Source organism: Corallococcus terminator, assembly GCF_049194865.1.
GTDB classification, from domain to species: domain Bacteria; phylum Myxococcota; class Myxococcia; order Myxococcales; family Myxococcaceae; genus Myxococcus; species Myxococcus terminator_A.
The window spans coordinates 1-56,273 of the sequence record NZ_JBLZWL010000043.1 but is presented as its reverse complement, the minus strand read 5'-3'; the positions used below and the strand labels follow the sequence as shown (position 1 = coordinate 56,273).

The following is a 56,273-nucleotide window of genomic DNA, read 5'->3' as shown; positions in this document are numbered from 1 at the left end:
GGATGCTGGCGCGCTCGCGGCTGGCGTTGCTGGCGCCGGAGCGGCTGACGCGCCTGACGCCGCCTCCCGGGGCGGGTGACGACGCGCCGCCGCCGGACGAGGTGTGGCCGCTGCCGCCCGGGCCGCTGCGCCATGACGCGCGCTTCGCGGCGGGCGTGGAGCTGATTCGACTGGGGCAGCCGGGAGCGGCGGAGGAGCTGCTCGCGGTGAACTCGCGCGGGTTGGCGGAGGCGCCGGCGCGCCTGCTCTACCAGACGGTGCTGCGCACGGGCCGCCAGCGGGCCGCGCGGCAGGTGGCGCGCGAGTCACTGCGCCAGGAGGTGCAGGGTCCCCTGAGCGCGGCGTCGCGTCCCGTGTGGGAGGCCACCTGGCCGCTGGCGTTCCGGAGCGTCATCCAGCGCTATGCACGCGCATCGAAGGTGGACCCGGACCTGATGCAGGGCCTCATCCGCGAGGAGAGCCGCTTCCGTCCGCAGGCGCGCTCGGCCACGGGGGCGCTGGGGCTCGCGCAGCTCATGCCCGCGACGGCGCGGCAGGTGGCCACCTCGTTGAAGTTGGGGGAGGTGGGTGAGGCCGCGCTGCTCCAGCCCGCGCAGAACGTCCGATTGGGCTCGGCCTACCTGGGACAGCTGCTCAACCGCTTCGGCGGCAACATGGCGTACGCGGTGGCCGCCTACAACGCGGGGCCTGGAGCGGTGGACCGCTGGCGTCACGCGCTGCCGCAGGCGGAGCTGGACGAGTGGGTGGAGCACATCGCCTTCGACGAGACGCGCGAGTACGTGAAGCACGTGCTCGGCAGCTACGGCGCCTACAAGCTGCTCTACAAGGGCGAGCCCGTGCTGCTGCACCAGCTGCGCGTGGGCGACGTCAGCCGAAGGTAGAGGTCGAGGGACTGGCGCGTCCGCCTATCGCGGGCGCCGACAGGCCCCAGGCGCCTGTCTGGGCGAGCCCGGTGAAGGTGCCGCGACGTTGCGAGGCGCCTGCCCCGAGCGCGCCGTGCCCGCTCGACGCAGGAGCACGACGCATGCGAGCCGCGTCCCCACGCTCGGTGGGGACACGGCCCGGCGCGGCCTAGAAGTTGAGGCCGCCGTCCACGTCGATGGTGCGGCCGTTGAAGTAGTCGCACTCGAGGATGAACTTCACGGCCAGCCAGATGTCCTCGGGCAGGCCGATGCGGCCCACGGGAATCGAGGCCACCAGCGCGTCGCGGGCCTTCTGGTTCATTCCCTGCGTCATCGGCGTCTCAATCATGCCCGGGGCCACCGCGCCCACGCGGATGCCGAAGGGGCCGAACTCGCGCGACCACGTCACGGTGTTCGCCGCGAGCGCCGCCTTGGCGGACACGTAGTTGGACTGACCGCGGTTGCCGTGCCGGGCGATGGACGACATGTTCACGACGACGCCGTTGCCCTGGTCCGTCTCCACCATCTTCGCCACCACCTCGCGCACCATCAGCGTGGCGCCCGTGAGGTTGACGCCAATGACGGCGTTCCAGTCGGCGGTGGACAGCTTCTTCACCTGGCCCGTGGTCCGGTCCTTCTTCACCAGCAGCGCGTCGCGGAGGATGCCCGCGTTGTTGATGAGGCCGTTGAGCCCGCCCATGGCCCCGTGCGCCCAGCTCACGAAGGACGTGATGTCCTCCTCGGACGACACATCCAGCTTGCGGCGGTGGATGCTCGCGGGCAGCGCCGCCAGCTTCTCCTCGTTGACGTCGCCCACGGCCACCTGCGCGCCCGCCTCCACCAGCCGCTGCGCGAAGTGCGCGCCCATGCCCTGGGCACCACCCGTCACCACCACCTTCAGGTCCTTGAGCTGCATGTGTCTGTCTCTCCGGTGTGTTGGGAGCGGCAGGGGAACCCTGGGGGGCCGTGCCGCCGTTGAAACCCGCCGCGCAGGCTACGCAACACCGCGCCCCCTGGCCAGCGCCGAAGAAGTTGAAACCTGAATCGGCATTCAACTCTGATGGAAATGAAAACGCCGCGTCGGGGAGTCCGACGCGGCGCGGCACGGCCTTGAAGTGTCAGCGCTGGGCTACAGGGCGCCGGAGATGACGGCGCCCAGCCGGCGCATGCCCTCGACAATCAGGTCGGGCGGCCGGTTGGAGTAGTTGAGGCGGATGAACTCCGAGCGCGGGTTCATGGCGAAGAAGGGGCTGCCCGGCACGAAGGCGACCTTCTGCTCGACGGCCCGGGGCAGCAGGGTGTCGCCGCTGATGCCGGGGGGCAGCTTTGCCCACAGGAACATGCCGCCGTCCGGGTGCGTCCAGCTCATGCCCTCGGGCATGTGGGCCTTGAGCGCGTCCAGCATGGCGTTGGCGCGCTCGCCGTAGACGGGGCGCAGCGCGTCCAGGTGCTTGTAGTAGTCGAAGTTCCGCAGCAGCTTCTCCACCGCGCGCTGGGCGAGGGTGGCGGTGTGCAGGTCCGTGGACTGCTTGGCGATGGTGAGGCTGCGCACGAAGTCGCGCGGGCCTGCCACCCAGCCGATGCGCAGGCCCGGGGCCAGCGTCTTGGAGAAGGTGCCCAGCGACACGACGACGCCCTGGTCGTCGAAGGAGGCCAGCGACGGCAGGTGCTCGCCCCGGAAGCGCAGCTCGCCGTACGGGTCGTCTTCGAGGATGAGGAAGCGGTGCTGCTGCGCCAGCCGCACCAGGGCCTTGCGGCGCTCCAGCGACAGGGTGGTGCCCTTGGGGTTCTGGAAGTTGGCGACGACGTAGAGCAGCTTGGGCTTGTGCGTCGCGAGCACGCGCTCCAGGTCGTCGATGCGCATGCCCTCGTCGTCGCTCTCCACGGTGGCGAACTTCGCCTCGTAGCCGCCGAACGTCTGGAGCGCGGCCAGGTAGCTGGGGTTCTCCACGATGACCAGGTCACCGGGGTCCAGCAGCACCTTGGCCACCAGGTCGATGCCCTGCTGCGAGCCGTTGGTGATGAGAATCTGGTCCGCGTCGCACACGCGGCCGGCGCGGGCCAGGTGCGTGCAGATCCACTCGCGCAGGGGGGCGTAGCCCTCGGTGGTGCTGTACTGGAGCGCGGCGCGGCCTTCCTGGGCCAGGACCTGGGCGTGCGCCTGGGCGATGGCCTCCAGGGGGAAGAGCTCGGGCGCGGGCAGGCCGCCGGCGAAGGAGAGGATGTCCGGGCGCTCGGCCACCTTGAGGATTTCGCGCACCGCGGACGTCTTGATGCGCGACATGCGTTGCGCGAGTCGCCAGACCGGTGGCGGGGGAAGGGGTGCGCTCATGGCGTCGGCGCTCATCTTTCACTCTCCTTGGCGAGCTCGGGAGGCACGCGGACATGCGTGTCCTCCTTGATGGAAGACAGGACGATGGTTGTTTGGGTGCGGGTGACGCCCGCGATGGTGCGCAGCGTCTCCACGAGGAGCGAGTCGAGCGTCCGCGTGTTCGCCGTCTTGACCTTCACGAGGTACGAGTCCTGCCCGGCGACGCGGTGGCACTCCAGCACGTCCGGCAGAGCGAGGACCTTCTTGGCGAAGCCCTCGAAGTACTTCGGATGCTCGATGCTCACCCCGATGAAGGCGGTGATGTCCTTGCCCAGCTTCGTCGCGTCGACGCGCGCCGCGTAGCCGGTGATGATGCCCCGCTCCTCCAGCTTGCGGATGCGCTCGGCCACCGCCGGCTGGGACAGCCCCACCGCGCGGGAGAGCTCCAGCTGCGTCGCGCGGCCATCGCGCTGCAGCAGGTCCACCAGGCGAATGTCGAGCTCATCCATGGGCATGGGCGGGATGGACCTTATTTTTATAAGTCCCGGAAGGTTTCGACAGCTAAATTAAATTTGGCGCCCAAAATAAGCAAGTGGGTGGAAATCGCAAGTCCGAACGACGTGGGAGGTCGCTCGGTGGGCGATTCGCCTGCGGAAGCGAGGGCCTTGGGGGAGCGGGCGTGGGCCTCGCGGGTACGGCGGTGAGTCGTGGCCTCGACGGGGAGTGGACCCGGAGGCGGGCGTCAGGTGCGGCGGGGCTCCATCCGGAGGCGGAGCCCCTGGACCGCGTCAGATGGGGGACCACCGCACGCCGTCAGACTGATGGCCAGGGCCACCCTCCAGCTTGCTCGCATGACCACCTCCGTGGCTTCGCGCGAAACGCGGACGTTCTCCAGGAGTTGCTTGGAGTTGTTCCAGGTGCGGGAAAACGTCACCAGAAAGGCATTGGAGGCGCGGCCTCGTGCGGTAGTGCTGTTCTCCTTTGTTCAGAACGGAGAACCCCTCGTCCGCACCTCGAGTGTGTTGGTGTTGAGCGTGACGACGAGCCGCCGGATGACTTCGTCTCGCTGCGCGGGCGTCATGGCGCCGAGCGCCCCGCGCAGCGCGGTGGCGTCCTCTTCCGTCCAGCGCCGTGCCGCGATGGCGTTGTCGATGACCTGGGTGCCCTCCTGGAACGCCGCCAGGTTCTGGGGCGTGGCCTCCGCGACAGGCGGCTGCTTCTGAGCATCCTCGGGCCCGGACGGAGCCCTGTTGCCCAGCTCCTCGCGCAGTATCTGGGCCAGCTCCGCGCGCAGCCAGACCGCGTCCACGGTGCTGCCCGTGGGAGGCGCGCTGGCCTGGCGCATCTGGAAGGGCGGGGCGCGTGCCGCTTCAAGGACGGACTCGAGCAGCGCGCGCTGGCGGGCAAGCTCCTCCAGCACGGGGCTCGTATCGGCCGAGCTCGGAGCGGTCACCCGTCCCGCGACGAAGCCCACGAGGGGGCCCAGGCAGAGCGAGGCGGTCAGCAGCAGCTTCATTCGCGAGGACATGCGCTCGGACTCCATGGGAGGGGCGGGCACAGCGAGCGTGCCCTCCCTGGTGCGGAACTCAGGGCGCCTTCGGCGCGTACTGCGACGCATTGGCGACGGAGATGTTCGTGCAGGTGCCGATGGTGTCCCAGGCGAAGTACAGGTACGAGTCGCCGTGGATGTCGCGCGCGGCTTCGACGAGCGCCGCGTTCGTCGAGTAGCAGGTCACCATGGGGCTGGTGGGGCCCTGCGCGAAGCACAGGACGCTCGGTGGGCCCGATGCGGGGGTGTTCACCTGACAGCCAATGTTCTGAATATTGTCCGCCGTGTCGCGCGCCGAGGCCAGCGAGCCCCACGCCTTGCGCGAGGTCGAGTTGACCACGACGGGGGACGCGGTCTTCTGCCCTGCCCAGGCCGCGGTGCCGACGAGCGCGGTGGCGAGGATGCCCGCGACCCGTTGATGATTCTTCTTCATGTGCTCACTCCTGATGGGTGACGAAGGTGTCTCCCCAGGAGTGAGGATGGTTCACACTCCGTGATGAAGGCCAGGACTTGATGCGAAGCCCGGATGGTGAGCCTTTGTCTACTCAATGGGGGTGTCACGCGGGAGCTGGCGCACGGTGTGGCCCTTCTTCTGGAGGAGGGCGACGATGCCCTCGGGGCCGACGACGTGGCCCGCGCCGACCACCATCAAGTGCACGCGGGGTTCGGTGAGCAGGGCTTCCAGGCGGGTGGCCATCTGGGTGTTGCGCTCGAAGAAGATGCGCTCGTAGACGGGGCGGTAGGTGGCGTCCTTGGCGCCTTCGAGGAGGAGGGTGGCCATGCCGTCCGCGTCGCCGGCCTTCCATGCGGAGGTGAGGGCCTCGACGATTTCGCCGGGGCCCTGCTCGCGGCGGAGCTGGTCTCGGAGCATGAGGTCCTGCAGGTTGTCGGGGGTGCCGGAGAGCATGCGGAACTGACTCTCGGCGGACTCCAGCTCCAGCACTTGCATCTTGGCGGCGTGGGCGCGGTCGAGGAAGGCGCGGTCCACGCCGTGGCCCTGTTCGTAGCCGGCGGCCTGGAACTCCAGGTTGTTGAGGACGACGCCGGCGAGCCAGGGGCGCAGGCGCTCGAGGCCCTGGACTTGTACGCCCAGGCGCGTGGCGGCGCGGCTCAGGAGGTCGCGGGTGCTGGGGTCCAGGCGTTGGGAGAGGCTCTGGTCTTCGGGGAGGGTGCCCAGCTCGCGCACGAGCTTCTGCATCGCGGTGGCGTCAGTGCGGGTGGTGTCGACCTCGACGGCGAGGACCTGGGCCTTGGAGAAGGCGGACTCCATGGAGGAGGGGAGGGTGAGGGCGCCGGCCTTGCCCATGTGGATGGAGCCGACGAGGTAGGCGGTGCCTCCGCGCGGGTCCTTCACTTCCCACAGGAAGGCGTTGCCGGAGTCGACGGGGACGTACTTCCGCGCGGCGGGCGTGGAGGCACAGCCGGCGCCGAGCAGCGCGACGAGGAGCAGGGACAGCGGCAGGGACGACGGGCGCTTCATGGAGTGGGCTTCCCCCTGAGTGTCCACGCATCGAACCACCCGGGCGCCTGTCGCGTCGAGGTGTGAGCGCGGGTCAGTCCCGCTTCAAGATGACGCCGTCGTCACTGATGGCGTAGCTCGCGCCGGGGTCCATGACCTCGGGTTTGAGGCCGCAGCGCTCTGCTTCGTTGGGCGTGAAGTGGACGAAGGTCATCCGCTCTCCGCGCACCAGCCAGGCGTCATAGGTGTCGGGGGCGAGCAGACACCGGGTCATGGCATCGGCGTCCTTGGGCGGGGGCGTTCCCGGATGCAGGTAGTCCTCCAGGGCGATGTGGAGCGCCTTGAGCTGGTGGCCCTCCACGATGATGGAGGCGTCCTTTGTCCAGGAGGGGAACTGGATGCTGTCCGCGACCTCGGGGGGCGCGAGTGGTGCTTGAGGGCGTGCGCGAGAGAGCTGGCAGCCCCCCATCGTGAGCGCGAGCACGCAGAGGGTGAGCCGCTTCATCCGGAGGAGCCTCGAACGGGTAGGAGTGGGTTCCGCCGACATGGGCCTCGCGGATGGAGTTGAGTGTATCCACGGGGTCCTTGTTCGTCAGAACCTCACGCCATCGAGTGTTTGCAGGACGGCGAGGAGCGCCTCCTCCGTGGTTCCGAAGAGCTTGGCGATAACGGGTGCCGAATTGGTCGCTGCCACGGTTTCTGGAGGTGACTTCAGCATGGCCTCCACGTTGATGCGGCTGGTGCCGGGCCAGGGCGCGGCGAGCAGTTCTTGTCGTCTGCGAGTGGGGTCGAGGAAGGTGAAGCAGGGCCAGGACGGGAGCTTCAGCGTGTCGACGTCACAATCGACGAAGCGGCAGGCGTCGAGCCGTGCTCCGGAGAAGTCGCAGTCCTCGATGCCGCCCATCGCCCTTTCCGCCTCCTCTTCGAAGGGCCAGCGGCCGAAGTCGTTTCCGCTCATCGTGCCGGTGAAGCGGCAGCCCTTGAGGAACGCCCTGTACCAGCGGAGGTTCTTGAGCTCCTGTTTGACCTCGATGACACAGTCGATGAGCCGTGGCCGGATGAGAATCAGGTTTCGGGCCGTGACTCTAATCGTCACGGTGCAGCCGCGAAGGGTCAGGTTCGGGCCGAGGAAGGCGATGTCCTCACGACCGAGGACAAGCCGCTCGTTCTCTATCACCCTGTTCTCGATGTTGAGCTGAGCCATCCGTACTCTCTTGGGTTAAAAGTCAATCATCCGGAAGAAGAAGCCCGCCATGCGCTGCCCGTGGAGCGCGAGGTTGGAATCCGTTCCCGAGAGAATCTCGTACCTGTAGCCCGTGGTGGGATCAATCGCGTCGACGCCTCGGTTGCTCCAGCGTAACTGTTGGAATTGGGCTTTCAACTGGTCCTCCACGTACCTCCCTCGGGCCTGCCGCTCAAGGAGGCGTGCCAGCCAGTGCGCTCCCTTCGCGATGGCGGCTTCAATGGCGCGTGCTTCTTGGAAGCTCAGGTTGGTGGGCCCCCACTGCTCCGCGAGGCGCAGTGCGGCGGCCTGAAGCTGGTCGCCGACAGGGTCGCTCTTGGGAATGGCGCTGGTGGGATTGCTGGCGGGCACATGCCAGCGCTGGCCGTTGATGACCACCTGCTGATTGCCTCCCTGGTGTTGGACGAGGACGCGCACCGGTGAGCCCGTCGTCGCGGGAGGAGTCGAGGCTTGCGCGCCGTGCCTTCGCGCCAGGATGGAGAAGGTGCCCTCGGAGGTCGCCGCCACCGACTCCACTTCGGCCAGCGTCGCGAGCCTCGCGCCTCCCTGGGCCTCTGTCTGTGCGGCGGCCTGGGCGTAGCCCGGCAGCGCGGGCATCTTCTTGGAGAGCTTCCCCGCGCCAACGCCCACGGCCGCCGTGACGAGCATCACCAGCACCCGCGCGGTGTTCTCGCCCATCACCTTGCCGTAGGTCTCCCCGGCGTCCTCCAGTTCCCCGAAGGTGGTGGCCCGGCCCGCGTCCTCCATCAGCCGAGTCCAGCCCTGCATCAACCCCCAGACGGTGTCGACGCCCAGCCACGCCAGCATGCTCACCGTCAGCACCGCCGCCACGCCCTTGGAAATCGGCTCAGGGAGTGCCCAGAGGACGAAGTAGAGCGTGGCGGACCACACCACGAGGGCCAGCACCGCGGCGGGGTCCGCCATGTCCCGGAGAGAGTGACGCGTCTCCTCCAGCACCGAGCCCATCGCGAGCGCGAGCGCCACCGCGTACCGGTCCTCGCTGCCCAGCACGGGGCTATCCACCAGCAAGCGCAGGCAGTCCCCGCCACCCTGCGTGCGCTGACACCAACGGAGGTACTCCCGCTTCAGCTCCGCCTCCGCCGCCGTCTCCGGGCGCACCTCCAGGGAAGCCAGCCGGTAGACGCGTCCGCCCCTCTCGAGGCTCGCGGGCTCGGAGTCCGGTGCGTGTGCGAGGAGCTGTCGGACAGCCTCGGGCGAAACCCGTCCGGGGCGCACTTCACGGGCCAGCCGCGAGACGGCCCGGGTGAAGTCGTCCTTGTCCAGCTCCACGGGCTCGGCGTCAGAGCCTCGGAGCGGGATGACTCGCTGCGAGTACCAGGCTTCCTGCGCCCCCTCGCTGGAGGCCGTGCTTGGGAGACGCGCCGCACCCCCACAGGCGGTCAGCAATGCGAGCAGGAAGGCACCACCCCGACGGAGCACCATGAGTCTCCCTTCAGCGGCGAGGACCTCCGACGCTACGAGGAACCCATTTCCACCACGAGGACGTCGCGCGTAGCGCTACCTCGAAAGGGGTGCCCGTCAGAACCTCACGCCATCGAGTGTTCGCAGAACGGCGAGGAGTTCCTCCTCGGTGGTGCCGAAGCGCTTGGCGACAGTGGGTGCGGAATCGGTCGCGGCCACGGTCTCCGGAGGTGAATCCACAAGGACTTCCGCGACGATGCGGCTCGTGCCGGGCCAGGGCGCGGCGAGCAACTCCTGCCGCCTGCGAGTGGGGTCCAGGAAGGTGAAGCAGGGCCAGGACGGGAGCTTCAATGTGTCGACGTCGCAGTTGAGGAATCGGCAGGCGTTGAGCCGCGCTCCGGAGAAGTCGCAGTCCTCGATGCCGCCCAGTGCCTGCACCGCCTCCTCGTCGAAGGGCCAGCGACCGAAATCGTTTCCGGTCATCTTGCCGGTGAAGCGGCAGCCCTTCAGGAAAGCTCGATTCCATCGAAAGTTCTTGAGCTCCTGCTTGACCTCGATGACGCAGTCAATGAATCGCACCTTGCTGATGACGAGGCCACGAGCAGGCACGCGAATGATGACCGTGCAGTTCCTCAGGGTCAGGTCATGTCCCAGGTAATAGAGTTCCGTCTTGCTGTTCAGTACCAGCCGCTCGCCTTGGATTTCTCGGTTCTGGAACTGAATCATGAGGGGCCTTGGGAGGGCTTCTTCAGAAGGTGACCATCCGGAACATCAGGTCCGCGAGTCGCCGACCATGCAGCGCGAGGTTGGATTCCGTCCCGGAGAGCACCTCGTAGCGGTAGCCGGTGGAGGGATCAACCGCGTCCACCCCCTTTTTGCTCCATTTCAGCAGAGGGAACTCGTCGCGGAGTTGTCGCTCCACGCTTCGTCCTCGTGCCTCTCGTTCGAGCAGCCGTGCCAGCCAGTGCGCTCCCTTCGCGAGAGCGGCACGAATGGCGACTGTTTCCTCTCGTGAGAGTTGATGGGGCCCCCAGCGTTGGGCGAGGCGCAGTGCGGCGGCCTGAAGCTGGTCGCCGACAGGGTCGCTCTTGGGAATGGCGCTGGTGGGATTGCTGGCGGGCACATGCCAGCGCTGGCCGTTGATGACCACCTGCTGATTGCCTCCCTGGTGTTGGACGAGGACTCGCACTGGTGAGCCCGTCGTCGCGGGAGGCACCGAGGCTTGAGCGCCGGGTTTGCGCGCCAGGATGGAGAAGGTACCCTCCGAAGTCGCGGCCACCGACTCCACTTCGGCCAGCGTCGCGAGCCTCGCGCCTCCCTGCGCCTCTGCCTGCGCGTAGCCCGGCAGCGCGGGCATCTTCTTGGAGAGCTTCCCCGCGCCAACACCCACGGCCGCCGTGACGAGCATCACCAGCACCCGCGCGGTGTTTTCGCCCATCACCTTGCCGTAGGTCTCCCCGGCGTCCTCCAGTTCCCCGAAGGTGGTGGCCCGGCCCGCGTCCTCCATCAGCCGAGTCCAGCCCTGCATCAACCCCCAGACGGTGTCGACGCCCAGCCACGCCAGCATGCTCACCGTCAGCACCGCCGCCACGCCCTTGGAAATCGGCTCAGGGAGTGCCCAGAGGACGAAGTAGAGCGTGGCGGACCACACCACGAGGGCCAGCACCGCGGCGGGGTCCGCCATGTCCCGGAGAGAGTGACGCGTCTCCTCCAGCACCGAGCCCATCGCGAGCGCGAGCGCCACCGCGTACCGGTCCTCGCTGCCCAGCACGGGGCCGTCCACCAGCAAGCGCAGGCAGTCCCCGCCACCCTGCGTGCGCTGACACCAACGGAGGTACTCCCGCTTCAGCTCCGCCTCCGCCGCCGTCTCCGGGCGCACGTCCACGGGAGTCATCCGGTAGACGCGTCCGGGGCTCGCGGGCTCGGAGTCCGGTACACGCTCGAGGAGCTGTCGGACAACCTCGGGCGAAACCCGTCCGGGACGGACCTCTCTGGCCAGCCGCGTGACGGTCCGGGTGAACTCCTCCTTGTCCAACTCCACCGGCTCCGCGTCCGAGCCCCGGAGCGGGACGACCCGCTGCGAGTACCAGGCCTCCTGCGCTCCCTCGCTGGAGGCCGTGCGCGGGACACGCGCCGCACCCCCACAGGCCGTCAGCAATGCGAGCAGGAAGGCACCACCCCGACGGAGCACCATGAGTCTCCCTTCAGCGGCGAGGACCTCCGACGCTACGAAGAACCCATTTCCACCACGAGGACGTTGCGCGTCGCGCTACCTCGCCAGAACGGATGTTCTTTCCAGGGTAATCACCACTCCGCTGACCCCCATGCCATTCGGGGTACGCTCCTCCGAGCGGAGACATGAGGTCTCCAGGTGACGCCCTGCGTCGCCCACAGTCCATGACGCGCGGAGCCATGCTCCGCGCTTTGACAACCCCGTCGAGCGGGTGCTACCGCTAGGTGAAACATGAATCGGCCTTCAACTTCTCCAGACCGCTCCGGACCCGTCACGCCGCGAGGACAGCGGACGCGTGCGAAGCTGCTGAAGGCCGCCGAGTCGGTCTTCGGAGAGAAGGGCTATGAGCGCGCGTCCATCGCGGACATCACCCGCAAGGGCGGCGTGGCGCTCGGCACGTTCTACGTCTACTTCCCGGACAAGCAGTCCATCTTCGTCGAAGTCGTCGACGACCTGGGCACCCGCCTGCGCCGCCTCATCGGTGACTCCACCGCCGCGTGCGACAGCCGCATGGACGTGGAGCGCGAGGGCCTGCGCACCTTCTTCCAGTTCGTCCGCCAGCACCCCAACCTCTACCGCGTCGTGCGCCAGGCCGAGTTCGTCGACACCGACTGCTACCGCCGCTACTACGACCGCTTCGCCAAGGGTTACGTCAACGGCCTGTCCGTCGCCATGGACGCGGGCGAAGTCCGCAGCATGGACCCGGAGGCGCTCGCCTACTGCCTGATGGGCATCGCCGACTTCCTCGGCATGCGCTGGGTGCTCTGGGAAGAGGACCCGGGCCTGGAGCGCGTGCTCGACACCGCCATGGGCCTCATCCGCCACGGCATGGACGCCCGCTCGGCCGCTCCCGCGCGCAACAGCGTCAAGTCCACTGCTTCCAAGGCGAGCCCCGCGAAGGCCGCCCCCGCCAAGAAGAAGAACACCCTGCGTCCCGCGCGCCGCCCGGCGCGGAGCGCCCGGAGCTGAGAAGACCGCACATGCGATACGCGCAGATCCTCGCCACTGGTCGTTACGTCCCCGAGAAGGTCCTCACCAACGCGGACGTCGAGAAGATTCTCGGTGAGCCCGTGGACGAGTGGCTCCAGCAGAACGTGGGCATCAAGGAACGCCACGTCATGGCCGACACGGAGGCCACCAGCGACCTCTGCGTCGCCGCCGCCCGCCAGGCCCTGGAGCGCTCCGGGACGAAGCCCGAGGAGCTGGACCTCATCATCGTCGCCACCGACACGCCCGACTACCTGAGCCCCGCCACCTCCTCCGTGGTGCAGGCCAAGCTGGGCGCCACCAACGCCGGCACCTACGACCTCAACTGCGCGTGCGCGGGTTGGGTGACGGCGCTGGACGTGGGCTCGAAGACCATCGCCGCGGATGACGCCTACCACCGCATCCTCGTGGTCGGCGCGTACGGCATGACGCGCTACGTGAACTGGAAGGACAAGAAGACCTGCACCCTGTTCGCGGACGGCGCGGGCGCAGTGGTGCTCGGCGCGGGCGACAAGCCCGGCTTCATGGGCGCACGCCTGCTCGCCAATGGCGAGTACCACGACGCGCTCGGCATCTACACCGGCGGCACCCACCGTCCCGCCACCGCGGAGACGCTGCCCCTCACCGGTGGCAAGCCCGCTGTCCAGTTCGTTCGCAAGTTCCCCGCCACGTTCAACACCGAGCGCTGGCCCATGCTGTTGGACCAGCTCCTCAAGAAGCAGTCGCAGACGCTGGACGACGTGAAGCTCTTCGTCTTCACCCAGCTCAACCTGCGCACCATCGAAGCCACCATGAAGGTGCTCGGCCAGCCGATGGCCAAGGCGCACTACACCATGGACAAGTGGGGCTACACCGGCTCGGCCTGCATCCCGATGACGCTCGATGACGCCGTCGTCCAGGGCAAGGTGCGCCGGGGCGACCTCGTGGCCTTCTGTGCCAGCGGCGGCGGTCTCGCCATGGCCTCCGCCCTCTACCGCTGGACGGCCTGAGACGTGGAGGCGCGCATGTTCATCGGCGACTGGATGGGGCGGGGCGCCCTGTACTGGCCCGAGCACGTCGCGGTGGTGGACACGGCCAAGGGTGACGCCGGCCGCTTCACCTACCGTGCCCTGAACACGCGCGCCGAGGCGCTCGGAGGCTGGCTGCGTGACGTGGCCGGCGTGAAGCGCGGCGACCGCGTGGGCCTCGTCGCCCACAACGGCGTCGAGTACCTGGATGCGCTCTACGCCTGCGGCAAGCTGGGCGCCATCTTCGTCCCCTACAACTGGCGCCTGCACGCCTCCGAGCTCACGGACCTGGTCCGCGCCATCCGCCCGCGCGTGCTCCTCTTCGGCGACGACTTCCGCGACGCCGTGGCCCAGGTGCGCGAGAGCATCGGTGACTCGCTCGGCCTCGTGTCCCTGGAGTCACAAGGGTTGCCCGGCGCCGCCACGTACACGGAGGTCCTCGCGCACCGCTCCGCCGAGCCTGTGAAGAACGACGCGGTGTCCGAGGAGGACACGCTGTGCCTGCTCTTCACCGGCGGGACGACGGGCCGCTCGAAGGGCGCGTGCATCAGCTACCGCATGGTGGCGTGGAACACGCTCAACACGCTGGTGCACGAGCTGCGCCCCGGCGACGTCACGGTGACGCACACGCCCATGTTCCACACGGGCGGGCTGCTCGTGTACTCGGTGCCGCTGCTCACCGCGGGCGGCACCATCGTCATCATGCGACGGTGGGACCCGGAGGAGCTGCTCGCGCTCATCCCTCGCGAGAAGGTGTCGCTCTTCTTCGCGGTGCCCACGCAGTACCAGCAACTGCTCGACTCGCCGCGCTTCGCCACGACGGACTTCTCCACCGTGCGCTTCATGACCAGCGGTGGCGCGGCGCTGCCGGTGCCGCTGATTCAAGCGTGGCAGGCCGTGCACGCGGTGCCCTTCAAGCAGGGCTTCGGCATGACGGAGTTCGGCCCGGGAATCTTCAGCATGGGGCCCGAGTTCGCGGTGTCGAAGGCGGGCTCCATCGGCCGCCCCAACTACTTCATCGCCGCGAAGCTGGTGGACGACGACGGCCGCGAGGTGCCGACGGGCGACGTGGGTGAGCTGCTCCTCAAGGGGCCCTCCATGTGCTCGGGCTACTTCGAGGACGAGGCCGCCACGCGCGAGGCCATCGACCCGGAGGGCTGGTTCCACACCGGCGACCTGGCGCGCAAGGACGTTGACGGCTTCTTCACCATCTCCGGCCGCAAGAAGGACATGTTCATCTCCGGCGGAGAGAACGTGTACCCGCTGGAGCTGGAGTCGGTCCTCTACGAGCACGCGGCCGTGCAGCAGTGCTCGGTCATCGGCGTGCCGGACGCGAAGTGGGGCGAGGTCGGCCGGGCCTTCGTGGTGCTCAAGCCCGGGGAGGCGTGCTCCTCGGAGGCGCTGCTGGAGCACCTGCGCGGGAGGCTGGCGCGCTTCAAGGTGCCCAAGCGGGTGGAGTTGGTGGAGCGCCTGCCCATCTCTGCGGCGGGAAAGATTCTCAAGCGCGAGCTGCGCGAGGCGGCCATCGCCGCCGATGCGGAGGGCCGATGACACCCTCCGTGTTCGACGCGCCGCGCTGATTCATTTTATCGGCTGTCGTCACATCCCGGCGGTGACGCCGGAGAGAAGAGGAGCACTCACATGAAGAAGAAGCTGCTGTCCGCGGTCATGGTTTGCGCGCTGGGCCTCGTAGGCTGCGGAGATGATGACGACAAGGCCCCGCCCATCGAGGCGCCCAAGCTGAACAGCTCCGCCAACATCCTCGCGTTCCTCGAGGGCAAGACGCTGCTGATGTCGGGGGACAACATCCCCAGCCACCCCAACGGCCTCAACGAAGATGTCGACTATGGCGCGGCGTCCCAGTGTTACCAGAGCGTCACCATGTCGGTGGCGGGTGGCAACTTCAAGGTCGACAGCATCCCGGGCACCATCGCCGACGGCGCCTGCAACCACAACGCGCCGAAGAACCCGCTCTCCTTCACCTCCACCACCGTCCTCATCGAGAACGTGGCGTCCGACGGAAGCTGCTTCGACGTGACGTTCACCTTCCCGGGCGGTCTGGTGCAGGAAGGCCGCGGCGGCTTCACCACGGACCAGAAGACGCTCAAGCTGGAGCTCTTCTTCAAGAACCAGTCGACGGGCAGCCGCTGCGCCAACGGCGCGGTGGGCACGGCCAGCACCGTGACGCTCAACGGCCAGCCCTTCGCGGGCAACGCCGTGCAGACGTACGCCGTCCGCTAGGCCGCGTCACCTCGTGCCGGAGGGAGGGCGCGCTCCCGCCCTCTCTTCCGGACGACGGACTGGACGCGGGCGCTCGCCGCCCCGTCCCTGGAGCACGGCCGTACCGCAGCCAGCGACAGTGGTGACATCCGAGCCCGGTGCACCGGGAGTGCCCCGTGCGCGGGGCCGAGGTGGATATGACGGGAAGTGGGTTTGAAGCACGCGAGACGCTGCGGCGAGGCGCGAGGATGCTCGCGGCGCTGGGGCTCGTGGGACTGGCGACGCCGGCCGCCGCGCAGAGCACCCCGGTGCCAGGGCTGTACGCCGAGTGGCTGGAGGCGAAGGACCGCGAGGAGGACGCCGAGCCTCGTGAGCTCACGCTCATCAACTACTTCTTCACCCGCGTCTCCATGACGAACCAGGTCGGTGACCCGGCGGGCCTGCGCGGTGTGTCGCTGGGCCCCATCGGCTCGCCGGTGGGCAGCGCGGTGAGCACGGAGTCGGGCCGCTCGGCGTACTTCATCGAGCAGCGCTGGATTCCCGTCATCGAGTACAGCCCCTTCTTCGTCGACGGGCTGGCGTCCTTCCGCGCGCAGTTCGAGGTGGACTTCCTCTGGGGTCGCTCGGCCAACACCATTGGTCAGAACGAGGGCGGCGGCTTCAACGCCGACCAGGTGAACATCCAGACGAAGAACGTCAACGTCGCCATCTACCCGACGCGCAATCCCAGCCAGCTCACGCTGCTCGTCGGCACGCAGCCCGTCTACGACAACGCCCATGACCCGACGCGCACGCCGCTGTCGGACCTCACGCGCACGGGCTACAAGCTGGCCTTCCTCGGCAGCGACGCCACGGGCCTCTCCATCTTCAGCAGCTACAAGGGCACCGCGCGCCTCAGCCTGATGCCGCTGGGCAGCGCGCAGGCGGACCGTGCCACGAAGAACGACCCGCGCCTGAAGTACATCTGGCTGGCGATGGCGGACTACGTCTACCCGGTGCGCCCCAACACCAACGTGGGCGCGTCGTTCTGGGTCCTGAACGACGACACCAAGGGTGACGCGTACGCCTTCGAGGGCCTGGTGAAGAGCGGCCCGTCGTCCTCGGGTCTCCCCGGCTTCACCGGCACGGCGCGCTTCAACATCAACCGCCCCACCGGCAACGTGTTCTGGGCGGGTGCGCACTTCAATCACAACATCGACTTCCGCAACGGGCGGCTCGGGGCCTCCGGCTTCGTCATGTACAACGGCGGCAAGTACGAGAGCGACGACCCGGAGAACTCGGTGCTCGACGAGCTGAACATCTCCGGCGTGTCCGCCAACCTGGAGGTCCTGTATCAGTGGGGTCGAGGCCCCGGCGACGTCATCACCGTGGAGGGCATGTTCTCCTCCGGTGACTCGAACCTGGAAGACGACAAGTACACGGGCGCCTTCACGCTGAACCAGTACGGCCTGCCGGGCGCGGTGTGGTTCAACCACAAGATGCTCATCCTGTTCCCGTTCACCAGCACGGTGAACAACTACACGGGCGCGGTGACGGACATCTCCAACCAGGGCTACGGCCTGCGCGCGGGCATCGCCTCGGCGGCGTGGGACATCATCCCCAACAAGCTCAACCTCAAGGTGGCCACGGGCCTGGCCAACGCGGGGGCGGACCCGACGCGCTGGGTGTCCGACGTGCGGCGCGGCCGGTTCATCGGCGCCGAGGTCAACGCGGAGCTGCGCTACCACCTCCGCTACCTGATGACCGTGGGTCTCCACGGCGGCTACCTCTTCCGCGGCAGCTTCTACGACGGCGCGACCACCGTGCGGAGCGACCCGTGGGCGGCCTTCACCACCTTCACCTGGTACGCGTTCTGACCATGAGCTCCTCCCGCGCTTTCACCGCGTTGCTCCTCGCGGCGGGGCTGTCCTCCGCCGGTTGCGTGCGCTCGTATGCTGGCGAGTCCGCGCTGTCCTTCCAGGACCTCGACTACTCCACGGAGGGCACCAAACAGGCCTGGCCCGTGCACCGCGCTGGTCTGCCGGACGTCACCGCCCGCTACAAGCTGGCCACCGAGCTGAACGTCGCCTACGTGGACCTGCCCGCCTCGTCGCCGGACGCGCGGACGGTGGTCTTCGTGCATGGGCTCGGCTCGTATCTGAAGTTCTGGCGGGCCCAACTGGATGTGTTCCACGCGCAGGGCTACCGCGTCATCGCGGTGGACCTGCCGGGCTTCGGCAAGTCCGACAAGCCGGCGACCTTCCCGTACACCATGGAGGCGATGGCCGACGTGGTGCACGAGCTGACGCGGGTGCTGGGCGTGGACAAGCCCATCCTCGCGGGACACTCGATGGGCGGGCAGACGTCGCTGTCGTACGCCATCCGTTATCCGGAGGCGCTCAGCGCGCTGGTGCTGGTGTCTCCGGCCGGGTTCGAGAAGTTCACCTGGAAGGAGAAGGCGTGGTTCGCGCGGGTGATGAGCTCGGAGTTCATCAAGTACGCGCCGGAGGCGAACATCTGGGGCAGCGTGCGCCAGGGCAACTTCATGCACTGGGGGCCGCAGCACGACTGGTTGATTGAGGAGCGCGTGCGGCTGGCGAAGTCGCCGGAGTTCGATTCGTACGCCTACGCCAACGTCCGCACGGTGCGGGGACTGGCGCACAACGACTTCGTGCGCGAGAGCCTCCAGCACGTCACGGTGCCCACGCTCATCGTCTACGGCACGGATGACCGGCTGATTCCCAACCCGTTCCTCCACGGCGGCGAGGCGCGCGACATCATGGAGTACGGCGCGTCCCGCATCCCCGGCGCCGCGCTGGCGCCGCTGGAGGGCTGTGGCCACACGGTGCAGCTCGACTGCCCCGCGCCGTTCAACGAGACGGTGCTCGCGTTCCTGAAGGACCCGGCTGCGGCGAAGCCCTTCGTCGCGAAGGAGGCGCCGAAGGACAAGGCGCCCAAGCCGGGTGAGCCCGCGCCGGTGCCGGGTGCGCCGGGCACGCAGCCGTCTCCGACGCCCGCGCAGAACGACGCGCCGGCTCCCTCGGATGGCCCGAGGCCGTGAGCGTCGTTGCCGCCGCATCCCGGCGGGGTGTGGCGGCACCGGCGCGTCCAGCCCGTGACGCGAGGACGGCCGCATCCACTCCCCCACGGCGTGGATGGGCCGTCGTCCGGTGCCTTCCGTGAAGGAGGCGCCGAAGCTCGCTGTCACGGTGCTGTGGAAGGACGAGGTGCTCTCGCCCTTCGTGAGTCGAACCGGCCCGTGACTCCCGGCGGCGCCTGGACTTCGGCGTGCCGGGAGCCCGTGGCGCGTGGCTTACGGAATGGTGTGGTTGCGCACCATGCTGTACTGCACCGCCGCCGTCAGGTCCTTCGAGTTGTAGTGCCCATAGGGATAGGCCGAGTAGACCTTCTCCCCCGTCTGCCCGGGGATGCGGGAGGTGTACTCGCCGTAGACGACGCCGCCGTAGCCGATGATTTCATCGGCCGTGGAGTAGATGCTGTAGCGGTAGGCGCCCTCGTAGCCGCTCGTGGAGCGGAGGTTGTCCAGGAACGAGGAGCGCCCCATCACCACGCCGAAGTAGAGGTAGCCCGGATACAGGCCGTTGGTGGAGCCGCACGTCGGAGTCGACGGGCCCGTCTGGTAGCAGGACGTGAGGCCCAGGTTCGCGCCGGCGATGCCGACGAAGGTGTCCACCGAGCTGGTGAGCGCCGCGCCGACGTTGTACGCGCCGCCGTTGGCCGAGTCATTCGCCGCGCCGCCGAGGATGGCCTTGCGCGCGAGCGTCACGCCCATTGAATGGGTGATGATGTCCACCTTCGACGCGCCGGTGTACGCCTTCACCGCCTCGATGAACTTGCGCACCTTCATGATGTTCGGCTTCGAGTGGTACTGCACCGCGGTCTGCATGATGTCCGCGGGGCCCCACGTCGTCGCGTACAGCTCGCTCGGCTTGTAGCCGTTGGCGAGGAAGTACTCGAGGGACGCATTCCATCCCGACTGGCCGGCGGTGCCGGTGCCCACGGCCTTGTCGGAGTTGCCGTGGATGAAGATGACGGGCGTGTTCACCACGGTGTCAGTGCTGCTCGCCTTGCCGCCGAAGCTGCCGCCGGTGAGTCCGGCGCGGGGGAAGTCGTAGCTGTCGTAGCCGTTGGCGGTGAGCCACTGGCGGAAGTGCGGCGTGAGGCCGGCGGTGGAGACAGCGGCGGACTCATTCGTGCCGAGCTGCTCGGCGGCGGGGGCTTCGGGCGCGAGGGGCTCCTCGAGCTCAGGTCCGCAGCCCGTGAGGGCGCCGACGAGCAGGGGGGCCATGAGGAACAGCGAATGCCGCAATCGCATGGAGGACTCCTTCTGTTGTGGGGGGATGCGCGCCCGGACCAATGAAAGTCATCGAGCGCGAGACACAGTGTAGAGACATCGCGCGCGCGAGTCGTCCGCCGTGTGGACGTGCATGCACGTTGTCGCGCTGCGTCGCGTGATACTCACGGGGACATGAGCGCACGCAAGGTCGTCATCCCGAAAGCCGGTGGGTATGAGCAGCTCCGACTTGAAAACCTGAATCAGCTTTCACCTGGGCCGGGGGAGGTGGTGGTGGCCACCGAGGCCATCGGGGTGAACTATGCGGACTGCGTCATTCGCATGGGCCTGTACGCCTCCGCGAAGGAGTATGTGGGGTGGCCGATTACCCCCGGCTTCGAGTTCGCGGGCACGGTGCAGTCGGTGGGTGCGGGGGTGGAGGACCTGTCGCCCGGGGCGCGGGTCTTCGGAGTGACGCGGTTCGGCGGGTATGCGACGCACGTCGCGGTGCCTCGGCACCAGGTGTTCGCGCTGCCGTCGAAGTTGACGATGGAACAGGCGGCGGGATTTCCGGCGGTGTTCCTGACGGCGTACTACGCGCTGTTCGAGCTGGCGCATCCGAGGCCGGGGACGAACGTGCTGGTGCACTCGGCGGCGGGCGGGGTGGGCAGCGCGCTGTTGCAGCTGGGGCGCATCGCCGGGTGCCGGATGGTGGGCGTGGTGGGTGGGACGCACAAGGTGGAGGCGGCGCGCGCGCTGGGCGCGGACGTGGTCATCGACAAGAGCCGCGAGGACCTGTGGAAGGCGGCGGAGGCGGCGTCACCCAAGGGCTACGAGGTGGTGCTGGACGCGAACGGGCCGTCGACATTGCGCGACAGCTACCGGCACCTGGCGTCACCGGGGAAGCTGGTCATCTACGGGTTTCATTCGATGCTGCCGCGCACGGGCGGGCGGCCCAACTACGCCAAGCTCGCGTGGGATTGGATGCGCACGCCGCGCTTCGACCCGCTGACGCTGACGAACGACAACATGAGCGTGCTGGCCTTCAACCTGTCGTATCTGTTCGAGCAGCGCTTCGTGCTGGAGGACAGCATGGCGCGGCTGCTGGCGTGGGTGGAGGAGGGGAAGGTGGTGTCGCCGCAGGTGACGAAGTTCCCGTTGGACTCCGTCGCGGAGGCGCACAAGGCGCTGGAGTCCGGGACGACGGTGGGCAAGCTGGTATTGGTGCCGTGAGCGCGGGTGGGGCTCACGGTGTCGTGCGGAAACCGTGAGCCTTCCGTGAGGATTGTTGGAGCGTTGCTCCGCAGAGTGTCGGTATGTCGGCGCACTCGGTCCGCAGTGATATCGCGGGGTGGCGATGCTTCACCCTGGTCCTTGTCTCGTGGATGCTCGGAGCGTGTACTCGAAGGATGGAAACATCTGGGTCCACGGAGCTTCCAGCAGAACGCGAAGAGCATTGTGTCTTGGGGCCGGAAGAACGGTCTCGGTACCCTGTCCTCTTGCCGGCGGGCGCACTGGCCGTCACCTTCAACGCTGAGTTCGAGCCAGACGCCAAAAGTGTCGCGCAAGAGAAGTGGTCGCGCTGTATATGCTCCGAGTTCCTGCAGCAACTGGGAGAGAGACCTCTGTGGCCTGCGGCATCAGGGGCGGAGGTCTATCGTTTCACTTGGGTGCAATCCCTTCCCAAACCCGTGAGCGTCCGGGTCGAGCGCTTCGGAGATATCCATCGACTCCAGGTGAGCTGGGAGCGCAAAGAGGCGGACATCCACGCCTCTGGGCCCACGCTCCAGCGCACCCGCTTTCTACTGCCCAGCGAGTGGTCCGAGGTTGTGCGTAGGTTGGAGCACTTTGGCTTCTGGAAGTACAAAACGCGAGAGAGGCGTGGGGAGTCGATCCAACTGGATGCTTCGATCTGGTTGCTCGAAGGTGTCCGGCAGGGGCGCTATCGGGCCTATCTGGTGTGGTCGCCCAATGACGAAGGGGAGGGCAGGGCTTTTCGTGACGTGTGTCTCTATCTGTTGGACCTCTCCGGGCTGTCTATTCCTCCCGACGAAATCGGCTGACCACGTGTTCTGGCTCCGGACGTCTCCGGAACCTGTCAACGCGGATGAGACAGAGAATTGGTGAGAATACTGCGTGGTCTACTGAGAGGCGGAGAGCCGCGCGGGGTCGTTTATCCAGACGGCGTTCGGAAGCGACTGAGGCTTGGGAGGGCCGCGGGGGAAGCGCTCGGGGTGAGAGGCGTAGGCGGCAGCGAGCACTGCGGCTCGGGTGGCGATGCGCTGGGCAGCCAGGCCGTGGTGCACGTCGTAGGGCGTGAGCAGGCCGAGGCCCGCGTGGTGATGCTCCTGGTTGTACCAGCCGAAGAAGTCACCGCAGAAGCCGCGAGCGTCGTGGAGGCAGCCGAAGCACTGGGGGAAGTCAGGCCGGTACTTCATCGTCTTGAAGTGCGCCTCACTGAAGGGGTTGTCGTTGGAGACATGAGGCCTGGAGTGCGTCTTGGTGACGCCCAGGTCGGCCATCAGCAGGGCCACCGGCTTGGAGGTCATCGAGGAGCCTCGGTCGGCGTGAATCGTCAACTGGCCGGGCACTATCCCCTGGCGTTCGCAGGTCTGCGCCAGCAGCTTCTGGGCCAGGGTGGCCGACTCGCGATGCGCCACCATCCAGCCAACGACGTAGCGACTGAAGACGTCCAGGACGACGTAGAGGTAGAAGTACGTCCACTTCGTCGGGCCGTGCAGCTTGGTGATATCCCAGCTCCAGAGTTCATTGGGTTTCGTCGCGTGCAGTTGGGGCACCGGGTGGTTGGGGTGGCGCAACTGGTTGCGTCGCTCGCGCACCTCGTGGTTGCTGGCGAGCATCCGGTACATGGTGCGCTCCGAGCACAGGTAGCGGCCCTCGTCGAGCAGCTGCGCGTAGACTTCCGCGGGCGCGGCATCCGCGAATCTCGGCTCATGCAGCACCGCGAGCACCTCGGCCCGCTGCTCGGGCGGCAGGGCTCGCGGTGGGCTGGCCCTGGGCACCGACTCCTGCTTCGGCTGGGCCCCTCGGTAGAAGGTGGCGCGAGCCAGGCCCAGTGCCTGGCACACGGGCGCCACGCCCCACTGGCCAACCGCCTCCCTCGCCACTTGCATCAGGGCTCCTCGTCGGGCTTGGGCAGTTCCACTCCGAGGATTTCCGATACTTTTTTTTGGAGGTCCAGCAGGGCCTCGGCTCGCTTGAGGCGCACCTGGGCCCGGGCCAACTCCTTCTCCAGCTCCGCGACGCGCCGGGCACTCGCGTCGGGGACCTTCGCCGGCGGGCCGCGCTTCTTCGGATTCTGCGCCGACAGCTCCCCTTCATTGCGCTGGCGCCGCCACACGCTCAGCAGCGACGAGTACAGCCCTTCCCGGCGAAGCAGTGCTCCCACTTCACCGGGCTTCGAGCAGCGGTCTGCCTCCGCGAGCACCCGCAACTTGTACTCTGCCGTGAAGCCTCGGCGCCGCGCCTTCTCCTCCACCTCGGTCTCCCTGACCCGCGCTTCTTCCACCACCGGTTTCATCGTCCCTGCCTGGGTCGCCCTGCACACTAAACTGCTCGGTACGGACTGTCTCACTCACGTTGGCAGAGAGGGCTCTAGCGTGACCAAACCGTGAGCCTTCCGTGAGGAAGCCGAGCCGGAGCGCCGCGCATGCTCGCCTCCCATGCCTGTATCCCCGCCTCGTCAGCTCACTTCCTCTTGGAGAACGCACTTCGCCCTTCTGGTCGCCGTAGGCGTTCTTGGGGCGTGTGCGAGAAGACTGGAGGCGCCCGTACCACCCTCCAACAGGCTGGGGCCTCCGGACTGCTCGGCTGTCACGGAGGCACAGGTGTGGAAGTGGCCTCAGCTCCTTCCGCGAAGTGCCATGGCTGTCACCTTTGGTCCTGAGTTCGAAGCCTATCCCCGAGACGCGGCCTGGGTCGAAACGACAAGCTGCTTCATCTCCTGGCTTCTTTTCCGGCTAGGGGAGCGCAGTCTCTGGCCGCTGGCTCCTGATACGGAGGTCTACCGGTTCACATGGCTTCGCTCGTTCCTCGATGACGTGAGCATTCGGGTGGAGCGGCGCGGCGCGGTGTACCAGATCCGCGCGAGCTGGGAGGAAGACGGCATCGGTCCCGGTGCACCCCGGTCGGCGGGAAGTCGTAGTCGGTTGCTTTCGCCCAGTGAATGGGCGGAGCTTCAACGCAGATTGGCCCGTTTCGGCTTCTGGGAGCGACGTGCGTGGACGGAGGGGCCGTGGGGGGACTGGCTCGACGGCTCCGAGTGGGTGCTCGAAGGAGGGCGAGGGGGGCGCTATCGCTCGTATCTGGTCTTCTCGCCCAACGAGACCACGGAGGCGGCCAGAGCCTATCGTGACGTGTGTCTGTATCTGGTGACTCTCTCCGACCTTTCGATTCCTCCCGACGAAGTCTACTGACGGGATGTGCCGATATCGGACGGCGCTATTGTGCGCGAACCGTGGGCAAGCTGGTGCTGGTGCCGTGAGCGCGGAAATCGTCTAGAATCGACAGCGCGAGTGGCCGGCCTCAGCGTTTCGTAGGTGTCTCCATGTCACGTCGAATATCGCTGCTCTCGCTGTTGGCCGTGGCGTTGTTGATGGCCTGCACGGACCCCGTGGTCCAGAACGGCCCCGACGAGCCGCCTGCTCCCGAGGTGCCCGTCGACCCGTCGCGGACCCGCATCCTCGCGACCTTCGATGATGGGCAGCCCGCGGCGGATGTCGCCGTGCTTCTGAACGGCGCGAAAGCGGGACAGACCCACGCTGACGGTCTGCTGGACCTGGAGGTCCCCACGGGGCCGTTTGAGCTCGAGCTGCGCTTCACCACGGAGGACGGCTCGTTCTCCCGCGTCGCGCAGAGCCTGGAGAAGGGCGCTGAAGCCCAGGAAGTGGCGGTCAGCCTTCCTCGCCCGGTCCGAATCCTCGCGCCGCTCGAGGTGACGACCTCGCTGGTGCACCTCAAATGGGAGCGGAGCGGAGACCGGAACTTCCGCGAGTACAAGGTCTACGCCCGACAGCACTTCTCCGCGGTCGACGAGACGAACAGCGAGCTCGTCCACGTGGGGACCGAGGCCTCGACGACGGACTTCCGACTGACGGGCTTGATGATGGGGGGCAGCGCCTTCGTCTCGGCCGATGTCGACCTCTACTTTCGTGTCTTCGTCCTCAAGGACGACGGGTCGCTCGCCGGGAGCAACACCCTCCATGTGAGGACGCCCCGCTGGGCCAACGAGCACAACTTCACCCGGCACTACACGCTGGCGACCGAGTTCAACTTCGCGGGCGCCAAGCCGATTCATGGCGTGGCCTATGACGGCGGCGCGTTGTGGTTCCTGTACCGGGAAGAGGCGGGCGGCTTCTACGACAATGACAAGCTCACGCTGGTCCAGCGGGACCCCGAAACACTGGCGGTACTCAAGGAGCTCCAGTTCGAGGACTTCCGGCGGCCCTCGGGGTTGACCTGGGATGGCACCTCGCTCTGGGTGTACTTCGAAGGCGGTGCGAGTGGCTCGCTCGCGCGCTTCAACCCCACCACCGGGGCGCGTGAGCAGGAGTTCGTCGCGAGTCAGACGACGGCCTCCCTGGGCTGGACGGGCAGTCACCTCCTGCTGACACACCCCGCGAGGGGTGAGGGAATCGACCGTGTCAGCCCGCTGGCGGGTGGCAGCGCGGGCAGCCTCCCCAACCCCTTCACGCAGAGGACCTCGACCCGCCCCACGGGGGTGGCCTGGCGGCCCGGCGAGATATGGCTGTCAGACATGTATGCGTCCGGCCTCGCCATCATCGATGACGCCGGTACGCATATCGGGGCGGTCAACAGCGTTGTCCCCAACTTCCACCACCTGGCCTTCATGGAAGGGAAGCTGGTGGGGGTCACCCTGAACTCCCAGGTCTACATAATGAACATCCAGCCGTGAGCGCGGCGGGAGGAGTCCGCGCTCCACTTCAGCGGAGCGCCTTCTCCAGCTCCTCGCGGCTGAAGTCCCTGGAGAGGTTGTTGGGGTCCCAGAGCGCGGCCAGCTCCAGGATGGCCGGTAGAATCGCCTGGATGCGCTCCTTGAGCCTGGAGCGCACGTGCGCCTTGAACCGCTCGTTCCCCAGGCGCGCCAGCTCGCGCACCTCTTCCGGGACGCGGTTGACCAGGTCGTCGATGGGGCGCAGGCCCTTGTCGAGCGCGCTGTCGACCTCGCTCTGGATGTGGGCCGGCAGGGCCTTGAGCTTGCCGGCGGCGTCCTTGCGAGTGACCTCCTCCAGGTGCTGGCGGAAGAGGTAGGACTCGGCGAGCTGCTCGATGGTCTCGTTGCCCAGCGACTGGATGAAGATGCCCTTGAACTTGTCGCGGAACTTGCCGTCGAGCTCCTCGGTGAGCTTCCAGTCGGTGTCGATGGCCGCGCAGACCTTGTCCTTGAAGCTGGCGGCCTCGCTCTTCTGGGCCGAGCCAGGCACGCGTGAGGCCCAGTCGGAGAGGTAGCCCTTGGCCTGGTCGAGGATGACCCTCGCTTTCCCCAAGTCATTCTTGGAGTAGTACGTGTCGACCTCCGCCCGGGTCGAATTGAAGAGCAAGAGGACGCTGCCCTTCTCCGCCTGCACCAGGCTTTGGTAGGTCGCCACCAGGTTGCGGTAGTGACCCTTCTGCACCTGGTAGACGTCGGCGCCACCCTGGATGGCGTCCAGCAGGTCGCGGCTGATTTCGTCGGGGATTTCGACATCGAACACCGCGGCGACGTACTTGGCGATGTCCACGCCCTTGCCACCCAGCAGCTTGTCATCGAGCTTGAGGGCCACGCCGAGCGACTTCGAGGTGGCGCGCGAGACGCCCTCGGTGGCGCGCTTGATTGCACCCGGGGCGAGCTCGTCGACGATGGACTGCGCCATCCGAGAGACTTGCTGCACCACCTGGCGCTGGTCGTTCTCGAAGACGACGTCCTTGGACAGCAGGAAGGTCCACTTGTCCCACAGCTCGCCGAGCATCTTGTTGAGCAGGTCCTGATGGACCAGCAGGTCGTCGTGGAGCTGGGGCGTCTGCACCTTGGCCAGGGAGTCGAAGAAGGCCATCTCGTGCTCCAGCGCCTGGTACCAGAAGAGCTGGAGGGCGGGAGACAGCATGTGGTCCTTGGCGGCATCGCCAAAGGCGCGGCTGATGTCGGCCGTGGCCGTGGCGCAGCGATCCTGCCACTTGCGCTGCGTCCCCAGATTGCCGGCGCTGGTGCGCTCGCTGGCGTCAAGCATGGCCGAGAGGGCGTAATCGGCTGCGTTTCCAACCTTCACGATGGCGTCGCTCAGGGCGCGCTTCACCGTGTCGGGGGCGCCTTCCGAGGCGCGGTTCAACCGTTCATTGAGTTCAGTGACGCGGCTTGCGTACCAGCCCATGGGATGCTCCTTACAGGCTCTGCTCGCTGGTGATGCGCCAGGGGCCACCGTTGCGGCGTTGGACCGTCCAGCGCCGCCGCACCTCGACCGAGTTGAAGGTGCGAGTCTGGCCCTCGAAGAGGCCGACGTGGTCCACCTCCAACTCGACCTGCTCGATGCGCGGCAGGCCCGGGGCCTCGTCGCCCTGGATGACGACCCGTGCATCGCCCATCCATCGCACTCGCGCGTCGAGCACCTTGTCGAGCAGCAGGCGCCGAGAGCGCACCCACTCGCTGTCGCGGCCGTTCCAGGTCCAGACCGGGTAGTAGATGGGCCGGTGCTCATCGGGCACGGCGCGCCAGTTGGCGAAGAGGCTGTTCCAGGTCTCCTGGTCGCCGCGCTTCACGGCCGAAATCATCGCGGTGAGGAGCTCGCGCGGGCTCGCGTCGTCGGCCGGAGCGCCGGCGGTCTCCTGGCTGAGCGTCTCCTCCCCGGCGAAGCGCGGTCCGCCCTCGCTCGGGTCGCTGGCATCGACGCAGACCACGCCGCCGACCAGGGCGGCGACGGGCTCCACCTCCAGACCGGCGGCGGTGCGGCCCGAGCCCGCGAGCAGGCGTGGATCTGGAAGGATTCGGCCGAGCACGGCGATGTCGAGCCTCACCGACGGCGCGACGCGCCTCTGGTAGCGGTTCATCGCGGTGAAGACCTTCTGCATGGCCGGGGTGTCGACGGGGCAGAAGACCCAGGCGCCCGACTGGTTCCAGGCCAGGTAGCCCTTGCCCATGTCGACCAACCACTCGCGCTGCGTCACCGTCGGCAGGGAGACCAGCTTGCCCGTCAATGCCGTGCGGTCGCCACGGAAGGGGTCGACGACAGGGAAGGCGCCGGTCTCTCCAGCGCGCGCCGCCAGCAGGGCCTTCCACGCCGCCGCGGCCTGGAGGCCGATGGCCTTCACCTGCTCCTCGCCCCGGGTGCGGAACTCGAGGGCATCCGCCGGGAGCGTGACGAGGTCTCCCTCAAGACAGGCGCGCACCGTCTCCCAGTCCTCGCGCATCGCCGTCGCGAAGGGGCCGGGATGATGCTCGACGAGGTAGTCGACCCGGGCCTTGTGTCCGAGGTGGTTCTTGAACTCCACGCGCGTGCCGCGCGAGCTGCGCCAGGCGCCGAAGGTGCTGTCGAGCAGGCGCTCCCATTCAAAGACGCGCTTCTCGAGCCATGACATCCAGGACTCGTCGAAGCCGTCGCGACCCATGCGCTCGGGTCCGCCCGGGCCGATGATGTGCCGCGTCGTGTCGGCGATGCTCCACGTGCGCTCGTGGAGCAGGGCGCCGCTGAACTCGTGCTCCTCCCAGCCCTCGCCGGGCTCACGCCTGCGAGCGATTCGCACCCGGACCTTGTCACCCTCCTTGCGCCCCTGTTGGGTCCAGGTCTGGTTCTCGGCGTACTGGCCGAGCATGAGGGGCAAGGTGCGCTGGGTGGTGGCCAGGTCGGGTGGCTTGACGACGGGCTGGCCGTCGACGGCGATGACCCGGTCGCCCGCGCGCAGGCCCGAGCCTCGGAAGCCGCTGTCCCAGGAGATCCACGCCACATGGAGGTGGGGCGTCAGGGCGTCGAAGCGCGCGTCGAGCTTGAGGCCGCTGCGCAGGCCATCGTGGAGGTATTCCTTCTCGGCGCCGCGTGGGTTCATGAAGGCGTCCCTGCCCTGAATCCCCGCCCCCTGCGGAGATGATGCGTCGTTCTCTACCTCGCGGGCCTGTCTCCTGGCGAGTCCCCGCCGGACGAGGCCCCTCAGTTCGGAGGGAAGTCGTCTGGACGTCAGATGCAACCATCTGACCTTCATGGACGGGAAGCTGGTGGGCGTCACCGAGAAATGGGTCTACATCATGAACATCTCACCGTGACGGGTGGGATTGCCTGAGGTTGACGCTGTTCATTCTCCCGGGCGCGTGCGACCGGGACGCAGCCGCGTTCCACCCGCACGCACGCCGCATCCCCGACCCGGGGGGCGTCCGACAGGACTCATGTGGTACGTGTCTTGCTGTCTCGCCGCCCGGCGAGTGTCTCCGCGGGCGGTCTCCCGCCATGCCTGGATTCCGAGACAAACAGCCCGGCTCGAAATGCGCCCCTCAAACATGACCCTCTCTTCATTAGGACAGCTCTGATGCCTGGCGTTACGAAACTCGGCCGCGATGCGACCTTTGCTCAGGTCCTGCGGTCTCTCAAGCTCATGGCAAACCATATCAATCCCAGCGCCAACCCCGAGGTCGAACAGAAGAACGACAAGGAGCATCGCGAGGCGCTCTTCGGGCACGTCCAGCAGGGGAGCAAATACACCATCGTCGAGCAACACGAGACCGCCAAGACACGAAAAGGCGGACCCCTGCTTCAAGTCGCATTCGAGTCCCGGTATCGGCTGGAATCAGGGAAGCCTTTCTACCACACCTTCGACGAGGCCAAACGAGGGATCGAGAAGTTCCACAAGTCACTCTCCGGGATACATGGCGATCTGAATGAGAATCGCAAATTCAAGGACGAGTCCAACGGCATGACAGTGGGCGTCGAACTCGAGGTCAAGGCCAAGGCCCCGCCAAAAAAGGACACCTTTCGGCTCACTCCAGTCTTCCCGGGCGAGCAATCAGGTCTGGGGGGGAGAATCGGCCCAGGCTCAGATGATGCCTGGAATGCGCTCCTCGATGCGCGCCCCGTGCTCTGCAAGAACGCGAACATCTCCCTGACCTGCGAGGTCAGCTCAGTGGAGCGGAGCTGCCACTTCGAGTTCATCACACAAGAGCTCGCGACACAGAACACAGAGCGCTTCCAGAAGAGCACGAACGACATGCTCTTCGTCGCACAACATCTGTGGCACTACATCAACTGCATCCCCTCCGCAGAACGGCGCACCATCGAGGACTTCGTCCTCTACTACAACGGCCTCCTCAAAACGGAGGCAGTCTCTTCGGACACGCATCCACCGCTCGAGATTGTCGAGCACTGCATGTCCAAGAAAGGAAAGATTGCCCCCGCCAACCCCGTCCAATCCGACGATACCGCGGAGAAGCTCCGCTTCCTCCTCCCCGCCCCAGCCGAGGACATCCCGCAGCTCGACCCACAAGTCACGTTCACCCTGCCGCTGGAGCGGGTCCAGGCATTCTACCGCTCATCCGAAACCTTGTTCTCGCTCGACAAGGAGCTGCAGGACATGCGCGCGAGTCACACGGCCCGCCAGCTTGTGCCGGTCGCACCCGGAGTCAGGGCGCCGAAGCCAATACTTTTTCATGAGGTCTGGAACGTCCGGAAGCTCGAATTGACAGCCGTGACCGTTGGCAATCAGCTTGTCGACGGCTGCTTCCTCGGGAAGTGGCTCGGCCATCACACAGACCCGTCGATGGAGAAAGAGTTCAAGAGGCTCAGGGAGAGCTTTGACGCCCCGCTGCCCGGAACTGATGAACGCGTCCTCCAAAAGCTGCGCGGTCTCTTCACCCTCATCGCCCTGTTCGGATTGACCGAGCGATTCTTCAAGGTAACGCAACTCGAGGGCGTGGCGCACAGCGACCTCGGCAAGAACCACTATGGCTTTCTCCCCAAGAGCAGCCTCTACCAGTTGATCCGGAAGGGGCTGAACGAGGCAGACCGGGACCTCCTCAGGTTGGTCGTGGCAAAGAAGTTTGGCCTGCTCGAGATCGCCCTGCAGACATTGGTCAACAATATCGAGACTCCCACCGCGGACGTCTCCATCCCCCCCAAGGAGCAGGGGTCCAAAAAACACTACAGGCCGGTCTTGCGACTGACGGAGCCCATGCAAGGCGTGGTCCATCTGTCGGAAACGCATTCGCTCTATCCATTCCTCCAGGGCAAATCTCAAGGCCCGCCCTGCGGTTGCAGCAAGTTCGCCAAGCCCTAAGGGCTGTCCCTGAGCTGGGGGAGACAACGTCCCAGGTGGTAAATGTCTTGGATTGAACGCCGCCCGATTCGTCGCGATATGGAATGGGCCCCATTTCGTTCGCGACTATCCGGGTCGGCTTTCTTCCCTTGCTCGTGCCTCCAGGTCACGCCGGCCCCATTCCCGGAGGCCCTCATGGTGAAGTGGACGTATGGTGTTGTCGCGACGTTGATGTGCGTGGGTTCGCTGGGGGCGTGCAGCAGCCGGGACAATGAGGTCGTGGAGGTCCCCGTGGACCTGTCACCGGGTGCGCCCATCCAGGACGAGGCCGACTGGGTCCCGGAGCCGGTGGCCGCTTGTTCGCTCCGCCCCACGGTCCGCACCGCCGAGGACTGTGTGTCCTTGGATGCCTTCGACCTGTCCGGCTGCGACATCCAGAGCCTGCACGGATTGGATACGTCCGGGGTCTTCAACACGCGCGTCCTCACGGCGGCGACCGCTACGCTCCCCGCGTCATCGACCATGGGGAGCAGTTACTTCGAAATCGACCCGGCCCCTGGCCCCGCCAGTGAGGGACACCCCATGTACTGGTCGTCGTCGTTTCCCTACCCGGACGGGAGGCTCAGTGTGTTCGCCGAGGTGGGGTGCGTGGCGCGGGGCCCGGATCGGGTGACGGGATGCATGCTGAGGTGCTTTGGGGACGATGTCCCGAGGGTGAGCACGTTCGAGGGTGTCCGGGTCCGTCGTCGTCAGGGCGAGACGGAGTCTTCCGGAGGACTGACGTTGCTGGGCGAAGCGGCCATCGGTGAGGGCATGGGGATGCCCGTGGATATCTACGTCGCCAAGGGCCATGCCTATGTCGTGTCCATCGATAGCAACAACGGCCCCGGTGGCCTCTCCGTCTTCGACCTGAAGGACCGCGCGGCGCCCCGGTTGGTGAAGTCCGTCCAGCTCGAAGGCGACGGCTACTGGAACGGCGTGTGGGCGAAGGACAACGCGCTCTATGTCGCCAGCTCGGACCGGGGCGTGATTGTGTTCGACATCACCGACGCCGCGAACCCCACGTTCGTCCGGGATTTGTCCGGCGGCAGCCGCCTCAACATCCACACCGTCTTCGTGGCAGGCAACCGGCTGCATGCCATGGCGACCCGGGGCTCGGTGGGGACGGCCATCTATGACGTGACGAACGCGAGGGAGCCGGTGCGCCTGGGCGGGCACGTCAATGACAGCCTCGGCCCGAGCGCCGTCTCCTATCCGCATGACGCCACCTCCCTGAACCACCTGCTCTTCGTCAGTCATTGGAACGCGGGGCTGCTCATCCTCGACGCGACGGACCCGTCGAACGTGAAGAGACTGGGTGCGTACACGCCGCCGCACGCGACCAGCCACACCTCGCGCGTGGCGTACATCAACAACAACCTCATCGCCTTCGAGGCCGGGGAGGGCTGGGGCTCCCACCTTCGCGTGCTCAACCTGAACGACCCGGCGAACCCCACGCTCATCGGCGAGTACAAGCTGTCGCCGGAGGTCTCCATCCACAACATGGAGCTCGTCGGTGGCCGGCTCTACCTGACCCACTACCAGCACGGCGTTCGCGTCCTGGACGTGTCCAGGCCCGCGCGTCCCCGGGAGCTGGCCTACTTCAACACCTGGCGGGAGACGGACCCGCACTACAGCGGGTCCCCCTATATCGGCGCCATCGGCATCCGCGTCCCGGGGGACGGCTACGTCTACGTCGTCGACACGGAGCGCGGCCTGCTCATCTTCCCGGTGCTGTGAGCCGGGGTGCACGCCCAGGTGACGAGCGCCGGGCACAGCGGCCGGCGCTCGGGTAGCGTGCGGGGCCATGCCCATCGTCCATGACTGGCTGGCCCGCCGCGCCGCACTGGACCCCGACCACCTCGCCCTCATCGACTCCACCCGGGGCGGGCGCCGCATCACCTATCGCGAGTGGGACAGCGCCGCCGCGCGCGCCGCCGCGTACCTGCACCATGTGCTCGGCGTCCAGCGCGGGGACCGCGTCGCCGTGCTCGCGCACAACCGCGTGGAGACGCTGGACCTCCTCTTCGCCTGCGCGAAGCTGGGCGCCATCCTCCAGCCGCTCAACTGGCGCCTCAGCGCCGCGGAGCTGGTGGGCATCCTCGCGGACGCGGAGCCCGTCGTCCTCGTGTACGGCCCGGAGCTGCGCGCCCAGGTGGACACCGTGCGCGCCCGCGCGCCCTTCGTGCGCCACTGGCTGGGCCTCGCGGAGCCCGGCCCCGGTGAGCGCTCCTTCATCACGGAACGGGATGCTGCCCCCGCCACCGCGCTCCCCGCGCTGGAGCTGGAGGCCGAAGCTCCGTGGGTGCTCTGCTACACGGGCGGCAGCACCGGCGTGCCCAAGGCAGCCATCCTCACCCATGGCTCCATGACGGCCAACGCCGTCAACACGGTGGTGAGCTGGGGCCTGACGTCCGACGACGTGGCCGCGCTCAACGCGCCGCTGTTCCACACCGGTGGCCTCAACGTCTTCACGCTGCCGCTGGTGTACGTGGGCGGCGCCTCCGTGGTGTGCAAGGGCTTCGACGTGGAGCAGGTGTTCGACCTCATCCACCAGCGCGAGGTGAGCCTCGTCTTCGGCGTGCCCACCATGTTCATCGAGATGCAGCGCCACGCGCGCTTCGAATCGGTGGACTTCTCCCGGCTCAAGCTGCTCGTCAGCGGGGGCGCGCCGTGTCCGCTGTCCGTGTTCGAGCGCTTCTTCGCTCGGGGCGTGGCCTTCAAGACGGGCTACGGCCTCACCGAGGCGGGCCCCAACACCTTCTGGCTCCCGCCGTCGGACGTGCGCCGCAAGCCGGGCTTCGTCGGAGTGCCGCTCTTCCATGTCGAGGCGCGCATCGAGGACGAGCGACAGCCGGGGGACGTGGGTGAGCTGCTCTTGCGCGGTCCCCACGTGTGCGCCGGCTACTGGCGCCGCCCCGAGGAGACCGCGCGCACCTTCGTCGACGGCTGGCTGCGCACCGGAGACCTGGCCCTGCGCGACGCGGACGGCTGCTTCCGAATCGTGGGTCGCAGCAAGGACCTCATCATCTCCGGCGGAGAGAACATCTACCCCTCCGAGGTGGAGAGCGTCCTCGCCGGCCACCCCGACGTCGCGGAGGTCGCCGTCATCGGCGTGCCCGACGCGAAGTGGGGCGAGACGCCACGCGCGCTCGTGGTCCTCCGCGCGGGAACCTCACCTGGCGCCGAGTCCCTGCTGGCCTTCTGCGAGGGCCGTCTGGCCCGCTACAAGACGCCTCGCTCCGTGCGCTTCGTGGACGCCCTGCCGCGCACCTCCGCTGGCAAGGTGGACCGCCGAGCCCTGGCCGAGACGCACGGTTCCGCCTGAACACAGCTCGCACGGGCGTCGTCTTCATCCATTGACTGGAGAAACATCCACAGAGCGGAGATGACGCCGTGCGTCCACTGTGTCGCCGACTTTATTGTTCGTCCGACAAAAGTGTCGTGATTTTCTAGAAATACTTGAATTGTTTGACTTGGCTCCTGAATCCCGCTTCTCGTGGGCATGCGGACCGGCCCGTTCGCCGGTGCGCTTTCCCCGTGTCGAGTCGAAAGGAAGCCCCCATGAACCGAAGACTCCAGGCGCTCTCCACCGCGACGGCGCTGTTCGCCGGTGCCGCGGTCCTCCCCATGTCCGCGCTGGCGGCTCCCGCCGATGAAGCCTCGCTCGCGCAGGACGTATCGCCCGAGGTGCTCCACGCGATGCAGCGGGACCTGGGCCTGACGGCCACGCAGGCGCGTCAGCGGCTCGTCACGGAGGCGCTCGCGGTGCGCACGGAGGCCACGCTGCGCGGAGAGCTGGGCGGGACGTTCGGTGGCGCGTGGCTGAGCGAGGAGGGTGACCGGCTCATCGTCGGCGTCACCACGGCCGAGGGCGCCGAGGCCGCGCGTCGGGCGGGCGCCGAGCCGCGCTGGGTGGCGCGCACGGAGCGCGAGCTGGACGCGCTGAAGGCGGCGCTGGACAAGGGCGCGGACGTGGCCAGCAAGGACATCCATGGCTGGTACGTGGACGTCATCACCAACAGCGTGGTGGTGCTCGCCAAGGACGCGGCGGTGATGAACGCCGAGCGCTTCATCGCGGAGAGCGGCGCGGCGGACCGCGCGGTGCGCGTGGAGGTCTCCTCCGAGCAGCCGCGTCCCATGTATGACCTGCGCGGTGGCGACGCCTATTACATCAACGGCAACGTGCGCTGCTCCATCGGCTTCTCCGTGGCGGGAGGCTTCGTCACCGCGGGCCACTGCGGCGGGGTGAACTCCAGCACCGTGGGCTTCAACGGCGCGGCGCAGGGCACCGTGCGTGGTTCGTCCTTCCCGGGCGATGACCACGGCTGGGTCCAGGTGAACGGCTCGTGGGCCTCGCAGCCGTGGGTCTACAACTACGCGGGCGGCAACGTCATCGTGTCGGGCTCCGCCGAGGCGGGCATCAACGCGTCCGTCTGTCGCTCCGGCTCCACCACCGGTTGGCGCTGTGGCGTCATCGAGGCGAAGAACGTCACCGTCAACTACAACGTCGGCCCCGTGTATGGCCTCACGCGGAGCAACGCTTGCGCGGAGGGTGGCGACTCGGGCGGCTCGTGGATTTCGGGCAACCAGGCGCAGGGCGTGACGTCCGGCGGCGTGGGCAACTGCTCCACCGGCGGCACCATGTACTACCAGCCGGTGAACGAGATTCTCTCCGTCTACGGCCTGTCGCTCACCACCAACGGCGGTGGCGGCGGCGGTCGCGCCATCGTCGGCCTCAATGGCCGGTGCATCGACGTGGACCACTCCAACACCGCCAACGGCACGCCCATCCAGCTCTGGGACTGCAACGGCAGCGCGGCGCAGAGCTGGACGTTCCACGGCGACGGCACGCTGCGCGCGTTCGGCAAGTGCATGGACGTCACCTGGGGCTCCACGGAGAACGGCGCCCTCATCCAGCTCCACGACTGCAACGGCAACGCGGCCCAGCGGTTCGTGCTCAGCGGCGCGGGGGACCTGGTCAACCCGCAGGCCAACAAGTGCATCGACGTGAAGGACTGGAACCCCAACAACGGCGCGCGGCTGCAAATCTGGGAGTGCGGCGGCACCGCGAACCAGAAGTGGACCCTGCGCTGAAGGGCGCCAGGGGCTCCGCCCGGCTGTCCGGTGGCCGGGCGGGCCCCTGTTCCACCCTGTAACAATCCGTCATCCAGGGGACGCATCCTGGACACATCCCGGTGCCATCCTCTGGGGGTGGCCCGGGAGCGTGAAGCTCTTGATGGACCCGGCCGGAGTGTCCTTCGAGGCGCCAGACTCCTCCCTGCTTGCTCCCGGGCCACGGCTCCGCTGTTACTTTCCCGTCTGGAAGGTCCGCGGAAGCAGGAGGAGCACGCGCATGGAGCAGCTCAATCGTCCCAGCCTGGAGGAAGGCACCATCCAGGTCCTGCTCGTCGAGGATGACGAGCGACTGGCTCGGCTCACCGCCCGCTACCTCCAGGAGCATGGGGTCGTCGTCACGCTGGCCCACTCGGGCACCGACGCGCTGGTGGAGTCCAACCGCCACGTGTTCGACGTCATCCTCCTGGACTTGATGCTGCCCGGGCGGGACGGGCTGGAGGTCTGCCGGGATTTGAGGGGGCGCACCGACGTGCCCATCATCATGGTCACCGCGCGCGGCGAGGAAGCAGACCGCGTGCTCGGCCTGGAGACGGGCGCGGACGACTACCTGCCCAAGCCCTACTCGTCGCGCGAGCTGCTCGCCCGCATCCGCGCCCAGGTGCGCCGGGCGCGAGGCAAGGCGGGTCCCTCCTCGCAGCCGGTGCACGCGGGGCGACTGCTGTTGGACCCACGCAGCCTCCGCGCCACGCTGGACGGGCGGCCGCTGCAGCTCACCACGTACGAGTTCAGCCTGCTGCGCGTGCTGGCCGAGCGCGCGGGCCGCGTCCTCAGTCGGGAGCAGCTGCTGGACCTGGTGAAGGGCAGCGCGGACGAGGTGTTCGACCGCTCCGTGGACGTGCACATCTTCCGGCTCCGTCAGAAGCTGGAGGTGGACCCGCGCAACCCCCTGCTGCTGAAGACGGTGCGCGGCGCCGGCTACATGCTCGCGACGGGTGAGGAGTCGTGAGTCTTCGTCTGCAGCCTCCGGGCAGGCTGCTGCTGCGCATCTACCTGGTGGGCCTCGCCCAGCTCGTCCTGGTGGTCGCCACGCTCTACGTCGCCCGCTTCTTCATCCTGGACAAGCCGCTGAAGCACGGCTTCGCGCGCAACGCCGCGTACAACATCCGCGAGTGGGAGGAGCTGCTGGAGGACCCGGTGGCGCTCCAGGCGTCGCTGGACCGCGCCGCGCGGCTGCTCGAGGCGCGGGTGACGCTGAGAGATGCCTCCGGGCAGCTCATCGCCACCAACTCCGCTCTACCCACCCCCGCGCTGGGGCCCGTGGAGCTGGAGCAGCTGGCCGCGCGCGGTGAGCGCCTCTCGGGCGGGCCTCCGCCGCACTCGCTCACGTTGCCCATTCCCGAGGACGGGCCGGTGGAGGCCTACGCCACCATCATCACCCGTCCGCCAGAGCCGCCCCCGGGCAACACCGCGCTGGTGCTGGGGGCGGTGCTGATGTGCACGGCCATCACCTCGCTGGCCTTCGCGCGCACCCTGGCGGGTCCACTCCAGCGACTGGCGGAGGTGGCGCGCGCGCTGGGCGAAGGGAAGCTGGACACCCGCACGGGCATCCGTCGCGGTGACGAGCTGGGCCAGGTGGCCAAGGCCTTCGACGAGATGGCGGGGCGCATCACCGACCTGCTGCGCTCGCAGAAGGAGCTGCTGGCCAACGTGTCGCACGAGCTGCGCACGCCGCTGGCGCGCATCCGCGTGGCGTTGGATCTGGCGGAGGAGGGTGACGCGGCCACCGCGCGGGAGATGCTGACCGATATCACCGGGGACCTGGCCGAACTGGAGCGCCTGGTGGACGATGTGCTCACCACCGCGAAGCTGGAGCTGGCCTCGGAGGGCGCGAGCACGGGGACGCCGCACCTGCGGCCCGAGCAGGTGGAGATTCGGAGCCTCGTGGAGAAGGCGGCCTCGCGCTTCCGCTCCGCGCGTCCGGGGCGGGTGCTGGAGGTGAGCGTGGAGGGCGCCATGCCCACGCTGGAGGCGGACCCCGTGCTGCTGCGGCGCGCGCTGGACAACCTGCTCGACAACGCGGGCAAGTACTCCGAGTCGGGGACGGCCGTCCGCCTGCGCGCCCAGGCAGGGACGCCCGGGGAGCTGTCGCTGGAGGTGGCCGACGAGGGCATCGGCATCGAGCCGGAGGACCTGTCCCGCGTGGGCACGCCGTTCTTCCGCACGGACCGCAGCCGCGCGCGCCGCACGGGCGGCGTGGGCATGGGGCTCGCCCTGGCCCGGCGCATCGTCGACGCGCACGGCGGGACGCTGACGTTGGAGAGCCAGCCCGGCGTGGGCACCACGGCCCGCATCCTGTTGCCGGTGCCGCGCGTCGAGGCGCGCCTCGAGGGGTAGCTCGCTCGACGGGCCGGCCCTGACTACAGGCCGACGTGGAACGTGGTCACCGCCCGGGCCTCGTCGTGGTTCAGGAGGGTGACCCGGGCCGTGGGCGCGCCGCTGTGCTGGAACGCGAAGGTGAGCAGGCCGCGCATGAAGTGCGGCGGGTCCGCCAGCCGGCGGGGATGGTCCACGAACTCCCGCACCGGGTACAGGCTCAGCTCCCAGCCGCCGTCGTCGCCCCGGGGCGCCACCGACACGTCGAGGAAGTTGTTGATGGAGCGCAGGTTGCGCGCCATGCGCAGGAGCATCTTCTCCGGGCCCACCACCTGGGCGAAGTCCTGGAGCGCGGTGCCCATGCGCGCGTGGATGAACCGCTCCCCGAAGCGCAGGCCCAGCGCGTACTCCGCCGTCTCGCGGTCCGTGTGGGGCACGCTGCTGGCCGCCGCGAGCAACTGGATGGCCTTGGGCCACACCGCGCACGGATAGGCGGTGTACAGGGGGCGGTGCGCGAAGAGGCCCTGTCGCTCCAGCGCCTTCAGGGTGAGCGGTGTCAGGGGCGCCGCCGTCGACAGCAGCGTCTCCAGCGCGTATCCGAACACCACGGGCTCGCGCCCGGGGGCTCGCGTCAATGCCAGCGCCATGTGTCTTGCCTCCGAATGGGGGGACAAAGCCCGAGTCCCCGTGTGGAGGTGCACACTGCCCCGCTCCGCTGTCCTGGGCGTTGCGCGGGTGTGAAGAAAGATTAACGCGCGCCCGGAGTCGTGAAGCGGGCGGCCAGCTCCTGGAGCCGCGAGGCCCTGGCCCGCAGGTCCTCCACCGAGCGGGAGATCTGCTCCACGCCCGACACGGACTGGGCCGAGCGCACCGAGAGCGCCTGGATGCGCCCGGCGATGGACTCGCCCGACGCGGACTGGCGCGCGTTCTGCTCCGCCATCGTCTCCACGCGCTCGCCCAAGTCCTTCACCCCGGACAACAGCCGCGACAGCGCCTCACCCGCGGCCGAGGACAGGCCCATGCCCTCGTTCACCTTCGACGTGCCCCGGCGCATCAGCTCCGCCGCCGCCGCCGTGTCCGCCTCGTTCTTCGCGAGCAGCGCGCGCACCTGACTGGTGGCCTCGTGCGTGCGCTCCGCCAGCTTGCGCACCTCGCCCGCCACCACGGAGAAGCCCTTGCCGTGCTGCCCCGCGTGCACGGCCTCAATCGCCGTATTCACCGCCAGCATCCGCGTCTCGTCCGCCACCGCCTGGATGAGCTGGAGCATCCGCGCCGTGGCCCGGCCGGACTCCCGCAGCTGCTCCACCGTGCGCGCCGAGTGCTCCACCACGTCGACAATCTCCACCATCTTCCGCGACGCCTGGTCCACCGCCACGCCGCCCGCGCGCGCCACCTGGCCGTGTCCGGTCGCCGCCTCCGCCGCCACCCGCGCCGCCGCCGCGCCCCGTGAGACATGCAGGCTCATGTCCTGCACCGCCTCGGCCGCGCGCTGGAGCGACTCCGACTGCTCCCGCGTCGTGCGCGACAGGCCGTCCGTGGAGACGCGGATGCGCTCCGCGTCCGCCGCCGTGGCGCCCGCCGCCTCCACCAGCGCCTCCACCACCTCGCGCAGCCCCGCCACCATGCCGTTGAAGGCCTCGGTGAGCTGGCCCACCTCGTCCTCGGTCACCACCTCCACCCGCGCGGACAGGTCTCCCTTCGCCACCCGATGCGCCGCCTCCGAGAGCGCGCGCACCGGCCGCACCACCCGCCGCGACACGTACGCCCCCGCCAGCACCGCCAGCACCAGCGCGCCGCCCACCGCGATGAGGATGCGCTGCCTCACCGCCGCGACTTCCCGGTCGATGTCCTCCACGTACACGCCCGTGCCCAGCACCCAGCCCCAGGGCTCGAAGAGCTTCACGTAGCTCTCCTTCGGGATGGGCTCCGGCGAGCCCGGCCGCGTGGCCTCGTAGGCGAGCGAGCCTTCACCGCGCTGGCGCACCAGGGTGACGATGTCCACGAACACCGGCCGCCCGCGCACGTCGCGGTAGCCCTTCATGTCCTGGCCCACCATCTTCGGCAGGTGCGGGTGCATGACCAGCCGCGTGTCCAGGTCATTCACCCAGAAGTACTCCACGCTGGAGTAGCGCAGGGCCTGGAGCAGGGCCGCGGCCTGCCGTTGCGCCGCCTCCCGCGTCAGCGCGCCGGAGCGCTCCTGGGCCTCGTACTCGCGCAGGACGCCATAGGCCGTCTCCACGGCCTGCCGCAGCCCGCGCACCCGGTCCGCGTGGAGCTGCGCGCGAAGCTGCGGCAGCACGTAGCCGAGGATGGCGACGAGCAGCGGCAGGGCCACCACGCCCATCGCCACGCAGAGCTTCACCAGCAGGTTGCGCCGTCCGAGCGCCATCGCCGCCGGAGCCTAGCCCTCCCGCCTCCGGCGCGCGCGACTCCCAAGGTCGTCTGCCCCTCGATTGCCACCGGTTGTCCCAGGTCCTGCCTCCGCCTGCGTACACCGCGTGCGGCAGGGCGGGCTCATGCGCCTCCGCGGCCACCGGCGCGCGGGCTCGTGACGACAGACCTGGAGCACCCGGCGAGGTGCTCGGACCGGTGGCGTGGCGAGCTCGCGGACAGGGGATACAACCTTGGGGGGAGGCCCTCGCGGCAGGACTCTCCGGCACCGTAGGAAAATCCGCGCCCGACGTCACAGGTCGTCCGCGAAGAAGGCGGCTCCTTCTGATTTCAGGGGGTCGGGTTGACCCTGGAAGACAGGTCTTACGTCGAGGAAAAGGGGCGGGTATGGAGGTACTCCGAACCCCGAAAGTCTCCCTCTGGGGCGGTAACCCGCTGGGTGAACAACCTGAGGCTGACCCGACAAGTTCTGTCTGTCTGCCTCTATACGTCCTATGCCAGCGGCCAAACGTTTCGGGTCGGTAAGGCATGGACAAGAAACTCGCAACCACCATCGGATCGGCTGCGCGAGTCGCGCGGAACCGGCTGGAGCTCACGCAAGCTGACGTGGCCGAACGCATCGACGTGGCCACAGAGGTCTATGGGCGTCTGGAGCGCGGCGGCATGCTTCCCAGCGTGCAGACGCTGCTGAAGTTGTGTCACGAGCTGCATGTCTCAGCGGACGAGCTGCTGGGGCTCTCCTCACACGGCGCCGCGTCCTCGCGCACCAGCGAGCCGTCGTCAGCAGCACCCGAGCGACCGGAAGTCCGGCGCTTGCTTCGCAGCGTGCGTCAGCTCGAAGCCCCTCATGTGAAGTTGCTGGGGCTGGTGGCCAACGCCCTGAATCGGCGCTAGCGCGTCGCCCGCTTCAAGGGCGCCGGCCCGCGCCCAGCTCCCGCTCCACTCACAGATTCGACAGCAGGCGATCCAACTCGTCCGGCTTCACCGGCTTGACGATGTGCAGGTCGAAGCCCGCCTTGAGCGCCCTGTCGTGTCCCTCCGGTCCGCCGTAGCCCGTAATCGCGACGAGGCGGATGTCGTTGCCCACGCGCGTGCGCAGCTCCTGCGCCACCCGGTAGCCGTCCAGGCCCGGCAGGCCGATGTCCACCAGCGCCAGCTCCGGACGCTGCGTCAGCGCCAGCTCCACGCCCCGCAGGCCGTCTGGCGCCACCTCCACGTGGTGGCCCCACAGCTCCAGGAGCTCCCGCATGGCCTGACGCGCGTCCGGGTTGTCCTCCACCAGCAGGATGTGGCGTCCGGCGCGGCGACGCCGGGCGAGCGGCGTGGCCACGGGCTCCTCCATGAGGTGCAAGAGCGGCAGCCTCACCTCGAACTCGCTGCCACTGCCCGTGCCGTTGCTGCGCGCGGTGACCTGGCCGCCGTGGAGCTGCACCAACTGGCGCACCAGCGTCAGGCCAATGCCCAGGCCCCCGCGCGTGCGCTCCAGGGACGTGTCCGCCTGGGCGAACAAGTCGAAGATGCGAGGCAGCACGTCGGTGGCGATGCCGATGCCCGTGTCGCGCACCCGCACCACCGCCTGCGCGGTGCCATCCACGCCCTCGCGCTCCACGCGCAGGGAGATGTGGCCGCTGTCGGTGTACTTGGCGGCGTTGTCCAACAGGTTGGTGAAGACCTGCTCCAGCCGCGTGGCGTCCCCGTTCAGCCACAGGGGGCTGTCCGGGATGGTCACCTCCAGCTCCAGACCGCGCGCCTCGGCGATGGGGCGGATGATCTGGATGACCTGGAGCAGCACCGCGCGCAAATCCAACCGGCCGGTGCGCAGATCCACCTTGCCGCGCGTAATCCGGCTCACGTCCAGCAGGTCATCCACCAGGCGCGCCAGGTGGTGGGTCTGCCGGTGGATGATGCCGCGCATCCGCGCTTCCTTGGTGTCCTCGGTCGGCTTGCGCTCCAGGATGCCAATGGACGTCATGATGGCCGCCAGGGGGTTGCGCAGCTCGTGCGCCAGCATCGCGAGGAACTCGTCCTTGCGCCGGTCCATCTCCGCCAGCTCGTCCGCGCGCCTGCGCGCGGCCTGCTCCGCGTGCCGCAGCCGCTGAAGCGAGCGCACTGTCGCCACCAGCTCCGAGGCGTCGAAGGGCTGGGTGAGGTACGCGTCGGCGCCGGAGTCCAGGCCCCGCGCCTTCTTGTCGGAGGTGACGAAGGTGGCGGACGTGTGCATCACCGCGATGGACGCCGTGGTCGGGTTGGCGCGCAGCCGCGCGCAGACCTCGTAGCCGCTGACGTCCGGCAGCTTCACGTCCAGGACGATGACGTCCGGCCGGTGCTGCTCGGCGATGACCAGCGCGGCCATGCCGGTGGCGGCCTCCAGCACGTTGTAGCCCGCCATCTCCAGGATGCGATTGACCAGGTAGCGGTTGGCGTCGTCGTCGTTGACGTTGAGAACAGTGGCCAGTCGAGGTTCAACCACGTCTCCCCTCCTGTTGAGTGTGGGAGCCCAGGCCCGCCTTGGCCAGGGCGTCGCGAATGCGGCTGATGGCCACCTCGCGGCTGAGCGTGTGCTTGGACAGAATCGCCGACGTCTCGTTGGCCAGCCGCGCGCGCTCGTCGTCGCGCAGCTCGTGCGAGGTGTGGAGGATGACGGGAATCTCGCGCGTGCGCGGGTCCGACTTCAGCTCGTCCAACACGTCGAAGGCGGTGATGTCCGGCAGCACGAAGTCCAGGAAGATGAGCTGGGGCACCTGCTCGCGCGCCTGACGGACACCGTCGACGCCGCCCGCGGCCTCCAGCAGCGAGTAGGGCATGTCCTTGAGCAGCTGCTTGAGCAGGTAGCGGTGCACGTCGTCGTCGTCGATGATGAGGATGCGCTCCACCGGCCCGTTGCGCGCCAGCTCCTGGAGCTTGCGCTGGAGGCGGACCTCGTCCACGGGCTTGAGCCAGAACTCGTCGGCGCCCAGCGCGCGCGCCTTCTGCTCGCGGTCCGTCACCGTGACGACGAGGATGGGGATGTCCCGCGTGGTCTCGCCGTTCTTCATCTCCGCGAGGAAGCTCCAGCTCGTCTCGCCCTCCAGCATGACGTCCAGCACCATGGCGGCGGGACGCACGCGCTGGAGCACCTTGCGCGCCTCGTCCGTGCTGCGCACCGGAATCACCTGGAAGCCCGAGCGCGACAGGTACTTCTCGTAGAGGAACAGCGTCTGCCGGTCGTCCTCCAGCACCAGCACCGGCGCGCGGCCCGGCTCCAGCGTCTGGCTGCGCTCGGCCAGCCCCGCCATCTCGGAGACCTCCACGTGCACGCGGGGGATGGTGACGGTGAAGGTGGAGCCCTCGCCTGACTTGCTCTGCAGGGTGAGCGTCCCGCCCAACAGCTCCACCAACCGGCGCGCCAGCGGCAGGCCCAGGCCCGTGCCCTTCACCTTGCGCTGGATGTGGCTGTCGATCTGCGTGAACTCCTCGAAGATGAGCTCGTGGTCCTTCGGGTCGATGCCGATGCCCGTGTCGCGCACGGTGAAGGTGACGGTGTCGCGCGGACCGGGGGCCGCCGACACGGTGACGTGGCCGGACTCGGTGAACTTCACCGCGTTGGACACCAGGTTGCGCAGCACCTGGCTCAGCCGTGTCTCGTCCGTCTCCAGCTCCAGCGGCGCGTCCGGCTCCACCAGCCGCAGCTCCACGGGCGAGCCCTCGGGCACCAGCGGACGCATCATGCCGCGCAGCGAGGCGAGCAGGTCATGCACCACGAAGTGGCTGTGGCGCAGCGTGGCCTTGCCGGCCTCCACCTTGGACAAGTCCAAGAGGTCATTGACCAGCTCGAAGAGGGACTCGGCCGAGTTGCGGATGAAGGTGACCTGCTTCTCCTGCTCGCCTGACAGCGGCCCGTTGATGGGATTGAGCAGGACCTTGGACAGGCCGAGGATGGAGTGCAGCGGCGTGCGGAACTCGTGGCTGACGTTGGCGACGACGCGGTTCTTGATTTCGGCGGCGCGGTGCAGCCCCTCCGCCTTCTCGTCCAGCGCGGCGTGCAGGCTGCGCATGCCCCGGTTGGACTCGCTCAGCTCCTGATTGAGCCGCGCCAGCTCGTCCGCGCGGCGCTTGAGCTCGCGGCGCTGGCCTTCCGTCTCGCGGTGCAGCGCGGACAGCTCGCTCAGCGTGGAGCTGACCTGCTCCAGCGCGTTGCCGTAGTCCTCCGGCACCAGGCTGCCCACCAGCAGCACCCCGCCCTCATGCGGGCGCGCGCGGAAGGCGAACGTGGTGGGCACGTTGTCGCGGCAGAGGATGAGCTCCCAGCCATTCACGCGCTCGTCGCGGGCCTGCACCAGCAGCTTGTCGACCTTGTCCTCGGTGCCCTGCGCGGCCAGGGCCCGCAGCGACTTGCCGGGCTCCGCGGCGAGCACGCCCCGGGCGCGGGCATCCGCCCAGCAGAGCGTCCCCTCGGCGTCACATATCAGGACGACCTCGCGGCTCAGGTCGTCGAAGGCGGAGAGGTCGTTCATCGCGGAGCTGTTCATGAGCGGGTCTCGTCCCAGGTCACCCCGGCGGTGGCGAGCAGGGCCTGGGCCTGGGGATGCCGAGCGGCGAGGAGCGCCTTCAACATCCCGAGCACGGCGGGAAACGCCAGCAAGCCGAAGCCACGGCGCGGCCAGAAGCCCACGTACCAGCGCACGTGGTCCGCCATCAGCTCGGGCTTGCCCGCGTCCAGAGCGTCCGCGAGGTATGACAGCTGGAGTCGCAGTTCATCCTCCAATCGGGGCCGGTCCTCCGCCGTGAGGTAGAGGGCCAGACGTGAGGTGACGGCTCGGGACAACTCCGAGGCGTCATCTTGCAGCGCACGCGAGGGACCTTCCGGATAGCGCAGGGCCTCCCGGGCGGCGCGTACATGTTCGTACGGCTCGGTGCCTGGGCCCCAACCCTCGGCCTCCAACGCGGAGGCCAGCCCGGCGAAATTCAGGTCGAGGTGGAGGGTGGACATTCCCCGGGACACCAGCAAGGTGCGAAGCCAGCGCGCATACCCCTCCATGACGGAGGGTCGGTGTTCGTTCAGGGATTGCACAAGGTAGCGCACATGGAAGCGGGCATCCTCGTCGCCGAAGCGGCGGGTTCGCTCGGCGCCGTAGCGCGCCTCCCAGAAGGGGTCCTGATACATCGCCTCGACGGATGCTTGTGCGAGGGCATCGGCGCGCGCTTCAACCAGGCGGCTCGGTGTCTCCATGCGGGTTCCTCAAACTCCCAGGGTGCGGCAGGTGGCGGAGACCAGCTCGCGCGCGTCCTTGCCGTGAAAGCTCACGTCCAGTTCCTTCTCCAGCCCCGGCGCCCAGCGGAACGCGTGTCCCCCCACGGCGATGGGCAAATCGGGCAGGGCCAGGCGGGCGTGCTCCACCGCGCGGCGCAGGGCCGGCAGGTGGTAGGACATCGTCACGGAGAGCGCGAGCAGGTGGGGCTTCACCTCGCGCAGCATTCGCGCCAGGTGCTCGGGCGGCACGTTGGCTCCCAGGAAGTGCACGTCGAAGCCCGCCATCTCCAGGAAGTCGCTGGCCATGCGCGCCCCCATCTCGTGCAGCTCGCCCTCCACGCAGGACATCATGACGAGCTTGCCGTTGGGTGGATCTCTCGGGAGGTGCCGGTAGAGATGCGCGAGCGCGAGCTGGGAGATGGCGGTGGCCTGGTGCTCCTGCGCGACGGAGATGATGTTCTCCTGCCACAGCCGGCCAATCTCGTACTGCGCCTGTTGGATGACCTCCAGGTGCAACACCTGGAGCGGGACGCCCACGAGCAGCCCCTCATCCACGAGCAGGCGCAGCGCTTCTCTCCGGTGGCCCGCGAGCTGGGCGGTCAGATAGCGCGCCCGGAGGTGGGTGAGGGTGTCTTCGGCTTCAATCACGGATGTCACGAGCTCGGGGGTGAGGTCGAGTACCGGAAAGTAGTGATGGGGTCTTGTTTCGTTACAGTCGAGTACAGCGGGGCCGGGGTGTTTTCATCGACAACCCGACACTCAATGAAGGCGGAGCCGAGCGGCTGCTCCCCTGGCGGCCCTGTAGTTTTTGCAGGCAGGGCCGGCGGATGGGTTTGGCCACCGGGTGGAAGCGGGGTAGGGACGAATTCGCGAGGAGGCCGGTGACAGTTTCGCGGGGCACCGGTGTTCCCTTCACCGAAACGAGGGAGGCGCGACGCCGGTGTCAATCGATGTGGAGGCCTACTACCGCCGCTACGGCCCCCAGGTGCTCCGGCGCTGCCGCTTCCTCCTGCGTGACGAGGAGAAGGCCGTGGACGCCATGCACGACGTGTTCGTGCAGTTGCTGCGCTACCAGGAGGCGCTGAAGGACGCCGCGCCGTCCAGCCTGTTGCACCGCATCTCCACCACCGTGTGTCTCAACCGGCTGAGGGGGGCGAAGCGCAGGCCCGAGGACCGGGAGGATGAGCTGGTGTTGCAGATCGCCTCCGCGGAAGACCCCGAGTCACGCGCCAACGCCCGAGGGATGCTGGACAGGCTCTTCGGCCGCGTGCCGGCGTCCAGCCGGGATATCGCGGTGCTGCATCTGGTGGATGGGATGACGCTGGAGGAGACGGCCGCCGAGGTGGGCCTGTCCGTGTCGGGCGTGCGCAAGCGCCTGCGCGCGCTGACGTCGGCGCTGCAAGAGCTGGAGCTGGAGGCCGCATGAATTCCCCCGCACGCATCCCGGACTGGCTGCTGGAGCGAATCGCGCTGGGCGAGCTGCCGCCCGACGAGCTGGCCGCCGCGCGCGCCCGGCTGGAGCAGGAGCCCGGTGGCCTGGAGCGGCTGGCCGCGCTGGAGGCCGACTCGCGCGCCACCCTGGAGCGGCTGTCTCCCGAGCGCGTGGCCCGCGAGGTGGACACCCGCTTTCGTCGCGGCGCTCTCGCGCGCCAGGCTCCGGCTCGTTCCCCGTGGCTGACGTCGGCCATGGGCCTGGTGCCGGTGCTCGCGGCGCTCGCGCTCTTCGTCGTCGTGCAGCCCGACTCCAGCCCGGGCTCCGAGGTGACGGACTCCCCGACGGGCCCGCTCGCGGGGTGGGAGCCGGAGCCCACGCGCTCCAAGGGACTGACGCCCCGGCTGGAGGTCCACCGGCAGCGGGCCCAGGCGGACGAGCTGCTCGCCGAGGGCGCCTCCGTGGGCCCAGGCGACGTGGTGCAGCTGGCGTACGTGGCGGCGGGCCAGACTCACGGCGTCATCCTCTCCGTGGATGGACGCGGCGCGGTGACGCTGCACGCGCCGGAGCAGGGGGCCCAGGCCGCGACGCTCTCGCCCTCCGGCACGCATCGGCTCTCCGGGGCCTACGAGCTGGATGACGCACCGCGCTTCGAGCGCTTCTTCCTGGTGACGTCGGACCGGCCCTTCGCGGTGGAGCCCGTGCTGGAGGCGGCCCGGGTGCTGGCGGCCTCTCCTGAAGCGCACACCGCGTCCCTCTTCTTGGCCGAGGGCTTGACGCAGGTGTCCTTCACGCTTCAAAAGTAGGTGGTGATGAAACAATCCTGCGCCCTTCTCGCACTGTGGCTGTGGGCGGGGGCGGCGGCCGCGGAAGTCAGCGCGGTGCGCCCCCTCGCGCTGGTGGAGGGTGAAGGCGCTCTCGCCCAGGACTCGGCGGAAGCGGCCCCCGCGCCCGGCGTCCGCCGAGGACTGCGCCGCGGCAACGTCCACATGGAGCTGTGGGGAAGCGACATCCAGCTCGCCAACCTCGCGGTGAAGGTGGGTGGAGGTCCGCTCTACCTGACGCTGCTCGCGGGGCTCGCCCCCGGGGGCCGCGACGAGGCGCGCTTCAGCTTCGGCCTGGGCGTGGGTGGCCATGTGGTGCTGTCGCACCGCTTCTGGCTGGACCTGGACGTGACGGGCGGCGCGGTGCAGCCGGTGCAGAAGCCGCTGGAGGGCGACGGCGGCAACGTGCTGGGCCAGGCCCGGGTGATGCTCGGCGTTCAGGTGCTGCCGCGCCTGGCCGTGTTCGCCGGCCCCACCTACAACATGTGGTTCGTGTGGGGGCAGCCGGACTTCGCGTCGGTGACGCGCATGTCCGTGAGCCAGAGCCAGCCAAAGGCGGACCAGCGCATCCAGCACTGGCCCGGGCTCCAGCTCGGCCTGCACTTCTAGCGGCGCCTACTCCAGCTTGCTGGCGCGCAGCACGGTGGCGTCGCCCGCGGGGCCGGCCTTGGCCCGCGTCTCCAGCGAGCCGCGAAGCTTGAGCCCGCCCCCCGTCGTGCGCTGCATCAGCGACTCCATCTGCTGCTCGTTGCCGCCCGTCACCGCCGTCAGGTCCAGCTCGTGGATGGGAATCGCGTCCATGTCCGGCTTGTCCGCCAGGACGGCGTTGTAGGAGGGGCAGGGCGGGGCGATGCAGCGGATGCCGCTGTCCTTCACGATGTAGACGGCGCTCTCACCCGCCTTGGCCTCGCCGCCGTTTCCGGGCGTGGGCGGAGGCGCGACGGGGGTGCCGCTCTGGTCTCCGCTGGGGGGGGCGGCGTTCTCCGCGGCGGGCTGGGTACCGCTCGGCGTGCCGGGCTCATTGGAGGGCGTCGAGGAGGAGGCGGAGGGCTTGCTACAGCCGGCGGCGAAGCCCAGCGCGAGGGCGGCGAGCAGAAGCGGGCGGACGTTCATGGAAAGCTCCGGAAGGCGAGTAGGCCCAAGAGTGTCCATCGCCCACGGGGCAAGGGCCAGTCCCCTGTCAGCTCGGTTGACCGACGGTCAGCTGAGTGGAGGGCGTCTGAATGCCCGTGCAGTGCGACTGGGAGTCCCATGGCGGGGCTGTCGACGGTGCGGACGGGGCGTTGGCGTCGTTGACGCTCCCCATGTCACGGGCTACATCGGCCCCCTGATCGGCTCCTCGGGGCCGAGACCTTAAGGACGCCCTCCGATGGAATTCCGCATCGCCGCCGACGAGCTGAAGAAGGCCCTCTACCGCGCCCAGGGCATCGTGGAGCGCAAGACGACGATGCCCATCCTCGCCAACGTGCTCGTCAACGCGACGAAGGGCGGCATCACCGTCACCGCGTTCGATCTGGACATCGGCATCGTCTCCGAGCACCCCGCCGAGGTCATCAAGCCGGGCGCCGTCACGCTCAGCGCCAAGTACGTCTTCGACATCGTCCAGAACCTGCCCGACGCGCAGGTGACGCTGAAGAAGCTGGCCAACAACTACGTGGACATCTCCAGCGGCTCGGCCCACTTCAAGATTGTCGGCATGGCCGCCGAGGAGTACCCGAAGCTGCCCAAGGAGGAGAGCGCTCCGCTGGTGCAGGTGGGTGGCAACACGCTGCTGGAGATGATCAAGAAGACCCAGTTCGCCATCTCCAGCGACGAGACGCGCTACATCCTGAACGGCGTCTTCTTCGAGCCGCAGCCCTCCGGCAAGGTCCGCATGGTGGCCACGGACGGCCACCGGCTGTCGCTCATCGAGCGCGAGCTGGCGGGTGACTTCAAGCTCAAGAGCGGCGTCATCATCCCCCGCAAGGGCTTGATGGAGCTCAAGCGCCTGTTGGACGAGGCGCCGGACGCGGAGTGCCACCTGGGCTTCGCGGAGAACTCCGCGCTGTTCAAGAAGCCCGGCCTCACCATGGTGATGCGGCTCATCGACGGCCAGTTCCCCGAGTACCAGCGCGTCATCCCGAAGGAGGGCGAGAAGGTCGTCCTCGTGCCGAAAGTCCGCTTCCTGGAGGGGCTCAAGCGCATCGCGCTCTTGTCCGCGGACAAGAGCAACGCCGTGCGCATCGGCCTGGAGACGAACAAGCTGGTCATCACCGCGAGCAACCCGGACCTGGGCGAGGCGCGCGACGTGGTGGAGCTGGCCTACCAGGGCAACGACATCACCGTGGGCTTCAACGCGCGCTACCTCACGGACGTGCTCGCCGTCACGGACACGGACGAGGTGAGCTTCGAGCTGGGTGACGAGCACAGCCCCGGCGTGCTGCACGCGCCCGGTGACCGCACCTTCACCGCGGTCGTCATGCCCATGCGCGTGTGAGTCGGCCGGGGGCCGGGCCCCAAGCCCAAGCCCTCCCGAGTCGTCTCGAGCCCATGCGAGTCCGCGCCACGTCAGGCTGGGTCGCATGGGCTTTTCAATGCCCGGGCCCCTCGCTCAAGTGCCTCCTGGTGGACGGGAGGGCCACCGTTGGAGCGGGGTGCCTGTCGGGTGGAACAGTCATGGGCGACCCATCGTTCACTCTCGCGAAGCCGAGTGGGTCCGGGGGCCTGCCGGAAGCGGGGGCCGCTTTTATAGTGGGGTCGTGGCCACGCACCCGGACAACCTGCGCGCACGACTCGAGGACCGCGCGGACCTCCTGGAGGCCACGCGCCTGCGCTACGTGGCCCTGCGAGGGATGCTGGAGGCGTTCTTCTGGAAGGACCGCGTGCGCGCCCACTTCGAGCTCTTGCGTGAAGTGGCGCAGGTGCAGCCGGAAGTGGACGCCACGCTCGCCGCGCTGAAGCGCCGCGCCGCCGCCGAGGGCTGGCCGCGCGAGGCCGCGCCCATGAAGCTGATGGCGGAGGTGGAGCGGCTGAGGGCGGCCGTCGAGCACGTGGCGCTGAAGCGGCTGCCGGAGGCGGAGCGCTCGGTGTCGCTGGGCGAGGCGCTGCTGCGGCTGGAGGAGGTGGTGCTGGAGGCGGGGCCGCTGTTGGGTGGCCGCACCTGGGCCCGGGCCGTGGAGCTGCTGCCGCGCAACCTGCCGGAGCTGCGCGCCGCGTGCGCCGCCGCCGAGGTGTGCGAGCGCGTCTTCAAGCGCCCCACGTCCGAGGGGGTGCTGTCCTTCAGCGAGGCGGAGGCGGATGAGCTGCGCCGCGCCCTGCCCCTGGCCGACTCCGCGCTGGCTTCGCTGTGGCAACGCCTGGAGCACTTCGACACCAGCGGGAAGGTGAAGGACTTCCTGGCGCGCCGGGCCTCTCGCGTGCCGATGCACGTGCCGCGCAGCGGGCCGGAGCTGGTGCTGCACGCGGCCTTCTGGCACGGCGTGGCGCGGGCGAGGTTGCGCGCGCTGCTGGAGGACCGTCTGGCTCCCGTCCTCCCGTTGGAGCGGGAAGTCCCGGAGCTGCTGCCGTGGCTGGCCGCGCGCGAGTCGAGCGGCGCCGCCGAGACGAGGCTCGCCTCCGGTGAGGTCTTCGACGAAGGACGCGCGGGCCTGTTCGAGCTGGCCGCCGAGCTGGCCACGCTGTCACGCGAGCGTCCCGCTGGAGCCTGGAGCGAGGAGGCCGCCTGGGCGCGCTTGTGGAGCGCGGCGCAGCGGGCTCGCGACGAGAGCGGCACGGACGTGGAGCGCCTGCGCGATGCGCTGCGCCTGTTCATCATCCTGAATGGCAAGGCGCAGACGCCGGCCCGGCTGTTCTCCCCGTCGCGCGCACAGCCTCGCGCTTCGGACGACGCGGCGCCGGACATGACGCACGTGAAGGATTTGCCCGCGCTGGTGCAGGCCGCGAGGAACGCGGCCTCCCGCCCGGGTTGAGCGCGGGAGGCGAGGGGCGCGGTCTCCCGCCGTGTCGCGGGGGGAGACTCGGGACGCTCCGCTTCAGCTCGCCGTGGCCGTGTCGTCCACGAGGGGCATCAACCGCGAGGCGAGCGCCGCCAGCAGCGCGTCCTCCGCGAAGGCCGCGGCCAACGCGGGGATGTGGAGCTTCGCCGTGGCCAGCTTCCTCAGCGAGTAGAAGCCCCAGGTGGAGGCCACCGCGGCCAGGCCGCCCAGCGCCGCGGCGAGCACCACGCGCCGCCGCGTCTGGCCCGCCACCGACGAGGCCGCCGCCATGGTGCCCATGAAGATGCGGCCCGTCAGGGGCACCCACTTCACGCGCGCCGGAGTCATCGGCAGCTTGTCCGCCACCAGCTCCCCCAGCGCGAGCACCTCCAGCACCCGAGGCACCCAGGGCTTCGACAGGGCGACGGACAGCGGGTCCGTCCTCGCCTCCGGCGACTGGGCCAGCTTGCGACTCACCAGCGTGGGCGCACTCAGACTGCGCATGCCCGCGAGCACTCCCAGCCCCACGGGCGTCAACCAGTGTCCTCGTTCCACGGCGTCCACCTCCTCTTCCATGTGTGACTTCAGTCGTCCCGGCGCGCGCTGCGTGTAGAAGCTCACCGGGCCCAGCTCCTTCAGCTCATGTCCGGAGTGGTCCACCCTGCCGTGATGCGCGGGCAGGCCCGCGAACTCCGGGTGGTTCCACGTCAGCTCGTGCAGGCGCGCGTGCGTCAGCCGGTGCCAGGCGCGTTGGTAGCGCTTGCCCACGAGCGCGAAGCCCAGGCGGCTCCACGCATTGGGGAACGTCCCGGGCCGCCAGCTCGCCTCGATTTCGAAGCGCACCTCGCCGGTGTCGTGGTGCTTGCGCAAGAGGAACCACTCGCGCCCTTTCTCGATGTGTCCTTCCAGCGTCTCGAAGCTGAAGCCATACACGCTGCACGTCTCGCCAATCTCCAGCCGCGTGTCGCCCACGCGCACCGCGCACAGGAACCGCAGCCGCTCGGCCAGGGACTTCAGCTCCAGCAGCACCGTGCGCCCGTTCAGCGGCGTGTCGGCGGAGAAGTGCCAGCGGACGATGCGCGGGTCGGAGAAGTCGAAGGTCTCCAGCACGCCCCGGGCGCGCTCGAACAGGCCCGTGGGCAACGGCGGGCCCGGCTGCTCGCGTCCCAGCGTGGACACCGAGTGCACCTGCGTCCACCCCGCCTCCACCGTCATCTCTCCCGACGCAGCGGTGAAGTTGCGCGCGAGCGCACGCGCCTTCTCCAGCAGGGGCGCCAGCTCGTCGTCCGTCCAGCCGGAGAACCAGCGCCACTCAATCATCGGCTTCGTCTCCCTTCGCCAGGAAGGTGGGGCCCGACATCACGTCCCCGCCCTGGGGCTCTTCGACCAGTTCCTGCGTGTCGGCGTGGATGCCGCCCACCACGCCCTCACCGGCGGAGAGGGCCACGCGCAGGACGAACTCCGTCCAGGTGTTGGTCTGCATCGCCTCGCCCGCGGTGACGAAGCCCCAGTGGTGCATGTGCGAGCCGGAGCGCGCGCGGCTGCGGATGTGGAAGAGCACGTCTCCGTACTCGTTGCGGTACGAGCCGAAGGTGATGCGCCCCGCCTCCGGGTGGCCGGGGAGGGTGGCGAGCGTCAGGCTCTGCCGGTCCTTGTGGATGACGCGCACGCCGAACGTCCCCGCGCCGACGATGTGCACGGTGAGCAGCTCGCCCTGCTCCAGCGGCTGGCCCTCTCGGGACGTGGACTCGCGCGTGAAGACACACAGCTCGTCCGGCGCGAACTCGGAGAACCTCCGCGCCACCCAGTCGAGGATGGCGGCGGGCCGGTGGCGACAGTGCCGGATGAGGGCCCAGTAGTCGCGTTGCAGGAGCGGGCCCGCGCCCGCCTCGGGAAGCTGGAGACCTTCCGCTTCGTCGCCCGCCGTGTCCGGTGTGGTGTGGTGGTGCACCCTCTCGCCCTTCGCGTGGTTCGGTCCCACCATGATGGGGACCGCGACGCCGGGAGGCATGAGGCTTTCCCACGAGCGCGGGGGGCGAGCGGCTGAACCGCCTGGCCGCTTGGGGAGGAAGCACGATGAGCCTGGACGTCAACCCCGCGAGTGCCGCGTCGAAGCACGAGTACGAGCTGCCCCCCGTGTTACGCGCGGAGCACACGGACAGCTCGTTCACCCGCCTGCTGGAGCAGCAGGCGGCCAAGATTCCCTCTCACCTGTTCCTCTTCGTCAGCCTGTGCTCGATGGGCGTGTCGCTGAGCCTGGAGCTGATGGGCCGCCAGCAGCCGGCGCGCTTCATCGGCTCCTGGGTGTCGCCGCTCCTGGTGATGGGCGTCTACAACAAGCTGGTGAAGCTGCTCGGGCCGCGCTGAGGCGGCTCGAGTCGCTTCGCTTCACTCGACGACGTCCACCTCGCCCAGCGGCAGGTCCACGCCATTCACCCGCGCCTCGAAGCGGTGCGGGCCCGGGTAGTGGCGGCGCGTGGTGAGCTGCGCCAGCGACACGCGCTTGCCCAAGGTCTCCTCCTGGCCGGGGGCCAGCGTCAGCGCGCGCACCTTGAAGACCTTGGGCTTGGGCGCCTCGCCGCGCGCCTTGAAGAAGTGCACGGCCAGGTCCACCACGAGCGACTGGGTGCGCTTGGAGCGATTGGCCACCACGAAGCGCACGTCCACCGCGCCGCCCAGCTTCGCGCGGCGGGGAAGCTCGGTGGCGCGGGCTTCGATTCCGGTGGGCTTGCCCGCGCCCAGCACCTCCAGCGCGGCGGGCTCGCCCCGCTTGACGGCGGAGCGCAGCGCGTGGCGCACCAGCCACTCCCGCTCAGGTGTGGCGTCCTTCAGCCACGCCTTCGCCACCTTCACCAGCACGTCCGGATGGTCCTTGCCAATGTCGTTGAGGTTGTTGGCCACCGAGCGGCGCACGTACAAATCCACGTCGTCCTTGAGCAGCTCCAACAGCTCCAGCACTGGACGCGGGTCCTCCTGGAAGGCGCGCAGGCGCGAGGCCCACGGCAGGCGCGGACGCGTGCCCTCCGACACGAGCCTCCGCACATGGACGCTCTCGTCCTTCGTCCACTCGCGCAGGCGCTTCAGCGTCTTCGCCGGGTGGCGTTCGAGGAAGGGGCGGATGGAGAACTCCGCGGTGAAGCGCTGGGTGAGCGCGTGCTGCGCCCGCATGGACTCCTCGAAGTGCTCCAGGCCGTGCTCGGACACCAACATCGTGTGGGGGAGGTAGAAGAAGACCTCCATGCCCCCCACCCGGTCCGTCTCCCGGAGCGGGCCCAGCGAGCGCACCACCACCTCCACCGCCTTCGGGTAGTCGCGGGGGAGGGCCCGGTGCATGGCCTGGGAGATGTGACGCGCGCGGCCGATGAGCTCGTGCCCCTCCAATCCCTGACGGGCCTCCTTCAGGAAGGTGTCCAGGGGGAACGAAGGCTGTGCCCGGTGCAGGGTGGTGCCCAGCCGCTCCACCAGCCGGGCGTCGAAGAAGGTCTTGAGTGGCTCCGCCATGGGGCCGGACCAAAGCCTTTCGTGAAGGGGTGTACAAGCCATGTCCTACCTTTCAGCGCTGCCAGGGAAGTCTGTCTTCTGCTAATTCTGCGGGTCGTGGCGACGCGCAAGGGCCAGGGCCCTCGGGGTGGGAAGGCAGACGTCGAGGGAAGCCGAGGTTCCGGCGAGGGCCGGAGCGCGCGTGCGTCCTCGCCCGGAGCGCTCGCGTTGCGCGAGCAGCTGGCCTCCGTGACGACGGACCCGCTGGTGTTGCTGGAGGGGCTGTTCCTCCACTCGCCGGTGCCGTACGCCATCTTCGACGCGCAAGGACACTGCCGGCTGTACAACCCGGCCTACGAGGCGATGTTCGGCTCCAGGCCGCCGCCGGAGTACAGCCTCTTTCGCGACGAGCTGGTCGCGAAGATGGGCTTGGACGTGCTGTTGCGTCGGGCCTTCACGGGCGAGACGGTGCAGACGCCGGTCATCTGGTACGACGTGAAGGAGCTGCGGCACGTCGAGGTGAAGGACGCGCACCGCATCGCCATCGCCTGCACCTGCTTCCCGCTCGCGTCCTCCGGGGGCGAGGTGAGCCACATCGCCCTGGCCTACAAGGACGTTG

At 68.6% G+C, this 56,273-nt stretch carries 50 protein-coding genes (1 of these 50 running past the window's edge); 25 read left to right on the top strand and 25 right to left on the bottom strand.

The annotated features are described in order from the left end of the window. Positions 1-881: the end of a lytic transglycosylase domain-containing protein gene (locus tag ACN469_RS14980; RefSeq protein ID WP_498768406.1), read on the top strand. It extends 1,474 nt beyond the left edge of the window; the window shows 881 of its 2,355 coding nt (coding positions 1,475-2,355); the start codon falls outside the window, past its left edge; its stop codon occupies positions 879-881. A gap of 190 nt (positions 882-1,071) precedes the next feature. On the opposite strand, the gene ACN469_RS14975 is transcribed toward ACN469_RS14980, so the two are convergent. The 11 genes from ACN469_RS14975 to sitA5 (ACN469_RS14925) all read right to left on the bottom strand — a co-directional run bounded on the left by ACN469_RS14975 (position 1,072) and on the right by sitA5 (ACN469_RS14925) (position 11,080). Further along, complete coding sequence (locus tag ACN469_RS14975) at positions 1,072-1,818, bottom strand: SDR family oxidoreductase (RefSeq protein WP_253996161.1); 747 nt, start codon at positions 1,816-1,818, stop codon at positions 1,072-1,074. 213 nt (positions 1,819-2,031) lie between these two features. Beyond that, positions 2,032-3,249: an aminotransferase-like domain-containing protein gene (locus tag ACN469_RS14970; protein WP_498768404.1), complete on the bottom strand. Its 1,218-nt coding sequence runs from the start codon at positions 3,247-3,249 to the stop codon at positions 2,032-2,034. After that, complete coding sequence (locus ACN469_RS14965) at positions 3,246-3,728, bottom strand: Lrp/AsnC family transcriptional regulator (protein WP_498768402.1); 483 nt, start codon at positions 3,726-3,728, stop codon at positions 3,246-3,248. The genes ACN469_RS14970 and ACN469_RS14965 overlap by 4 nt, the downstream gene beginning before the upstream one ends. A 470-nt stretch (positions 3,729-4,198) precedes the next feature. Next, on the bottom strand, positions 4,199-4,741 hold the full coding sequence (locus ACN469_RS14960; RefSeq protein ID WP_498768399.1) for a hypothetical protein: 543 nt from the start codon (positions 4,739-4,741) through the stop codon (positions 4,199-4,201). A gap of 58 nt (positions 4,742-4,799) precedes the next feature. Beyond that, the gene (locus ACN469_RS14955) at positions 4,800-5,195 is read right to left on the bottom strand and encodes a hypothetical protein (RefSeq protein ID WP_498768397.1); all 396 of its coding nucleotides are present in this window, start codon (positions 5,193-5,195) and stop codon (positions 4,800-4,802) included. Positions 5,196-5,303: 108 nt separating this feature from the next. Next, positions 5,304-6,242 (bottom strand): TraB/GumN family protein, encoded by a 939-nt coding sequence (locus ACN469_RS14950; RefSeq protein WP_498768395.1) that lies wholly within the window; start codon positions 6,240-6,242, stop codon positions 5,304-5,306. A 73-nt stretch (positions 6,243-6,315) separates the two neighbouring features. Next, on the bottom strand, positions 6,316-6,726 hold the full coding sequence (locus tag ACN469_RS14945) for a hypothetical protein (protein WP_498768393.1): 411 nt from the start codon (positions 6,724-6,726) through the stop codon (positions 6,316-6,318). Positions 6,727-6,813: 87 nt separating this feature from the next. Further along, the gene (locus tag ACN469_RS14940; RefSeq protein WP_498768391.1) at positions 6,814-7,425 is read right to left on the bottom strand and encodes a hypothetical protein; all 612 of its coding nucleotides are present in this window, start codon (positions 7,423-7,425) and stop codon (positions 6,814-6,816) included. A 15-nt stretch (positions 7,426-7,440) separates the two neighbouring features. After that, positions 7,441-8,907, bottom strand: coding sequence for a SitA5 family polymorphic toxin (gene sitA5 / locus ACN469_RS14935; protein ID WP_498768389.1), 1,467 nt, complete (start codon positions 8,905-8,907; stop codon positions 7,441-7,443). Between the two features lie 96 nt (positions 8,908-9,003). After that, on the bottom strand, positions 9,004-9,612 hold the full coding sequence (locus ACN469_RS14930) for a hypothetical protein (protein ID WP_498768387.1): 609 nt from the start codon (positions 9,610-9,612) through the stop codon (positions 9,004-9,006). A gap of 22 nt (positions 9,613-9,634) precedes the next feature. Next, positions 9,635-11,080, bottom strand: a complete 1,446-nt coding sequence (gene sitA5, locus ACN469_RS14925) for a SitA5 family polymorphic toxin (RefSeq protein WP_498768385.1) — start codon at positions 11,078-11,080, stop codon at positions 9,635-9,637. 270 nt (positions 11,081-11,350) lie between these two features. Between sitA5 (ACN469_RS14925) and ACN469_RS14920 the strand changes: the two genes are divergently transcribed. The 6 genes from ACN469_RS14920 to ACN469_RS14895 all read left to right on the top strand — a co-directional run bounded on the left by ACN469_RS14920 (position 11,351) and on the right by ACN469_RS14895 (position 18,373). After that, positions 11,351-12,088 carry a TetR/AcrR family transcriptional regulator gene (locus ACN469_RS14920; protein ID WP_498768383.1) on the top strand — a complete coding sequence of 246 codons (738 nt, stop codon included), beginning with the start codon at positions 11,351-11,353 and terminating at the stop codon, positions 12,086-12,088. An 11-nt stretch (positions 12,089-12,099) separates the two neighbouring features. After that, a complete protein-coding gene (locus ACN469_RS14915) occupies positions 12,100-13,095 on the top strand; it encodes a 3-oxoacyl-ACP synthase III family protein (RefSeq protein ID WP_498768381.1) in 996 nt (331 codons plus the stop codon). Positions 13,096-13,110: 15 nt separating this feature from the next. Next, positions 13,111-14,664, top strand: coding sequence for a class I adenylate-forming enzyme family protein (locus ACN469_RS14910; protein WP_498768379.1), 1,554 nt, complete (start codon positions 13,111-13,113; stop codon positions 14,662-14,664). A gap of 90 nt (positions 14,665-14,754) precedes the next feature. Then, positions 14,755-15,354, top strand: coding sequence for a hypothetical protein (locus ACN469_RS14905; RefSeq protein WP_498768377.1), 600 nt, complete (start codon positions 14,755-14,757; stop codon positions 15,352-15,354). Between the two features lie 155 nt (positions 15,355-15,509). Beyond that, the gene (locus ACN469_RS14900) at positions 15,510-17,189 is read left to right on the top strand and encodes a hypothetical protein (RefSeq protein ID WP_498768375.1); all 1,680 of its coding nucleotides are present in this window, start codon (positions 15,510-15,512) and stop codon (positions 17,187-17,189) included. 2 nt (positions 17,190-17,191) lie between these two features. Continuing rightward, the gene (locus ACN469_RS14895) at positions 17,192-18,373 is read left to right on the top strand and encodes an alpha/beta fold hydrolase (protein WP_498768373.1); all 1,182 of its coding nucleotides are present in this window, start codon (positions 17,192-17,194) and stop codon (positions 18,371-18,373) included. Positions 18,374-18,625: 252 nt separating this feature from the next. Here ACN469_RS14895 and ACN469_RS14890 read toward each other — a convergent pair whose 3' ends face one another. After that, positions 18,626-19,648 carry an alpha/beta hydrolase family protein gene (locus tag ACN469_RS14890; protein WP_498768371.1) on the bottom strand — a complete coding sequence of 341 codons (1,023 nt, stop codon included), beginning with the start codon at positions 19,646-19,648 and terminating at the stop codon, positions 18,626-18,628. A 153-nt stretch (positions 19,649-19,801) separates the two neighbouring features. On the opposite strand from ACN469_RS14890, the gene ACN469_RS14885 reads away from it, so the two are divergent. Then, complete coding sequence (locus ACN469_RS14885; RefSeq protein WP_498768369.1) at positions 19,802-20,839, top strand: synaptic vesicle VAT-1 family membrane protein; 1,038 nt, start codon at positions 19,802-19,804, stop codon at positions 20,837-20,839. A gap of 683 nt (positions 20,840-21,522) precedes the next feature. Then, positions 21,523-21,669 carry a hypothetical protein gene (locus tag ACN469_RS14880; RefSeq protein ID WP_498768367.1) on the top strand — a complete coding sequence of 49 codons (147 nt, stop codon included), beginning with the start codon at positions 21,523-21,525 and terminating at the stop codon, positions 21,667-21,669. 78 nt (positions 21,670-21,747) lie between these two features. Here the strand turns inward: ACN469_RS14880 and ACN469_RS14875 are convergent. Beyond that, positions 21,748-23,147 (bottom strand): IS3 family transposase gene (locus tag ACN469_RS14875; protein ID WP_498768365.1). Its coding sequence is split into 2 segments (ribosomal slippage): positions 21,748-22,790 and positions 22,790-23,147, totalling 1,401 coding nucleotides; the frame shifts between segments, so codons are not numbered across the junction. Positions 23,148-23,490: 343 nt separating this feature from the next. On the opposite strand from ACN469_RS14875, the gene ACN469_RS14870 reads away from it, so the two are divergent. After that, entirely contained in the window at positions 23,491-24,042 is a 552-nt protein-coding gene (locus tag ACN469_RS14870) for a hypothetical protein (RefSeq protein ID WP_498768363.1), read from the top strand. Between the two features lie 131 nt (positions 24,043-24,173). Beyond that, complete coding sequence (locus ACN469_RS14865) at positions 24,174-25,541, top strand: hypothetical protein (protein ID WP_498768361.1); 1,368 nt, start codon at positions 24,174-24,176, stop codon at positions 25,539-25,541. A gap of 28 nt (positions 25,542-25,569) precedes the next feature. Here the strand turns inward: ACN469_RS14865 and ACN469_RS14860 are convergent, their stop codons facing one another. Beyond that, entirely contained in the window at positions 25,570-26,994 is a 1,425-nt protein-coding gene (locus ACN469_RS14860; RefSeq protein ID WP_498768359.1) for a hypothetical protein, read from the bottom strand. A gap of 10 nt (positions 26,995-27,004) precedes the next feature. Further along, positions 27,005-28,660 (bottom strand): hypothetical protein, encoded by a 1,656-nt coding sequence (locus tag ACN469_RS14855; RefSeq protein ID WP_498768357.1) that lies wholly within the window; start codon positions 28,658-28,660, stop codon positions 27,005-27,007. 474 nt (positions 28,661-29,134) lie between these two features. On the opposite strand from ACN469_RS14855, the gene ACN469_RS14850 reads away from it, so the two are divergent. The 6 genes from ACN469_RS14850 (at position 29,135) to ACN469_RS14825 (ending at position 38,365) form a co-directional block, all read left to right on the top strand. Continuing rightward, positions 29,135-30,874 (top strand): hypothetical protein, encoded by a 1,740-nt coding sequence (locus ACN469_RS14850; RefSeq protein WP_498768355.1) that lies wholly within the window; start codon positions 29,135-29,137, stop codon positions 30,872-30,874. A 174-nt stretch (positions 30,875-31,048) separates the two neighbouring features. Beyond that, on the top strand, positions 31,049-32,632 hold the full coding sequence (locus tag ACN469_RS14845) for an LVIVD repeat-containing protein (RefSeq protein WP_498768354.1): 1,584 nt from the start codon (positions 31,049-31,051) through the stop codon (positions 32,630-32,632). Positions 32,633-32,699: 67 nt separating this feature from the next. Further along, positions 32,700-34,220, top strand: a complete 1,521-nt coding sequence (locus ACN469_RS14840; RefSeq protein ID WP_498768352.1) for an acyl-CoA synthetase — start codon at positions 32,700-32,702, stop codon at positions 34,218-34,220. Positions 34,221-34,456: 236 nt separating this feature from the next. Next, positions 34,457-35,989 (top strand): ricin-type beta-trefoil lectin domain protein, encoded by a 1,533-nt coding sequence (locus tag ACN469_RS14835; RefSeq protein ID WP_498768350.1) that lies wholly within the window; start codon positions 34,457-34,459, stop codon positions 35,987-35,989. A gap of 259 nt (positions 35,990-36,248) precedes the next feature. Further along, positions 36,249-36,977 (top strand): response regulator transcription factor, encoded by a 729-nt coding sequence (locus ACN469_RS14830; protein ID WP_498768348.1) that lies wholly within the window; start codon positions 36,249-36,251, stop codon positions 36,975-36,977. Then, on the top strand, positions 36,974-38,365 hold the full coding sequence (locus ACN469_RS14825) for a sensor histidine kinase (RefSeq protein WP_498768346.1): 1,392 nt from the start codon (positions 36,974-36,976) through the stop codon (positions 38,363-38,365). Before ACN469_RS14830 ends, ACN469_RS14825 begins: the two co-directional genes overlap by 4 nt. 23 nt (positions 38,366-38,388) lie before the next feature. Here the strand turns inward: ACN469_RS14825 and ACN469_RS14820 are convergent, their stop codons facing one another. Further along, positions 38,389-38,991: a DUF2378 family protein gene (locus ACN469_RS14820; protein ID WP_498768344.1), complete on the bottom strand. Its 603-nt coding sequence runs from the start codon at positions 38,989-38,991 to the stop codon at positions 38,389-38,391. A gap of 101 nt (positions 38,992-39,092) precedes the next feature. Then, positions 39,093-40,733 (bottom strand): methyl-accepting chemotaxis protein, encoded by a 1,641-nt coding sequence (locus ACN469_RS14815; RefSeq protein ID WP_498768342.1) that lies wholly within the window; start codon positions 40,731-40,733, stop codon positions 39,093-39,095. A gap of 530 nt (positions 40,734-41,263) precedes the next feature. Here ACN469_RS14815 and ACN469_RS14810 point away from each other — a divergent pair. Further along, positions 41,264-41,629 carry a helix-turn-helix transcriptional regulator gene (locus tag ACN469_RS14810; protein ID WP_498768340.1) on the top strand — a complete coding sequence of 122 codons (366 nt, stop codon included), beginning with the start codon at positions 41,264-41,266 and terminating at the stop codon, positions 41,627-41,629. A gap of 49 nt (positions 41,630-41,678) precedes the next feature. Here ACN469_RS14810 and ACN469_RS14805 read toward each other — a convergent pair whose 3' ends face one another. The 4 genes from ACN469_RS14805 to ACN469_RS14790 are packed head-to-tail and all read right to left on the bottom strand — an operon-like array spanning position 41,679 to position 46,613. Continuing rightward, a complete protein-coding gene (locus ACN469_RS14805; RefSeq protein WP_498768339.1) occupies positions 41,679-43,205 on the bottom strand; it encodes a response regulator in 1,527 nt (508 codons plus the stop codon). Further along, positions 43,198-45,243: a hybrid sensor histidine kinase/response regulator gene (locus tag ACN469_RS14800; RefSeq protein ID WP_498768337.1), complete on the bottom strand. Its 2,046-nt coding sequence runs from the start codon at positions 45,241-45,243 to the stop codon at positions 43,198-43,200. Before ACN469_RS14800 ends, ACN469_RS14805 begins: the two co-directional genes overlap by 8 nt. Continuing rightward, a complete protein-coding gene (locus ACN469_RS14795; protein ID WP_498768335.1) occupies positions 45,240-45,944 on the bottom strand; it encodes a hypothetical protein in 705 nt (234 codons plus the stop codon). Before ACN469_RS14795 ends, ACN469_RS14800 begins: the two co-directional genes overlap by 4 nt. 9 nt (positions 45,945-45,953) lie before the next feature. Further along, the gene (locus tag ACN469_RS14790) at positions 45,954-46,613 is read right to left on the bottom strand and encodes a cobalamin B12-binding domain-containing protein (RefSeq protein WP_498768333.1); all 660 of its coding nucleotides are present in this window, start codon (positions 46,611-46,613) and stop codon (positions 45,954-45,956) included. A gap of 292 nt (positions 46,614-46,905) precedes the next feature. Here ACN469_RS14790 and ACN469_RS14785 point away from each other — a divergent pair, with 292 nt between their 5' ends. From ACN469_RS14785 to ACN469_RS14775, 3 genes are read left to right on the top strand one after another with little or no spacing between them, the layout of a single operon-like run. After that, positions 46,906-47,391: an RNA polymerase sigma factor gene (locus tag ACN469_RS14785; protein WP_498768331.1), complete on the top strand. Its 486-nt coding sequence runs from the start codon at positions 46,906-46,908 to the stop codon at positions 47,389-47,391. After that, entirely contained in the window at positions 47,388-48,203 is an 816-nt protein-coding gene (locus tag ACN469_RS14780) for an ActD-like protein (RefSeq protein WP_498768329.1), read from the top strand. The genes ACN469_RS14785 and ACN469_RS14780 overlap by 4 nt, the downstream gene beginning before the upstream one ends. A 6-nt stretch (positions 48,204-48,209) precedes the next feature. Next, positions 48,210-48,830 (top strand): peptidase, encoded by a 621-nt coding sequence (locus tag ACN469_RS14775; protein ID WP_498768327.1) that lies wholly within the window; start codon positions 48,210-48,212, stop codon positions 48,828-48,830. A gap of 6 nt (positions 48,831-48,836) precedes the next feature. Here the strand turns inward: ACN469_RS14775 and ACN469_RS14770 are convergent, their stop codons facing one another. Beyond that, positions 48,837-49,334, bottom strand: coding sequence for a DUF6748 domain-containing protein (locus ACN469_RS14770; protein WP_498768325.1), 498 nt, complete (start codon positions 49,332-49,334; stop codon positions 48,837-48,839). Positions 49,335-49,590: 256 nt separating this feature from the next. On the opposite strand from ACN469_RS14770, the gene dnaN reads away from it, so the two are divergent. Continuing rightward, entirely contained in the window at positions 49,591-50,697 is a 1,107-nt protein-coding gene (gene dnaN, locus ACN469_RS14765; RefSeq protein ID WP_498768323.1) for a DNA polymerase III subunit beta, read from the top strand. A gap of 262 nt (positions 50,698-50,959) precedes the next feature. Further along, complete coding sequence (locus tag ACN469_RS14760; protein ID WP_498768321.1) at positions 50,960-52,168, top strand: hypothetical protein; 1,209 nt, start codon at positions 50,960-50,962, stop codon at positions 52,166-52,168. Positions 52,169-52,231: 63 nt separating this feature from the next. Here ACN469_RS14760 and ACN469_RS14755 read toward each other — a convergent pair whose 3' ends face one another. Beyond that, positions 52,232-53,494 carry a DUF1990 family protein gene (locus tag ACN469_RS14755; RefSeq protein WP_498768319.1) on the bottom strand — a complete coding sequence of 421 codons (1,263 nt, stop codon included), beginning with the start codon at positions 53,492-53,494 and terminating at the stop codon, positions 52,232-52,234. Beyond that, on the bottom strand, positions 53,487-54,185 hold the full coding sequence (locus tag ACN469_RS14750) for a DUF1990 family protein (RefSeq protein ID WP_498768317.1): 699 nt from the start codon (positions 54,183-54,185) through the stop codon (positions 53,487-53,489). Before ACN469_RS14750 ends, ACN469_RS14755 begins: the two co-directional genes overlap by 8 nt. Positions 54,186-54,250: 65 nt before the next feature. Here ACN469_RS14750 and ACN469_RS14745 point away from each other — a divergent pair, with 65 nt between their 5' ends. Next, a complete protein-coding gene (locus ACN469_RS14745; RefSeq protein ID WP_498768315.1) occupies positions 54,251-54,541 on the top strand; it encodes a hypothetical protein in 291 nt (96 codons plus the stop codon). A gap of 21 nt (positions 54,542-54,562) precedes the next feature. Here ACN469_RS14745 and ACN469_RS14740 read toward each other — a convergent pair whose 3' ends face one another. After that, positions 54,563-55,675: a DNA alkylation repair protein gene (locus tag ACN469_RS14740; RefSeq protein WP_498768313.1), complete on the bottom strand. Its 1,113-nt coding sequence runs from the start codon at positions 55,673-55,675 to the stop codon at positions 54,563-54,565. A 207-nt stretch (positions 55,676-55,882) separates the two neighbouring features. Between ACN469_RS14740 and ACN469_RS14735 the strand changes: the two genes are divergently transcribed. Then, on the top strand, positions 55,883-56,273 hold a 391-nt coding region (locus ACN469_RS14735; protein ID WP_498768311.1), incomplete at its 3' end, for a PAS domain-containing protein.

What these genes read in the sequence shown, in the direction of transcription:
- ACN469_RS14895 (WP_498768373.1), top strand. Translation starts at nt 17,192, where the DNA reads ATGAGCTCCTCCCGCGCTTTCACCGCGTTGCTCCTCGCGGCGGGGCTG.
- ACN469_RS14770 (WP_498768325.1), bottom strand. Translation starts at nt 49,334, where the DNA reads ATGAACGTCCGCCCGCTTCTGCTCGCCGCCCTCGCGCTGGGCTTCGCC.
- ACN469_RS14810 (WP_498768340.1), top strand. Translation starts at nt 41,264, where the DNA reads ATGGACAAGAAACTCGCAACCACCATCGGATCGGCTGCGCGAGTCGCG.
- ACN469_RS14795 (WP_498768335.1), bottom strand. Translation starts at nt 45,944, where the DNA reads ATGGAGACACCGAGCCGCCTGGTTGAAGCGCGCGCCGATGCCCTCGCA.
- ACN469_RS14800 (WP_498768337.1), bottom strand. Translation starts at nt 45,243, where the DNA reads ATGAACAGCTCCGCGATGAACGACCTCTCCGCCTTCGACGACCTGAGC.
- ACN469_RS14830 (WP_498768348.1), top strand. Translation starts at nt 36,249, where the DNA reads ATGGAGCAGCTCAATCGTCCCAGCCTGGAGGAAGGCACCATCCAGGTC.
- ACN469_RS14975 (WP_253996161.1), bottom strand. Translation starts at nt 1,818, where the DNA reads ATGCAGCTCAAGGACCTGAAGGTGGTGGTGACGGGTGGTGCCCAGGGC.
- ACN469_RS14920 (WP_498768383.1), top strand. Translation starts at nt 11,351, where the DNA reads ATGAATCGGCCTTCAACTTCTCCAGACCGCTCCGGACCCGTCACGCCG.
- ACN469_RS14840 (WP_498768352.1), top strand. Translation starts at nt 32,700, where the DNA reads ATGCCCATCGTCCATGACTGGCTGGCCCGCCGCGCCGCACTGGACCCC.
- ACN469_RS14965 (WP_498768402.1), bottom strand. Translation starts at nt 3,728, where the DNA reads ATGCCCATGGATGAGCTCGACATTCGCCTGGTGGACCTGCTGCAGCGC.
- ACN469_RS14740 (WP_498768313.1), bottom strand. Translation starts at nt 55,675, where the DNA reads ATGGCGGAGCCACTCAAGACCTTCTTCGACGCCCGGCTGGTGGAGCGG.
- dnaN (WP_498768323.1), top strand. Translation starts at nt 49,591, where the DNA reads ATGGAATTCCGCATCGCCGCCGACGAGCTGAAGAAGGCCCTCTACCGC.
- ACN469_RS14890 (WP_498768371.1), bottom strand. Translation starts at nt 19,648, where the DNA reads ATGCGATTGCGGCATTCGCTGTTCCTCATGGCCCCCCTGCTCGTCGGC.
- ACN469_RS14845 (WP_498768354.1), top strand. Translation starts at nt 31,049, where the DNA reads ATGGTGAAGTGGACGTATGGTGTTGTCGCGACGTTGATGTGCGTGGGT.
- ACN469_RS14955 (WP_498768397.1), bottom strand. Translation starts at nt 5,195, where the DNA reads ATGAAGAAGAATCATCAACGGGTCGCGGGCATCCTCGCCACCGCGCTC.
- ACN469_RS14915 (WP_498768381.1), top strand. Translation starts at nt 12,100, where the DNA reads ATGCGATACGCGCAGATCCTCGCCACTGGTCGTTACGTCCCCGAGAAG.
- ACN469_RS14940 (WP_498768391.1), bottom strand. Translation starts at nt 7,425, where the DNA reads ATGGCTCAGCTCAACATCGAGAACAGGGTGATAGAGAACGAGCGGCTT.
- ACN469_RS14945 (WP_498768393.1), bottom strand. Translation starts at nt 6,726, where the DNA reads ATGAAGCGGCTCACCCTCTGCGTGCTCGCGCTCACGATGGGGGGCTGC.
- ACN469_RS14775 (WP_498768327.1), top strand. Translation starts at nt 48,210, where the DNA reads ATGAAACAATCCTGCGCCCTTCTCGCACTGTGGCTGTGGGCGGGGGCG.
- ACN469_RS14855 (WP_498768357.1), bottom strand. Translation starts at nt 28,660, where the DNA reads ATGAACCCACGCGGCGCCGAGAAGGAATACCTCCACGATGGCCTGCGC.
- ACN469_RS14745 (WP_498768315.1), top strand. Translation starts at nt 54,251, where the DNA reads ATGAGCCTGGACGTCAACCCCGCGAGTGCCGCGTCGAAGCACGAGTAC.
- sitA5 (WP_498768385.1), bottom strand. Translation starts at nt 11,080, where the DNA reads ATGGTGCTCCGTCGGGGTGGTGCCTTCCTGCTCGCATTGCTGACGGCC.
- ACN469_RS14750 (WP_498768317.1), bottom strand. Translation starts at nt 54,185, where the DNA reads ATGCCTCCCGGCGTCGCGGTCCCCATCATGGTGGGACCGAACCACGCG.
- sitA5 (WP_498768389.1), bottom strand. Translation starts at nt 8,907, where the DNA reads ATGGTGCTCCGTCGGGGTGGTGCCTTCCTGCTCGCATTGCTGACCGCC.
- ACN469_RS14755 (WP_498768319.1), bottom strand. Translation starts at nt 53,494, where the DNA reads ATGATTGAGTGGCGCTGGTTCTCCGGCTGGACGGACGACGAGCTGGCG.
- ACN469_RS14930 (WP_498768387.1), bottom strand. Translation starts at nt 9,612, where the DNA reads ATGATTCAGTTCCAGAACCGAGAAATCCAAGGCGAGCGGCTGGTACTG.
- ACN469_RS14970 (WP_498768404.1), bottom strand. Translation starts at nt 3,249, where the DNA reads ATGAGCGCCGACGCCATGAGCGCACCCCTTCCCCCGCCACCGGTCTGG.
- ACN469_RS14780 (WP_498768329.1), top strand. Translation starts at nt 47,388, where the DNA reads ATGAATTCCCCCGCACGCATCCCGGACTGGCTGCTGGAGCGAATCGCG.
- ACN469_RS14865 (WP_498768361.1), top strand. Translation starts at nt 24,174, where the DNA reads ATGTCACGTCGAATATCGCTGCTCTCGCTGTTGGCCGTGGCGTTGTTG.
- ACN469_RS14815 (WP_498768342.1), bottom strand. Translation starts at nt 40,733, where the DNA reads ATGGCGCTCGGACGGCGCAACCTGCTGGTGAAGCTCTGCGTGGCGATG.
- ACN469_RS14905 (WP_498768377.1), top strand. Translation starts at nt 14,755, where the DNA reads ATGAAGAAGAAGCTGCTGTCCGCGGTCATGGTTTGCGCGCTGGGCCTC.
- ACN469_RS14835 (WP_498768350.1), top strand. Translation starts at nt 34,457, where the DNA reads ATGAACCGAAGACTCCAGGCGCTCTCCACCGCGACGGCGCTGTTCGCC.
- ACN469_RS14910 (WP_498768379.1), top strand. Translation starts at nt 13,111, where the DNA reads ATGTTCATCGGCGACTGGATGGGGCGGGGCGCCCTGTACTGGCCCGAG.
- ACN469_RS14950 (WP_498768395.1), bottom strand. Translation starts at nt 6,242, where the DNA reads ATGAAGCGCCCGTCGTCCCTGCCGCTGTCCCTGCTCCTCGTCGCGCTG.
- ACN469_RS14860 (WP_498768359.1), bottom strand. Translation starts at nt 26,994, where the DNA reads ATGGGCTGGTACGCAAGCCGCGTCACTGAACTCAATGAACGGTTGAAC.
- ACN469_RS14870 (WP_498768363.1), top strand. Translation starts at nt 23,491, where the DNA reads ATGGCTGTCACCTTTGGTCCTGAGTTCGAAGCCTATCCCCGAGACGCG.
- ACN469_RS14850 (WP_498768355.1), top strand. Translation starts at nt 29,135, where the DNA reads ATGCCTGGCGTTACGAAACTCGGCCGCGATGCGACCTTTGCTCAGGTC.
- ACN469_RS14960 (WP_498768399.1), bottom strand. Translation starts at nt 4,741, where the DNA reads ATGTCCTCGCGAATGAAGCTGCTGCTGACCGCCTCGCTCTGCCTGGGC.
- ACN469_RS14885 (WP_498768369.1), top strand. Translation starts at nt 19,802, where the DNA reads ATGAGCGCACGCAAGGTCGTCATCCCGAAAGCCGGTGGGTATGAGCAG.
- ACN469_RS14820 (WP_498768344.1), bottom strand. Translation starts at nt 38,991, where the DNA reads ATGGCGCTGGCATTGACGCGAGCCCCCGGGCGCGAGCCCGTGGTGTTC.